This is a genomic window from Mesorhizobium sp. WSM4823 (genome assembly GCF_055811195.1).
Window position 1 is genome coordinate 393,245 of sequence record NZ_JBVVQL010000002.1, and the last position, 55,133, is coordinate 448,377.

A 55,133-nucleotide genomic window follows, 5' to 3' on the forward strand; every position below is an offset into this window, starting at 1 on the left:
CGGCTATATCAAGCGCGTGCCGCTGTCGCTCTACCGGGCGCAGCGCCGCGGCGGCAAGGGCCGCTCCGGCATGTCGACCAAGGAAGAGGATTTCGTCACCCGGCTGTTTGTCGCCAACACGCATACGCCGGTGCTGTTCTTCTCCTCGCGTGGCATCGTCTACAAAGAAAAGGTCTGGCGCCTGCCGATCGGCAACCCGCAGTCGCGTGGCAAGGCGCTGATCAACATGCTGCCGCTGGAGCAGGGCGAACGCATCACCACCATCATGCCGCTGCCCGAGGACGAGACCAGCTGGGGCGAACTCGACGTGATGTTCGCCACCACGCGCGGCACGGTGCGCCGCAACAAGTTGTCTGACTTCGTCCAGGTCAACCGCAACGGCAAGATCGCCATGAAGCTGGAAGAGGAAGGCGACGAGATTCTCGGCGTCGAGACCTGCACGGACAATGACGACGTACTTTTGACCGCAAGCTCCGGCCAGTGCATCCGCTTCTCGGTCAGCGATGTGCGCGTCTTCCAGAGCCGCAACTCGGTCGGGGTACGCGGCATCGCCATGGCTGCCACCGACCGGGTGATCTCGATGGCGGTGATCGAACATGTCGAGGCGCCGCCGGCCGAGCGCGCCGCTTATCTCAAGCGGGTGGTGGCCGAACGGCGGCTCGCCGCCCGCCTTTGGGCCGGCGCGGACGAAGACATCCAGCTCACCAATGAGGAGGTCGACGAGGAGACGGAGCTTTCCGATGAGCGCTACGAATTCCTCAAGGCACATGAGCAGTTCGTGCTGACGGTGACGGAATATGGCTACGGCAAGCGATCGTCTTCCTATGATTTCCGCCTCACAGGGCGCGGTGGCAAAGGAATTCGCGCCACCGACGTGTCGAAAGCGGCCGAGATCGGCCGTCTGGTGGCGACTTTCCCGGTCGGCAACGACGACCAGATCATGCTTGTCTCGGACGGCGGCACTGTCATCCGCGTGCCGGTCAACGGCATTCGTTTCGCCAGCCGCGCCACCAAGGGCGTGACCATCTTCAACACGGCCGACGGCGAGAAGGTCGTTTCGGTGGAGCGGATATCGGAACCGCAATCGGACGAGGAAGCCGAAGAGAGTGTCGAGGGCGACGCCAGCCCGGAGGCCGGTGCTGAAGGTGCCGACCCGGACAACAGCGCCGACTAAGCCTTGATGGGGAAATGCCCGCCCGATGGGCCGGCGCCGTCAACAAATAACGGCCGGTTCATAAGTGGCGATAAGGCTTGCGGATACCGAAGCCTCCGAACCGCTTGGCATTGGACTTGGCGCGGACGCGCTCTGCTTCCTGATGCAGCCCGAATACGGTGGCGATCAGCATGGCGACGGTCATTGCGGTGGCGAGCATGTAGATCAGCATGTGCGTGTTCTCCTGCACCTAGCAACGATTAAATGGGGTTTTGGTTTCATCTTCCGAAGCTGCAACCTAGTGAACGCTGCGTGAAGCCTTCGTGATCGGCCCGTTCATTGGTCGTTCATCTCGGCCAAAAGGTTCACACAGAGCGCATCGCGATCAACGGGCCCAGGCGATGCGCATTGAGTCCCTGTTTGGGTGCATGTCGTTGTCCCAAAACTGCTGCGCACTTTGGGCGACATGCATTGGCGGCTCGCTGATCGGATTGCCTTTGCGAGAGAGGCTCGCTAGAAGCACCCTGCCATGACAGAACGCATCGCCCTTTATGCCGGCTCCTTCGACCCGCTGACCAACGGCCATCTCGACGTGCTGAAGGCGTCGCTGGCCGTGGCGGACACCGTCTATGCGGCTATCGGCATTCATCCCGGCAAGAAGCCGTTGTTTTCGTTTGAGGAACGGGTTGGGCTTATCGAAGCGGCGACGAGGGCCGAATTCGGCCACGACAGCGCCCGCATCAAGGTCGTCGCTTTCGACGGGCTGGTCATCGACGCGGCCAGGAAGCACGGCGCCTCGATCATGATCCGCGGCCTGCGCGACGGCACCGATCTCGACTATGAGATGCAGATGGCCGGCATGAACGAAACCATGGCGCCGGAACTGCAGACGGTTTTTCTGCCCGCCAGCCCTTCGGTGCGAACCATTACCGCCACACTTGTCCGTCAGATAGCCTCGATGGGTGGCGACATCCGCCCCTTCGTGCCGGCGGCCGTGGCTGGCGTACTCACCGCAAAGTTCGCGAAATGATGCATGTCGCCCGAAAGTGGAATCCGGTTTTGGGACGACGCCATGCATGAAACAAAGGTTCTCGGAGAAATATCCATGCAGCTCAAAAGGCTCGCCACCTGCTTCGTCGTTCTTTTCGGTCTTATGGCTGCATCCGGTTCGGCGTTCGCAGCCGATCCGGAAAACACCATGATCATCACGCTGAAGGATGGCGACGTGACCATCGCGCTCAGGCCCGATCTCGCGCCGAAACATGTCGAGCAGATCAAGAAGCTGGTCCGGCAGGGCGCTTACGACAATGTCGCTTTCCACCGCGTCATCGACGGCTTCATGGCGCAGACCGGCGACGTAAAGTTCGGCAACATGAAGAACGGCTTCAGCGCCGATGCTGTCGGCACCGGCGGTTCAGATCTTCCCGACCTGCCGGCCGAATTCTCGACGTCCGAGCGCTACGTGCGCGGCGTGGTCGGCATGGCCCGCTCGCAAAACCCGGATTCCGCCAATTCGCAGTTCTTCATCATGTTCGCGCCGGCGCCGCCGCTCGATGGCCAGTACACCATCGTCGGCAATGTCGAGAAAGGCATGGAGTTGGTGGACCAGATAAAGAAAGGCGACGAGGCGCAGAACGGGGTCGTCACCGGTCCCGATCGCATGATCAAGGTGCGTATCGCCGCCGACGGCAAGTAAACCCATTAGTTTCAAAGGATATTCTGACATGGCCGAGATCAAGGATCGCGAGAACGCGCTCATCATGGAAACGACCAAGGGCAAGGTCGTCATCGAACTGTTTCCCGATCTGGCGCCCGGCCATGTCGGCCGCATCAAGGAACTGGCGCGCGAAGGCGCCTATGACGGCGTGGTGTTCCACCGCGTCATCGACGGTTTCATGGCGCAAACCGGGGACGTGAAATTCGGTAATTCCAGCAAACCCTCTTTCGCGCCCGCCCGTGCCGGCACCGGCGGCTCCGACAAGCCCGACCTGAAGGCCGAGTTCTCCAACGCCAACCATGGCCGCGGCACCTGCTCGATGGCGCGCTCGCAGAATCCGAACTCAGCCAACTCGCAGTTCTTCATCTGCTTCGACGATGCCGCTTTCCTTAACCGCCAATACACGGTCTGGGGCCAGGTCATCGAAGGCATGGACAATGTCGACAAGATCAAGCGCGGCGAGCCGGTGCCGGATCCCGACAAGATCGTGTCGCTGAAGGTCGCGGCCGACGTCAAGTAACGGGTGAAACGACGATGATGGGCGTTGTCTGGTCTTTGCTCGGCATTTTGTCAGGCGCCTTCATCGCCATTCAGGCGCCGATCAATTCACAACTGGCGCGCGGCCTGGGCCTCCCGGTCGCGGCCGCTGCGTTTTCGTTCCTGTCAGGTGCAATCGTGCTCGGCATCATCTCCCTTGCTGTGGTGAAGCTGCAAAGCGTCTCACTCGACTGGAAGGCGCCTGCGCCTTGGCTGTTCATCGCCGGCGGCATGCTCGGCGGATTCTATGTCACTCTTTCGACAATCCTCACGCCGCGCATCGGCGCCGCGGCGTTGATGGCGTTCCTAGTCGCGGGCCAGTTGCTGGCTGGCATGCTCATAGACCGTGTCGGCTTCCTTGGCGTTGCGGTGCGTGAGATTTCGCTTGGCCGCGTCGCCGGCGCGGTGCTGCTGCTGGCCGGAGCACTGTTAGTCCGGCTCTTTTGATTTCTGATGCGCGTCGATCTTTTCGACTTTGAACTGCCGGAGGAGCGCATCGCGCTTCGACCGGCAGAACCGCGCGACAGCGCCAACATGCTGGTGGTCAGGCCGGGTGAGGGTCTCGAAGACCGAACGGTCCGCGATCTGCCGTCGCTGCTCGAGACCGGTGACGTGCTGGTGTTCAACGACACCAAAGTCATTCCGGCACAGTTGAAAGGCATCAGGCGGCGCGGCGAGGCGACGGCGCAAGTCGAAGCCACGCTGCACATGCGAGTAGGGCCGGACCGCTGGCTGGCTTTCATGCGTCCGGGCAAGCGCATCGCCGCCGGCGACCGCATCCATTTCGGCCATGACGCCAATTCCTGCTTTCTCGGCCAACTCGACGCCACGGTGATCGAGAAGGGCGACGCCGGCGAAGCGCTGCTCGGTTTCGACCTCTCGGGCCCATTTCTCGACGAGGCACTGCACGCCGTCGGCCACATTCCGCTGCCGCCCTACATCGCCTCGAAGCGCGACGACGACGAACGCGACCGCATCGACTACCAGACCATCTATGCCAGGGAGGAGGGCGCTGTCGCCGCTCCCACTGCCGGCCTGCATTTCACGCCCGAGCTTTTCGCCGCGCTCGATGCCAAGGGGATCGAGCGCCGCTTCGTCACCTTGCATGTCGGCGCCGGCACGTTCCTGCCGGTGAAAGTCGACGACACGGCCGATCACAAGATGCATGCCGAGATCGGTTCGGTCAGCCCGGAAACCGCCGCGGCACTCAACGCAGCGAAGGCGCGTGGCGGGCGCATCGTCGCCGTCGGTACGACGTCGCTGCGCCTGCTGGAGAGCGCTGCGCGGGAGGACGGCACATTGGCCGGATGGTCGGGTCCGACGGATATCTTCATCACGCCCGGCTACCGTTTCAAGGCCGCCGACATGCTGATGACCAATTTCCATCTACCGCGCTCGACGCTGTTCATGCTGGTTTCGGCGTTTTGCGGTCTGCAAACGATGCGTGCGGCCTATGCGCATGCCATCGAGAACCGCTACAGGTTCTACTCCTATGGAGATGCAAGTCTTCTGTTCAGGGAGGAGAACGATGGACGCGCGCCAAGCATCAAACAAGGAATTCAATGACTAAGGCGTTCACCTTCGAGGTGCTGGCGACCGACGGCAAGGCGCGGCGCGGCTCTATCACCATGCCGCGCGGCGAAATCCGCACGCCGGCCTTCATGCCGGTCGGCACCGGCGGCACTGTCAAGACTATGTATATGGATCAGGTGCGCGGCGTCGGTTCGGACATCATCCTGGGCAACACCTATCATCTGATGCTGCGGCCCGGCGCCGAACGTGTGGCGCGGCTTGGCGGCCTGCACGAATTCGCCCGCTGGCCGCATCCGATCCTGACCGACAGCGGCGGCTTTCAGGTGATGTCGCTGTCGAAGCTGAGGAAACTCACCGAAAAAGGCGTCACTTTCCGCTCGCATATCGACGGCGCCGCCTATGAGATGTCGCCCGAGCGCTCGATCGAAATTCAGGGACTGCTCGATTCCGACATCCAGATGCAGCTCGACGAATGCACCGCGCTGCCGGCCAAGGAGAAGGAAATTGAGCGGGCCATGGAGTTGTCGCTGCGCTGGGCCGAGCGCTGCAAGACGGCGTTCGGCGACCAGCAGGGAAAGGCGATGTTCGGCATCGTCCAGGGCGGCGACATAGCCGCGTTGCGGCTGCGCTCGGCGCAGGCGCTGAAAGCGATGGACCTCAAGGGCTATGCGATCGGCGGGCTGGCGGTCGGCGAGCCGCAAGCGGTGATGCTCGAAATGCTCGATATCACCTGCCCGGAACTGCCGGCGGACAGGCCTCGTTATCTGATGGGTGTTGGCACGCCGGACGATATATTGAAATCGGTGGCGCGCGGCATCGACATGTTCGACTGCGTGATGCCGACGCGCGCCGGCCGCCATGGCCTCGCCTACACAAGGCGCGGCAAGGTCAATCTGCGCAACGCCCGCCATGCCGACGATCCGCGCCCGCTCGACGAGGAGAGCGACTGCCCGGCCGCCAGAGATTATTCGCGCGCCTATCTGCACCATCTGGTCCGCTCGCAAGAGGCGCTGGGGGCTATGCTGCTGACCTGGAACAATCTTTCCTACTATCAAAAGCTGATGCAGGGCATTCGCTCCGCGATCGAGGCTGGCGCATTCGAAGCGCGGGCCGCGGAAATTTCCGAAGGCTGGGCGAGGGGCGATATTCCGGCTCGCTAGTGTGAAGGTCTGACCCTCGGCGAATCCATTCCAGGCGTTCTTGGCCGTGAGCCTACTCATCCTTTGACGATGTGGTCCACCATCTGGCGCGCCTCCTCGGCAACGGCCGGTACGGTGCCTGATTTCCGCGTTGACGCAAAATCCAGGCCGGCGAAATAGAGTCCGTGAACGGCACCGATGCCGTCCTCATGTATGGGTTGGCCAGCCGCATCCAGGGCGTCGGGAAGCTGCACCCATGAGAAGTCGCCCGAGAAGCCGGTGCACCAGATTACCGATGAGATGCCGCAAACGGCCAAGTCGATCGAACGAATCGGCGGGCTCGGCACGCAAGGCGCGACCGTTTCGGCTGGATCATCCTCGGCTGGCGGCGCATCGAGACCGGCGCGCTCGATGTACTCGTCAATCACTCGCTTCAGGTCCGCCGAGGCCTCGTCTGCGAAGCGCATGTGGTCGCCGACCTCGTGGCCGAAGGCGAGGTTGCCGTTCACAACGCCTATGAAACGGCCGAGCAGGGTCACTCCTTGTGCGCTCAACGATTGCAGGCTGATCGTGTGGGTCGCCCCGAGCAGTGGGCGCGGCGGCGGCCTGCCGTTTTCCAGGAGGAGCTCCCAGCGCGGGACGTCGGCAAAGCCGGATACGGTGAGCCAGTTGAACGAGTCGCCGCCGCGATAGCGGCGTACCAGGCGGCCAGTGCGGCTCGTCGCCAGAAACACCCGGCGTCCGGCCTGCACCAAATCGTCGGCAATCTGGCCGCCCGACTGGCCGCTCCCGACCACCAGCACGGCGCCATCAGCGAGCTCGGCCGGGTTGCGATAGGCAGAGGAATCGACCTGGCGAACTGCCGTCGGCAAGTCGGACGACGAAGGCGGCCGGACCTGGCGGTTCTGGTTGCCGGTTGCAATCACGATCGTGCGCGCCAGAAGCGTCTCGCGATCAGTCGTGACTCGATAGGTTCCGTCCTCTCGATGCAGCTGCTCAACCGTCACTCCGGTGCGCACCGGCAAGCGGTGCCGGTCAACATAGCCTTCCAAATAAGCCACGAATTCGTGGTGAGTTATCGCACCCCAAGGGTCCGGCCCGTCGTAGGAATCACCGGGTAGTATGGTGCGTATGTTCGTCGAGTTGAGCCGGAAGGAGTCCCAGCGCTGCGTTCGCCACGTCTCTCCTATACGGCCTCGCTCGAGAACATGGTGCGCACAGCCACGTTGTTGCAGGAAATAACTGACGCCAAGCCCGGCCGAGCCAGCGCCTATGACGACTGCATCAAGAATCCCCCTCATGCCTCCCCCGCCGCCAAAATGACGATCGCATCTGAGGGCAAACGACACCCCGCTCACCCTGAGAATGCAGCAGTATACTGCAATGAGCTAATTTAGGGAAAGGAACGAAGCCACTCCCGAGGGCAAGTGCCTCCTTTGTCGATCTAGGCGCTTCGAGCAACTGGGTCTTTCGGATTTGTCGCGCCTAGGACCAATCAGGTGCTCAGCGCGTTGGATGCGCGCAGGCTGCAGCCGGTTATCTGGTAGGTCCCGTCGGGCTGCTGTTCGAGCGTATAGACCGCCTCGTAGTCCTTGCCGTTCGGCCCGACGATCAGCACCTGCTGGATGATCGATGTCGGGCTCATTTCCTGCACCTTACCGAAGGAATAGGTCCGCGGCTTGCGCACCGGCGCATAGCCATTGGTCACCATGTTCATGAACGTGTCGACGGTCGGAAAGATGCGTTTGACGTTCGGTGCGGCGAAGCTGTAGGCGGCAGCGTCATCATCAGCCATGAAGGCCTTCAATTGACCGTCGATGGTTGCTTGGGCTGCCTTGATTTCCGCATCGCCGGCCAACACCGGGGACGCCAGGATGAATGGAACGATTGCGAATGCGAAAAGCACGCGGTGCATGGCCTGTCTCCGTTATCCGAGGAGCCGTCCGAAGACGCTCAGCATACCATACGCTCGACAGCGCTTCGTGGTTTCAGCGACGACAACATTCAACGTCGCACGCCAAGGCGGAACTTGAGCAAGCTGCAGGCGAGGGCGGCCTAAGCTCCCTCATGCTTGAAAGCCGGGCGGCAGTCTGCCACAAGGGCCGCTTATCCGCATGACCCCGAAAATCGGAATCGATTTTCGGAAAGGATCATGCGCAATCAAAGTGCTACAGCGTCCTTTGCGCGTCTAAAAGGACGCGCGGCGCTGTAGGTGCAAGCTTGAGCAGGACCGGGCAATGAAGGCATTTTTCGTGCAGATAAAGTGCGATCTGGGCAAGGCCTATGAGGTTGCCAGCGCTTTGGCCGATGCCGAGATCGCTTCGGAAATCTACTCGACAGCCGGCAATTACGATCTGCTCGCCAAATTCTATGTCGACGACGAAGAAGACATCGGCCACTTCGTCAACGAGAAGGTACAGGTCCTTCCAGGCATCAAGGACACGTTCACGGTCGTCACCTTCCGCGCCTTCTGAGCAGCGCCTGCCGCCTGCCTGGACATAAGGCAAAGCCTGATCACAGCCATATTGGTGCTGCCATAATTTTAGGCAGCCGCGACATACTGATCGCCCGCATCCTCCAAATAACCGATTGCGCTTGATTTTCTCCGGTGACGCCAGTGAAATGGCCTCACAGGGGAGTATGCGATTGGCAGCGTTCGATGAAATGCTTCCGGAAATTTCCGGATTGAGAACACCATACTCGGCTTACGATCGCTGGCTGAAGGAGCAGGATCCGGCCAGGCTTACCGAAAAGATGCAGGACGCCGAGCGTGTCTTCCGCAAGACCGGCATCACCTTTGCCGTCTATGGCGAGCAGGAAGCCTCCGAGCGGCTGATCCCCTTCGACATCGTTCCGCGCATCATTTCCGGCAATGAATGGCGACGGCTGACGCAAGGCATCGAGCAGCGCGTGCAGGCGCTGAACGCCTTTCTCGATGACATCTATCACCGCCAGGAGATCTTGCGCGCCGGGCGCGTCCCTAAGGAATTGATCGCCAAGAACGAGGCGTTCCTGCCGGAGATGATCGGGGTACGGCCGCCGGCCGGCGTCTACACCCATATCATCGGCGTCGATATCGTGCGTATCAGCGAGAACGAATTCTATGTGCTGGAGGACAATGCGCGCACGCCGTCCGGCGTCTCCTACATGCTGGAGAACCGCGAGACGATGATGCAGCTCTTTCCCGAGCTGTTCCAGCAGATCAAGGTGCGGCCGGTGGAAAACTATCCGCAGCTCTTGCGCCAGTCGCTGGCAGCGGTGCGGCCGCAGAGCACCAAGGGCGCGCCAACCATCGCCGTGCTGACGCCGGGCAGCTTCAACTCCGCCTATTTCGAACATGCCTTCCTTGCCGACCAGATGGGCGTGCAGCTTGTCGAGGGGCAGGATCTACGAGTCGTCGACGGTCACGTCGCGATGCGCACGACCGAAGGCTACAAGCAGATCGACGTGCTTTACCGGAGGGTCGACGATTCTTTCCTCGATCCGCTGACCTTTCGGGCGGACTCGGCACTTGGCGTCCCGGGCATCATGGATGTCTACCGCGCCGGCAACATCACCATCGCCAATGCGCCGGGAACCGGTATCGCCGACGACAAGGCGATCTATTCCTACATGCCGGAGATCGTCGAATTCTACACCGGCCGCAAGGCGATCCTCGGCAACATCCCCACTTGGCGCTGCTCGGAGCCGGACAGCCTGAAGTATGTGCTCGAACACATCCATGAACTGGTGGTGAAGGAAGTGCACGGGTCCGGCGGATACGGCATGCTGGTCGGGCCGGCGGCGACCAAAAAGGAATGCGAGGATTTTTCCAAGAAACTCGCCGCAAAACCATCGAACTACATCGCACAGCCGACGCTGGCGCTGTCGACCTGTCCGATCCTGACCGACAAAGGACTGGCGCCGCGCCATGTCGATCTCAGGCCCTATGTGCTGGTTTCCGACCGCATCCAGATCGTGCCCGGCGGGCTGACGCGCGTGGCGCTGAAGGAAGGCTCGCTGGTGGTCAACTCCTCGCAGGGCGGCGGCACCAAGGATACGTGGGTGCTGGATGATTAAAGTGGGAAGTAGCGAGTAGGGAATAGCGAGTAGCGAATAGGGATAGGGATAGGGAGGTGTGTGACGGCGATCAATTCTTACAGGGACCTAATTGTTTGGAAGGCAGCCATAGAATTGGCGGTAGATTGCTATTCCGGGACGGCAGCGTTCCCGAGCAAGGAAGCATACGGCATGACCTCTCAGATAAGGCGCTCGGCGGCATCAATCGCAGCAAACATCGCGGAGGGCCACGGACGAGAAAATACGGGAGCCTTCATCCAATTTTTGCGCATTGCTCAAGGCTCGCTCAAAGAGTTGGAAACGCACCTGATCTTATCCGGAAGGGTAGGCTTGATGGTTGAGAAAGAGGTGGTTCATTTACTTAGCCAGGCTGAGGAGATCGGGAAAATGCTGCGTTCAATGATCAGGAGTCTGCAACAAAAGTCATGACCTCATATTTCCGCTATTCGCTATTCGCTATTCCCTATTCGCTCGACTTCGAGGCAAGTTGACATGCTTCTCGGCCGCACCGCCAACGGGCTTTACTGGATGAACCGCTACATCGAGCGGGCGGAGAATATGGCGCGGCTGGTCGATGCCGGGCTGCGCATGGCGCTGACCCGCACCCAGAACGCTTCGGAGGAGTGGAATTCCGTGCTGCTCAGCGCCGGCTCGGACGCTGCCTTCACGCAGAAATATTCCGACTATACTGCCGCCAATGTCTCCGATTTCCTGCTGCGCGACACATCAAACCCGTCGAGCACGATGGCGTCGATCGAAACGGCGCGCAACAATGCCCGCATGGTACGCACAGCGCTGACGCGCGAAACCTGGGAAAGCATCAACGAAGCCTGGATGTCGCTGAAGCGCATGCTGGCCAGGCCGGTCGACGAACGCGACCTGCCCAGCGTGCTCGACGCGATCAAGCGCGAAACGGCGCTGATCCGCGGCTCGTTCTACGGCACTATGCTGCGCAACGAGATCTTCGATTTCTCGCAGCTCGGCACCTATGTCGAACGCGCCGACAACACGGCGCGCATCCTCGACGTGAAATATTATGTGCTGCTGCCGTCGATCTCTTGGGTCGGCTCCACGCTCGACAATTACCAGTGGGAATCGATCCTGCGCTCGGTGTCGGCGCACCGCTCCTATCGCTGGGTCTATGAGGCCGACTACAAGCCGAGCAACATCGCCGACTATCTGATCCTCAACGTTCGCATGCCGCGCTCGCTGACTTTCTGCTATCGTTTCCTGACGGAGCATCTCAGGTTCCTGGGCGACGATTATGGCGAGCGTCATGCCTGTCATGCGACGGCGGGCAAAACCCAGGCCATGCTGACGGCCGGCTCGATCAAGGACATATTCGACGCCGGCCTGCATGAATTCCTGGCCAATTTCATTCGCGACAACACCAGGCTCGGCGACGAGATCGCGCAGGACTATCGATTCTACTGAGGAAGCCATGCGGCTGAAGATCACCCACCGGACCGAATACCGCTACGATGCGCCGGTGCATTATCTGCTGCAGCGATTACGGCTGCTTCCGGTCAGCGGATCGACGCAGACCGTGCTGTCTTGGGCGCTGAAGATCGAAGGCGCACGCGAGGAAGTGCGCTTCACCGACCATTTCGGCAACGACACACGGCTTTTGAGCGTTGAAGGCGAGCGCGATTTCATCACCGTCGCGGCATCGGGCGAGGTGGTGACACGCGACACGTCGGGCGTCGCCGGGCCGCACCAGGGTTTCGCGCCGCTCTGGCTGTTCGGCCACGAAACGCCGTTGACGACGATCGGCAGCGGCATTCGCGAACTCGTGGCGTCGGTCGGCGAGGGGACGGATATCGAAAGATTGCATAGACTGATGGCCACGATCGGCGAGCGCGTCGCCTATACGCCGGGCACTACCAACGCGGCGACCCCGGCCGAGGATGCGCTGGCACTCAAGACCGGCGTCTGCCAGGATCACAGCCATATCTTTGCCGCCGCCGCGCGCGCCATGGGGTTTCCGGCCCGCTACGTCAGCGGCTATCTAATGATGGATGCGGCGGTCGAGCAGGCGGCAAGCCATGCCTGGGCCGAGGCGCATGTTGCGGGCTTGGGCTGGGTCGCATTCGACGTCGCCAACGGCATTTCGCCTGACGAACGCTATGTAAAAGTGGCGATCGGCCGTGACTATCGCGACGCGACTCCCGTATCGGGAATTCGGCTGGGACAAGCAGAAGAACAGCTTGCGGTCACCGTCACGGTGGAGCAGTAATCCTCAGCAAGATTGCTGCCAAAGAGATTCGATGACCTATTGCGTCGGCCTGAAGATCGATCGTGGGCTCGTGTTCATGTCCGACACGCGCACCAATGCCGGCATGGATTCGATCTCGACCTTCAAGAAAATGCATGTCTGGGAAGAGCCGGGCGAGCGCGTCATCGTGCTGATGTCGGCCGGCAATCTGGCGACGACGCAGGCGGTCGTTAGCCTGCTCGACGAGCGCACCAAGGCAGTTGGCGATCGCCACGCGACACTGCTCGAAACGCCCTCCATGTACCAGACGGTGCGGATGGTCGGCGACACCGTCAAGGAAGTCATCGCCAATTCGTCGCCATCCGGCGACAAGGCGGATTCCTATTTCAATGCCTCCTTCATCCTCGGTGGCCAGATCAAGGGCAGCGCGCCGCGGCTGTTCATGATCTATCCGGAAGGCAATTTCATCGAATCGACCGACGACACGCCGTTTTTCCAGATCGGCGAGACCAAATACGGCAAGCCGATCATCATTCGCGCCTATGAAAAGACGATGAGTTTCGCCGAGACGGTGAAACTGTTGCTGGTGTCGTTCGACTCGACGCTGAAATCGAACCTGTCGGTCGGTCTGCCGCTCGACCTGCTGTTCTACGAAAAGGACGCCTACAAGGTCAGCCTGAAGAAGCGGATAGCCCAGGACGATCAATACTACCGCACCATTTCGGACGGCTGGTCGAACGCACTGAAAACTGCTTTTGCGAGTCTGCCTGATTTTCCCGAATAGACGGCTTGTCTCTTCCGGAGGTGCGATGAACAACGACGAATTCCGGCAATGGTCGAGGCGCGCCGCGGATTGGGGCGCCGACTATCGCAACTCGCTGCGCGAAAGACCGGTGCGGCCGCTGGTCGATCCCGGTGACATCTTCAAGAGCGTGGAGACTTCGCCGCCTGAAGCGGCCGAGCCGATGGATGAGATTTTCGCCGATTTCGAGCAGAAAATCCTGCCGGGCATGACGCATTGGCAGCATCCGCGCTTCTTCGCCTATTTCCCGGCCAACGCCGCACCGGTTTCGGTGGTGGCCGAATATCTAGTCTCGGCGATGGCCGCGCAATGCATGCTCTGGCAGACCTCGCCGGCAGCGACCGAACTCGAGACGCGCGTCGTCGACTGGATGCGTCAGGCGCTTGGCCTGCCGGAAGGGTTTTCCGGCGTCATGCAGGATTCGGCATCGTCGGCGACGCTCGCCGCCGTGTTGACCATGCGCGAGCGCGCGCTCGATTGGCGGGGCAACGAGAAGGGCCTGCAAGGCCAGCCGATATTGCGCGTCTATTCTTCCGACCAGGTTCATACCTCCATCGACCGGGCGATCTGGGTATCGGGCATCGGCGAGGACAATCTCGTGCGCATTCCGGTTGCCGGCCGCTTTCGCGCCATGGATATCGCGGCCCTGGAAGCGGCGATCGTCGCCGACCGGGAAGCTGGCATGCTGCCGGCCGGCATCATCGCCTGTGTCGGCGGCACCAGCACCGGTGGTACGGATGATGTTGCCGGCGTCGCCGCGGTAGCCAAGCGCCATGGACTCTATCTGCATGTCGATGCGGCCTGGGCCGGATCGGCAATGATCTGTCCCGAGTTTCGCCATTTCTGGACTGGCGCTGAGCAGGCGGATTCCATCGTCTTCAATCCGCATAAGTGGCTGGGCGCGCAGTTCGACTGCTCAGTGCAGTTTATCCGCCAGCCGGAGGATTTGGTCCGCACCCTGGCCATCAAGCCCGAATTCCTGAAGACGCACGGACGCGACGGCATCATCAACTATTCCGAATGGTCGGTGCCGCTCGGTAGGCGTTTTCGTGCGCTGAAGCTGTGGTTCCTGCTGCGGGCCCACGGGCTGGAGAATCTGCGGACCATGATCCGCAACCATGTCGCCTGGAGCGAAGGTCTCGCTGCGCGGTTGGCCCGGGAACCGGACTTCGAGATCGTCACGGAGCCGATGCTGTCGCTGTTTTCGTTCCGGCATCTGGCGGCGGCCGGCATCGATTCGGACGAACACAATCTGCGGCTGGTCAACGCGATCAACGACGATGGCCGCATCTACCTGACCCAGACACGAGTAGACGGGCAGGTCGCGATCCGCTTTCAGGTCGGTCAGTTCGAGGCGACGGCGGCGGATATCGACACGGCTTTCGAAGTCGTCACCGAAATCGCGCGCGGTCGGGGTTGAATTTGTCGGCAAAGTTGCGCCGAGGTTTGCCCTCTGGACGCATGCAATTTCGTTAGCCGGCTTGCGCCTTTTCATCACTTTCGTTTTCCGCTATACCCAAGAAAAACGAAAACGGGAGGTCCCCAATGTATCTGTCGCCGCGCCATTCCGAAATCATCCAGATGGCCAAGGACCATGGCCGCGTGCTGGTCGATGATCTGGCAACGCATTTCAACGTGACGCCGCAGACCATCCGCAAGGATCTCAACGATCTGTGCGACCAGCGGCTGCTGTCGCGCATTCATGGCGGGGCACTGTTTCCCTCCGGCATCGAGAACATGGAATATGAGGCGCGGCGCAAGATCGCCGCCGACGAAAAGGAGGCGATCGGCCGCGCAGCGGCCAGGTTGATCCCGGACAATGCCTCGCTGTTCATCAATATCGGCACGACGACGGAGTCGGTCAGCAAGGCGCTCCTTGATCATAGCGGCTTGATGGTCATCACCAATAATATCAATGTTGCCAATAGGATGCGCATATATCCTTCAATCGAGGTGGTAATCGCCGGCGGTGTCGTGCGCGGTTCCGATGGCGGCGTGGTCGGCGAGGCCGCGGTCGATTTCATCAGGCAGTTCAAGGTCGATTACGCGGTGATCGGCGCCTCGGCGATCGATCATGACGGCGCGCTGCTCGATTTCGATTTTCGTGAAGTGAAGGTGGCGCAGGCGATCATCGCCAATGCCCGGCATGTCATCCTCGTCTCCGACCAGACCAAATTCGAGCGGACGGCGCCAGTCCGCATCGGCCACCTGTCGCAGGTCAACACCTTTATCACCGACCGCTGCGACATCCCCTCGGTGCGCAAGATCTGCCAGGAGGCCGAGGTTCAACTGATCGAGACGTCGCTGCCCTAGAGGCTGCCGTTGCGGCAACAGCGGCCGTTTACATTTCGTTTGACATTCGTTCTCATTTCGAAATAATCCCGACACGGTTTCGTAAAAACCTAAAAATGCTGCAATGCGAAATCCGGGAGGACTATTGTGGGCGCATCCCCGATCCATGACATCTTTGTCATCGGCGGTGGAATCAACGGCTGCGGCATTGCCCGCGATGCGGTTGGGCGCGGCTTTTCGGTCTTCCTTGCCGAAATGAACGATCTGGCCAGTGGAACTTCTTCCGGCTCGACCAAACTGATCCATGGTGGCCTGCGCTATCTCGAATTCTACGAATTCCGCCTGGTGCGCGAGGCGCTGATGGAGCGCGAAATTCTCTGGAAGAACGCGCCGCACATCATCTGGCCGATGCGCTTCGTGCTGCCTTATGCCAAGGGCCTGCGCCCGGCCTGGCTGATCAGGCTCGGCCTGTTCCTTTACGATCACATTGGCGGGCGCAAATTGCTGCCGGCGACCAAGACGCTGGACATGGCAAAGGATCCGGCCGGCAAGCCGCTGAAGCCGTTATTTCGAAAGGCCTTCGAATATTCCGACGGCTGGGTCAACGATGCGCGACTGGTGTCGTTGAACGCCCGCGATGCTGCCGATCGCGGCGCAACGATCCGAACCCGCACGAAAGTCATCGGCGCACGCCGTGAAGGCGAGCTTTGGACGGTAAGGCTGGAAGACCTGCAGACCGGGAACACCGAGGAGATCAAGGCGCGGCTTTTGGTCAATGCCGCCGGTCCCTGGGTCGACCATGTGCTGTCCGCAACGGTCGGCTTGAACGACGTGCACAATGTCCGGCTGGTACAGGGCAGCCATATCGTCATCGGCAAGAAATTCGACGATCCGCGCGCCTATTTCTTCCAGAACAAGGATGGCCGCATCATCTTTGCTATTCCCTATGAAGACGAGTTCACGCTGATCGGCACCACGGACCAGGACTATTCTGGCGACCCTCGTGAGGTGAAGATCAGCGATGCCGAGATCGATTACTTGTGTGCCGCGGCGAGCGAATATTTCGCGCAACCAGTCAAGCGTTCGGACATCGTCTGGACTTATTCGGCCGTGCGCCCGCTTTATGACGACGGCGCCTCGAAGGCGCAGGAGGCGACCCGCGACTATGTGCTGAAGACCGATGGCGGCGAGGGCATGGCGCCGATCATCAACACCTTTGGCGGCAAGATCACCACCTATCGCCGGCTGTCGGAATCGATGCTGGAGAAGATCGAAGGTTTTCTCGGCAAGCGCGGCAAGCCGTGGACCGCAAACGCGTCGCTACCGGGTGGCGATTTCCCGGCCGGCGGCTTCGACGCCGAAGTGGCGAAACTGAAAACGGCCTATCCGTTCCTCGATGCGCGTCTGGCGCGACGCCTGACCCGGCTTTACGGAACTCGCGCAAGGATGCTGCTGGGCCTCGCCAGATCGAATGCCGACCTTGGCCGCAACTTCGGCGCCGATCTCTACGAGGCCGAGGTGCGCTACCTCGTTCAAAATGAATGGGCGATGACGGCCGAAGATGTATTGTGGCGCAGGACCAAGCGCGGCCTGCATCTGAGCCGCGAGCAGGCGGCAGCGCTCGACGAATTCATGCGCGGGATAAGCCGGCGCCATGTAGCGGCTGCCGAATAGTGATGCAGAAAGCCTGGGAGGAGGCATCATGCTGGAATTGAGAAACGTGACGAAGACGGTCGCCGCGACGGAGCATATACGCGACGTGTCGCTGACGCTTCAGCACGGCTCGCTCAACGTCCTTCTCGGACCGACGCTTTCCGGCAAGACCAGCCTGATGCGGTTGATGGCCGGCCTTGATGTTCCAACATCCGGTTCGGTTTGGTTCGATGGCAAGGATGTCACCGGCATCCCGGTGCAGAAGCGCAACGTCGCCATGGTCTACCAGCAGTTCATCAATTATCCGGCGATGACCGTCTACGAGAACATCGCCTCGCCGCTGAGGGTGGCCGGCACCGATCGGGCGAAGATCGACAAGGAGGTGCGCAATGCCGCCGCGCTGCTCAAGCTGACGCCCTTTCTCGAGCGCACGCCGCTCAGCCTTTCGGGCGGCCAGCAGCAGCGCACGGCGCTAGCGCGCGCCATCGTCAAGAACGCCAGCCTCGTGCTGCTCGACGAGCCGCTCGCCAATCTCGACTATAAGCTGCGCGAGGAGCTGCGCGCGGAATTGCCCAGGATATTCGCGGCGACCGGCACCATTTTCGTCTACGCTACGACGGAGCCGCACGAAGCCTTGCTGCTCGGCGGCAACACGGCGACGCTTTCCGAGGGCCGCATCACCCAGTTCGGCCCGACGATCGACGTCTTCCGCAGACCGAACGACCTCGTCACGGCCAAGACGTTCGCCGACCCGCCGCTCAACACGATCGTGCTGAAGAAGAGCGGCTCAAGCTTCCTTCTTGATGGTGGGGTGAACCTCCCCGTGCCGGCTGAACTCGCCGGTATTGCCGATACGAGTTACACGATCGGCTTTCAGCCCCACCATCTCTCTCTTACCCGGCCGAGCCCGTCGGCGGTTCCGGTGAGAGCCAAGGTCTCGGTCACCGAGATCACCGGTTCCGAAAGTTTTGTGCATCTCGACTTCGCCGATGTCCGCTGGGTGATGCTGGAGCACGGCATCCTGGTGTTCGAGCCCGACCAGACCATCGAGGTGTTCATCGATCCGCGCCACATCATGGTTTTCGACGCGAACGGCCGCTCGGCCGCGCCGCCACAAATGCTGGCGGCTTGAGGGAGGAGGGCACATGGCGCGCATCGACTGCAACCACATCCGCCACGCCTACGGACCGCATCCGAAGTCGGACAAGGACTATGCGCTGAAGGAGGTGCATCACACCTTCGAGGACGGCGGCGCCTATGCGCTGCTCGGGCCATCGGGCTGCGGCAAGACCACGCTGCTCAACATCATTTCCGGCCTGTTGTACCCGTCGCATGGCGAGCTTCTGTTCGACGGCAAGGACGTGACCAATCTGTCGACGCAGGAGCGCAATATCGCGCAGGTGTTCCAGTTCCCGGTCATCTACGACACCATGACCGTCTACGACAATCTGGCCTTCCCGCTGCGCAATCGCGGCGTTCCGGAACCCGACGTCGACCGCAAGGTGCGCGAAACGCTTGAGATGACGGGGTTGGCCGATATGGCCCGGAGAAAGGCGCGGGGGCTGACCGCCGACCAAAAACAGAAGATCTCGCTCGGACGCGGGCTGGTGCGCTCCGATGTCAACGCGATCCTGTTCGACGAGCCGCTGACCGTTATCGACCCGCATATGAAATGGGTGCTGCGCTCGCAGCTGAAGCAGCTGCACAGACGCTTCGGTTTCACCATGATCTATGTCACCCACGACCAGACCGAGGCGCTCACCTTCGCCGAAAACGTCGTCGTCATGTATGAGGGCGAGATCGTGCAGATCGGCTCTCCAGCCGAGTTGTTCGAGCGCCCCAAACATACATTCGTCGGCTATTTCATCGGCTCCCCGGGCATGAACGTCATGCCGGTCGCGGTCGAAGGCAGGAGCGCGCGGCTCGGCAGCCAGACGATCGAATTGCCGGGCACGCCCAAGGCTGGAACCACAGGCGCGATCGAACTCGGCATCCGCCCCGAATATGTCAGGCTTGGCGCCACCGGTATGCCGGTTTCAATCAGGAAGGTCGAGGATATCGGCCGCCATAAGGTGGTACGCGCCAGTTTCGAAGGCCGTGACATCGCGGCGATCGTCGGCGAGGACGAAGACATTCCCGCCGATCCGAAGATCGCGTTCGACCCGGCCGGCATCAACCTCTATGCCGATTCCTGGCGCGTCGAGATGGGAGGCTGAGCATGGAAAGGACCTGGAACAACAAGGCCTGGTTCATGGTGCTGCCGGTGCTTCTGCTGGTGGCGTTCTCGGCAATCATCCCGCTGATGACGGTCGTGAATTATTCGGTGCAGGACACTTTCGGCAACAACGTCTTCTTCTGGGCGGGCTCGGAATGGTTCGAGGAAATCCTGCATTCCGACCGTTTTTGGGAAGCGATGGCCCGCAACCTGGCCTTCTCGGCCATCATCCTCATCATCGAGATTCCGCTCGGCATCTTCATTGCGCTCAACATGCCGAAGAAGGGCTGGGGCGTGCCGGTCTGCCTGGTGCTGATGGCGCTGCCGCTGCTCATTCCTTGGAACGTCGTCGGCACGATCTGGCAAGTGTTCGGCCGCGTCGATATCGGCCTGCTCGGATATACGCTGCGGGCGCTCGGCTTCAACTACAACTATGTCAACGACCCGTTCGACGCCTGGGTCACCGTCATCGTCATGGACGTCTGGCACTGGACCAGCCTCGTGGTCTTGCTCTGCTACGCAGGGTTGGTCTCGATCCCCGACGCCTATTACCAGGCAGCCAAGATCGATGGGGCGTCGCGCTGGGCGATCTTCCGCTACATTCAGCTGCCGAAGATGAACCGCGTGCTGCTAATCGCGGTTCTGCTGCGCTTCATGGACAGTTTCATGATCTACACCGAGCCGTTCGTCGTCACCGGCGGCGGACCCGGCAATACCACCACTTTCCTGTCGATCGATCTGGTGAAGCTGGCCATCGGCGAGTTCAACCTCGGTGAGGCCGCGGCGATGTCGATCGTCTATTTCTTGATCATCATGCTCCTGTCCTGGGTGTTCTACACCGTCATGACAGCCTACGACGCGGAGCAGTGAGATGGCGCGCCTCGAGGAAACCACGGCCGACGGACGAACGCTGATGCGGCAAACCCCCGCTACCGCGGAAGCGCAGGCGGCGAACGCCGCGCTGGCTCGCAAGATGCGGCGGCGGGGCGAGGAGTCGCGGTTCTGGTGGCTGGTGCCAACGATTTACATCATCTTCCTGATGTTGCCGATCTACTGGCTGGTCAATATGAGCTTCAAGACCAACCAGGAGATCCTCGGCGCCTTCTCGCTGTGGCCGAGAAACCCGACGATTGCCAACTACATGGTGATCTTCACCGACCCGTCCTGGTACAAGGGTTACATCAACTCGATCATCTATGTGGTTATGAACACGGTGATTTCCGTCGCCGTGGCGCTTCCGGCAGCCTATGCCTTCTCGCGCTACCGCTTCCTCGGCGACAAGCACCTGTTCTTCTGGCTCTTGACCAACCGCATGGCGCCGCCGGCGGTGTTCGCGCTGCCGTTCTTCCAGCTCTATTCGGCGTTTGGGCTGATCGACACGCACATCGCGGTGGCGCTGGCGCACTGCCTGTTCAACGTGCCGCTGGCGGTCTGGATTCTGGAAGGCTTCATGTCGGGCGTGCCGAAGGAAATCGACGAGACCGCCTATATCGACGGCTATTCCTTCCCGCGCTTCTTCCTCAAGATATTCATGCCGCTGATCGCGAGCGGAGTTGGCGTGGCGGCCTTCTTCTGCTTCATGTTCTCGTGGGTCGAGCTGCTGATCGCACGAACCTTGACCACGACCGCCGCCAAGCCGATCGCCGCGATCATGACGCGCACGGTCTCGGCCTCGGGACTCGATTGGGGTGTGCTGGCCGCGGCCGGCGTGCTCACCATCCTTCCGGGCGCGCTCGTGATCTGGTTCGTACGCAACTATATCGCCAAGGGCTTTGCCCTGGGGAGGGTGTGATGGAGCAGATCGGAAGAGACCCACGGACGGCCTGGTTGTGGGCGGCGCTGTTTCTTGCTTTGGTTGTCGCGGCCTGGGTGGCGCTCCAAATCGATTTCGTGGCAATAACGGTGGGTTTCAGCGATCCGGCCAATATCCGCCTGTGGGGATTTAACCTCTCGTCCAACCTCAATTTTTCGTGGATGGCGTGGACGTGGCCAACGGCGACGTTCTTTACCACCATCTTTGTGCTGCTCTGCGGCATGGCGATCTGGGAGTACGTCTCGCCGGGCGGCAATCCGCGGGTTGGCGTGCTGCGCTTCGAGACGACGCGCGGCGACCGTCTCTTCCTATCGCTGCTCGGCAGCGCCTTTATCCATCTCGCTTGGCTGGGTCTTGTCGGACCCAACCTGTGGTGGGCTCTCGCTCTCTCCGTGGTCTACGCCATCGGCGTGTTCCGCTACGTATAGAGGGGGAAACTGTTGGAGCGGCCGCGTGCCGGCGTCTGCTCCGATCGAACTTGAAAAATGAAACAGTGGAGGAAACACATGAAACGGCAATTTTTGACATCGACGACTGCGCTTGTCCTGTTGCTCGGGGCGGGCAACGCCTATGCCGGAATGGACGAGGCCAAGGCGTTTCTCGACGCCGAGATCAAGGATATGTCGACGCTCGATCGCGCTGCCCAGGAAGCCGAGATGCAATGGTTCATCGATGCCGCAAAACCCTTTGCGGGCTTGGACATCAAGGTCGTCTCGGAAACCATCACGACGCACGAGTATGAATCGAAGACGCTGGCCAAGGCGTTCGCCGACATTACCGGCATCAAGATCACCCATGATCTGATTGGCGAAGGCGACGTCGTCGAGAAGCTGCAGACGCAGATGCAGTCAGGCGAAAACGTCTACGACGCCTATGTCAACGACTCAGACCTGATCGGCACCCATTGGCGCTACCAGCAGGCGCGCAGCCTGACCGACTGGATGGCGAACGAGGGCAAGGACGTCACCAACCCGAACCTCGACCTCGCCGACTTCATCGGCACCAAGTTCACGACGGCTCCGGACGGCGACCTTTACCAGCTGCCCGACCAGCAGTTCGCGAACCTCTACTGGTTCCGCTACGACTGGTTCAACGACGAGAAGAACAAGGCCGATTTCAAGGCGAAGTACGGCTACGACCTCGGCGTGCCGGTCAACTGGTCGGCCTATGAGGACATCGCCGAATTCTTTACCGGCCGCGAGATCGACGGCAAGAAGGTCTACGGCCATATGGACTACGGCAAGAAGGACCCGTCGCTCGGCTGGCGCTTCACCGATGCGTGGCTTTCGATGGCCGGCAATGGCGACAAGGGGCTGCCGAACGGTATTCCGGTCGATGAATGGGGCATCAAGGTCGACGAGAAGTCGCGGCCGGTCGGCTCCTGCGTGGCCCGGGGCGGCGACACCAACGGTCCGGCGTCGGTCTATGCCATCCAGAAATATCTCGACTGGATGAAGGCCTACGCTCCGGCCGCGGCCCAGGGCATGACCTTCTCGGAATCCGGGCCGGTTCCGGCGCAGGGCGAAATTGCCCAGCAGATGTTCATGTACACGGCCTTCACCGCCGACATGGTGAAGGACGGCCTTCCCGTCGTGAACGAGGACGGTACGCCGAAATGGCGCTTCGCTCCCTCGCCGCACGGCGTCTACTGGAAGGACGGCATGAAGCTCGGCTACCAGGACGTGGGTTCGTGGACGCTCCTCAAGTCGACGCCTGACGACCGCGCCAAGGCAGCCTGGCTCTACGCGCAGTTCGTCACCTCGAAGACAGTCGACGTGAAGAAAAGTCATGTCGGCCTGACGCTGATCCGCGAGAGCACGATCCAGCACAAGAGCTTCACGGACCGCGCGCCGAAGCTCGGCGGCCTGATCGAGTTCTACCGCTCGCCGGCCCGCGTCCAGTGGTCGCCGACGGGTACGAACGTTCCTGACTATCCGAAGCTGGCACAGCTTTGGTGGCAGGCGATCGGCGATGCCTCGTCGGGTGCCAAAACCCCGCAGGAGGCGATGGACTCGCTCTGCGCCGAGCAGGAAAAGGTGCTTGAGCGCCTTGAGCGCGCCGGCGTGCAGGGCGACATCGGACCGAAACTCGCCGAGGAAAAGACCCTCGAAGAGTGGAACGCCGATGCCGTCGCCAAGGGCAACCTCGCGCCGCAGCTGAAGATCGAGCCGGAGAAGGACAAGGCGCAGACCATCAACTACGACGAACTGGTCAAGAGCTGGAGCAATTAAGCATCGGTCCGGGCGTCCGCGCCCGCATCGCAACAATCGGGGGAGGCGGCAGCTTGCCGTCTCCCCTGTTTGCGCCGAGGGGAATGGAAATGAGCAGCTTTATCCTTGCAATCGACCAGGGAACGACATCGAGCCGGGCGATCTTGTTCGATCCCGAAATGAAGGTCGTAGGCAGCGGACAGAAGGAATTCACCCAGTATTATCCGGCCTCCGGTTGGGTCGAGCACGATCCCGAGGAAATCTGGTCGAGCGTCGTGGCGACGGTGAAGGCCGCGCTGAAGAGCGCCGGTCGCGATGCGTCGGATGTCGCGGCAATCGGCATCACCAACCAGCGCGAGACCGTCGTCATCTGGGACAGGGCGACCGGCAAGCCGATCCACAACGCGATTGTCTGGCAGGACCGCCGCACCGCGCCGCTGTGCCAGAAATTGAAGAAGCAGGGGCTGGAGAAGAAGTTCACCAGAAAGACCGGCTTGCTGCTGGATCCCTATTTCTCCGGCACCAAGATCGCCTGGATGCTGGACAAGGTGAAGGGCGCCAGAAAACGCGCCGAGAAGGGCGAATTGCTGGCCGGCACCATCGACAGTTTTTTGATCTGGCGGCTGACCGCCGGCAAGGTTCATGCGACCGATGCCACCAATGCCTCGCGCACGCTGGTCTACAACATCGAAAAGAACGTCTGGGACGACGAGCTGCTGACCATTCTGCGCATACCGGCAAGAATGCTGCCGCAGGTGAAGGATTGTGCCGACGACTATGGAATGACAGAGAAAAGCCTATTCGGCGCAGAGATAAAAATCCTCGGCGTGGCCGGCGACCAGCACGCGGCGGCCATCGGGCAGGCCTGTTTCCAGCCGGGCATGATGAAATCCACCTATGGCACCGGTTGTTTCGCGCTGCTCAACACCGGCAGCGATCTGGTGCGCTCGAAGAACCGGTTGTTGACGACCATTGCCTACAGGCTGAACGGCAAGACCACCTATGCGCTGGAAGGGTCGATCTTCATCGCCGGCGCTGCGGTGCAGTGGCTGCGCGACGGCATCAAGGTGATCGGCAAGGCCGAGCAGAGCGGCGTGCTAGCTGCAACGGCGGACCCGACCCAGAATGTCTACCTGGTGCCGGCTTTCGTCGGGCTTGGCGCGCCGCACTGGGACGCCGACGCACGCGGTGCTATCTTCGGGTTGACCCGCAATTCGGGTCCGGCGGAATTTGCCAGCGCCGCACTGGAATCCGTTGCCTTCCAGACCCGCGACCTGCTCGACGCCATGCGCAAGGACTGGAAGGGCGCGGCAGCGAAGACCGTTCTCAGGGTCGATGGTGGCATGGTGGCCTCCGACTGGACGATGCAGCGGCTGGCCGACATCCTCGATGCGCCGGTCGACCGTCCAACGATTCTCGAGACGACCGCGCTCGGCGCGGCATGGCTGGCCGGCTCGAAGGCGGGCGTCTGGCCGAAGGCGAGGGACTTCGCCAGAAGCTGGGCGCTTGAACGGCGGTTCAAGCCGGACATGGATGCGTCCGCCCGTATTGCCAAGTTGGCGGGCTGGCGCGATGCTGTGCGCAGGACGCTGAGCGTGCAGTAAACACGCAGTAGGAAGGGTGGAGCCCTCAGGTTCGCACCTCGTTTGAATAAGGTGGGCGGCGGTACCTACGAAAACCGCATAATCCCAGTTCGTGGCGGTCCCATGACACATCCCGATTGGTATCTTGATTGGCGCGATGAGGCCTTCCACCAACTACAAATGAAGAATGCGCGCTTGCAGGATGATTTTCGCCTCGCTAGCTGGCCCCGTTACGACTGCGATTTTGAGGCTGGAAAGCTTCTTTTCTCGGGACAAGGCGTTGTTAAGGTAGTCGCCGAGATCCAGATTGCCGGCTCTACGAGCGCCACAGCTGGTAACTGGCTCTGGGCTTGGGCAAATTCAAACTGGCCTCGCGAACTCGTTAGGGACGGGCAGTTGGCTCGATCTTTCGGTGAGAAACACGGCATCGACGAACTGGCTCAGGCCTACGTGAAGGACGATGACCTGAACGGCCTCGGCTGGGAATTGACCTCGGCAATGGTTCGGATTTGCGACTCTTGCGGAGCTTACCGTCCGCCTCGCGACGAAGGTGGAGGTGTGTATCTGATCTTCAGGAGCATCAGTTGGGCGAGCTGATCACAATGCCGGCGCTCCCAGCTATTCTGGAGACCATGGCAGCCTTGACTGTCGTCGCCCAGAAGAGAGCCCGCGCCGTTGCCGACGCAGGCTCTCATCAACCCTTACTTAACTCAGCCCAGGCTTTCTCAATACGGCGAATAGCACTGCCGGCGCGGGCCGTTGTAAGGCTGGTACGTGTTGTCATAAGCCCGGTAGGATCTATAGCGGTTGTAGCACCACTCCGTGTGCGAATCGCCTCGATAGACGCGGCGGCTCTGGTTGTTGACGATCGCGCCGGTGATCAGCGCGCCAGTGGCGAAAGCAGCCAGCGGGAACCAATAGTCGCCGTGACGGCGATAGCCGCGACGATAACTGCGGTAGCCGCGATGGCCGCGCCAATACCTGCCGTCGTCACGCGAGAAACGACGAAAATCGCGGCGGGAAAAATCGCGATCGCGGTTGAAACTACGCCTCCACCGCCTGTGGTCGACAGTCTGGACATCCGACGAAACGTTCTGACCTAGCGGCACGTAGGTGGGCTGGGCGTTGACGGGCACGATCTCCGCTACAGCGAATGACGCTGACAGCGCGGTCGCCAGCAGGCCCGACATGATCCTGTTCATGATCTTCTCCTTGAAAGCGTCGTCCCTTGTAGCGACAAAAACGGGCAGGTTGCGCAATTGTTCCCGCGAAAATCGCAAGGCGCTGATTTGTAATGCGTCTCGGCTTTCCTGCGAGACAGCCAGCCCTGCCATGCCGAAGCGGTTGCGAGGCGTCACGAGACCGCGAAAACTCCGGCTCGCGCACCCGCTTTTTCCGGTTGACCGGTCGAGACACTCTCCCTATGTTCCGCGCAATTTCGAGGGCGGCATTCTGAGCCCGCGAGAGCGCGTAGCTCAGCCGGTAGAGCAACTGACTTTTAATCAGTAGGTCCAGGGTTCGAATCCCTGCGCGCTCACCATTGTTTCATCGAAAATTCAATTACTTGTCCGATGGAGCGAAGTCAGAACCTATGCGGCTGCAAAAGCCCCGTTGCGCCCCTGTTCGGGCGTCAGATGGCTAGCCGCCGAAAGACGATAGCAGAACGGCATCTCTTAGCCGCCCGTGCCATCATCCATCATTGTCTCGGTCAGCGCCTCATAGGCCATGCTGCATAGCTGAGAACGCGGACAACCTTTTACAATGAGCACTGGAGCCACTGTGAGAATCGCGGCGACCAGGATTTGCAGGCAAAGATTGAGGGCTCCCGTCTTCTTGCCGAACAACCCGGTCAAGAAAAAGTACAGACCTTGGGCCATACAGGCTGCTGTCAGGGTGCCCAGAAGGGTTCTGGTCGCTCTAGCGAAGGGCGATATATACCCATCCGGAAAACCCAGCATGCTAAGATCCCTAGACCATTGCAGGGCCAGCACAACGCTCAGCCCCGCCCAAAGAAGAGCGGTCGCACGAGTGAACAGCGCCCGCTTTTGCCTATCGGTCATGGGATCACTGCCACGTCAGACGCGACCGGCAACAGGCGAATGAGGCGAGCATCGGGGCGGGTTCTCACAAGAATCTTGTGCTGAGACATCCAGAAAACTTCGATTACACCAGCGAGACATTGCCGCCTGCATGTCGCTCCAGCCGGCCGGCGAGATCCAGTTCCAACAGCACCATGAAAACCTGGGCCGGATGCAGTCCGGTGTGGCGGATGATCTCGTCGATCGCTACGGGCGTCGGGCCGAGGGCTTCGACGACGCGGGCGCGGTCGTCCTCGCCGGGCGGCGGCGTTGCCGAAAAGTCGGGCGGCTCGCCAAGCGGCGCCGTCCTTGGTGCCAGTGCGCCGACCAGCGGGGCGATCGCACTGGTGATGTCCGATGCCTCAGTGACCAGGGTGGCGCCGTCCTTGAGCAGAGCGTTGGTGCCGGCGGCGCGCGGATCGAGCGGCGAGCCGGGGACGGCGAAGACCAACCGGCCCATCTCGCCGGCAAGCCTGGCGCTGATCAGCGAGCCGGAGCGTTGCGCCGCTTCGACCACGACCAGCCCCAATGCGGCGCCGGCGACAAGGCGGTTGCGGCGCGGAAAATCCTGGGCGCGCGGCTGCCAGCCGAACGGCATTTCCGAAATGATGGCGCCACCGCGCTCGGCAATCTCCTCGCACAGGCCGGCATTCTCGGGCGGGTAGGGTAGGTCGAGGCCGCCGGCCAACACTCCGATCGTGCCTGACGCAAGGCTGCCCTGATGGGCTGCCGTGTCGATGCCGCGCGCCAGACCGGAGACGATGCCGTAGCCGTTGCGGCCGAGTTCCGCGGCGAGCGTTCGCGCCATCTTGATGCCGGCCAGCGAGGCGTTGCGGGCGCCGACGATGGCAATCGCCGGCAGCCGGAACACCGCGCCTTCGCCCTTGATCGCGAGCAGCGGCGGCGGATGGTCCATGCTTTTCATCAGCGGCGGATAGTCGGCCTCGCCAATGCCGACAAAACGGGCGCCGGCCCGGCGGGCCGTCTCCAGCTCCGCCTCGGCCTCGGCAATCGACGGGATGCGGACGATCTTCCTGGCGCCGCCCGAAATCATCAGCTCAGGCAGCATCTCGAGCGCCGTCTCGGCCGAGCCAAAGCGGTTGATCAGGTCACGAAAGGTAGCCGGGCCGACATTCGGCGTGCGGATCAAGCGAAGCCAGCTCAGCCGCTGCCGGTCGCTGAGCCGCGGCCCGGCGGCGCGCTGGCTCACTCCCTGGCCCCGATCTTGCCCTCGGCACCAGCCAGCAGCCGTGCAATGTTGGCCCGGTGTTTTACGATGACGATCAGGCTCATCAGCGCGAACAGCCCGGCAACCTCAGGCGTGCCGAGGACATAGAGTGCGATCGGCACGACGACTGCAGCGGTCAGCGCCGCCAGCGAGGAGAAGCGAAACAGGAAAGCAACGGCCAGCCAGACGACGGCGAAGATCAGCGCCACCTGCCAGGCAAGGGCGATCAGCACGCCGAGATAGGTGGCGACACCCTTGCCGCCCTTGAAGCCGAGCCAGACCGGAAAGAGATGGCCGAGGAAGGCGCCGAGGCCGGCCCAGAGCCCGAGCTCCGGTGCAAAGCGACTGGCGATCAGCACGGCCGCCGCGCCTTTCAGCGCGTCGAGCAACAGCGTGGCGGCGGCCAGGCCCTTGTTGCCGGTGCGCAGCACATTGGTGGCGCCGATATTGCCTGAGCCGATGTTGCGGACGTCGCCAAGGCCGGCGGCTCGGGTGATCAGGAGCCCGAACGGGATCGATCCGAGCAGATAGCCGAACACCAGCGCCAAGACGATGCCGTAAGCCATTGTTCCCCCAGATATGCCCTAGGCTGAAAACACTGTGCGGCCCGCCACCATCGTTTGCAAGACCTTGCCCTGCAGCCGCGCGCCTTCGAAACAGGTGTTTTTCGAGCGCGAACGGATGCCGCTTTCGCTGACGATCCATGGTTCGTCCAGATCGACAAGCGCTAGATCGGCCGGCGCACCCGGCTTCAGCGTGCCGCCGGGCAGGCCGAACAATCTTGCCGGCGCAGTGGATAACGTCTCGACCAATCTAAGCAGCGTCACATCGCCATTGTGATAGAGCCGCAAAGCCGCGCTCAGTAGCGTTTCCAGCCCGATGGCGCCGGCCGCAGCGTCGGCGAAAGGCAGGCGCTTGGTGTCGACGTCCTGCGGGTCGTGCGAGGAGACGATGATGTCGATCGTGCCGTCCTTGACCGCCTCGATCATCGCCAGCCGGTCTTCCTCGGCGCGCAGCGGCGGCGTCAGCCGGAAGAAGGTGCGGTACTCCCCGACATCGTTCTCGTTGAGCGACAGATTGTGGATCGACACGCCCGACGTGACATTCGCGCCGTCGGCTTTCGCCCGCGTTACCGCGTTTGCCGCCATGGCCGTCGAGATCTTGGCCGCGTGATAGGCGCCGCCGGTCAGCCGCGCCAGCGCAAGGTCGCGCTCCAGCGGGATGGACTCGGCTTCTCGCGGAATCCCGGCAAGGCCGAGCCAGCTTGCATAGAGGCCTTCATTCATGACGCCTGAGGAGGCGAGGTCGGCGTCTTGGGTTTCATGCGCGATTACACCGCCGAAATCGCGCGCATAGGTCAGCGCGCGGCGCATCACCAACGCGCTTGATATGGTGTGCCGACCCTCGGTGAAGGCGACCGCGCCGGCCTCGCGCAGCAGGCCGAACTCGGTCATTTCGCGGCCTTCGAGATCCTTGGTGATCGCCGCCGCCGGAAAGATATTGACGATGGCCGTATCCTTGGCGGTACGCAGCACGAATTCGACCAGCGCGACATTGTCGATCACCGGATCGGTGTCGGGCATCATGACGATCGAAGTAACGCCGCCGGCGGCGGCCGCCACGCTGGCCGAAGCGATGGTTTCGCGGTGTTCGCCGCCCGGTTCGCCGATGAAGACGCGCGCATCGATCAGGCCGGGGATAACAGCCTTGCCGGCGCAGTCGATGACGGCAGCACCTTGCGGAGCGCCCTGGTTGAGCGCCGTTTTTCCGGCAGCGACAATCTTGCGGCCCTCGACAATGACCGTGCCGACCTCGTCGATGCCGCGCGACGGATCGATGATGCGGGCCCGGCTGAAGACCGTTGCGCTCATCAGGCACTCTCGCGATTGCGGCGGGGATCGAGCAGCGCTTCCATCACCGCCATACGCACGGCGACACCCATCTCCACCTGTTCCTGGATGACGCTCTGCGGACCGTCGGCGATTTCCGAGGCAATCTCGACGCCGCGGTTCATCGGGCCGGGATGCATGACCAGCGCGCCGTCCTTGGCCGCCTTTAGCTTTTCGGCGTCGAGCCCGAAATAGCGGAAATATTCGCGCACCGATGGCACGAAGGCGCCTTCCATCCGCTCGCGCTGCAGGCGCAGCATCATCACCACATCCGCATCCTTGAGCCCTTCGGCCATCGAGCGGGTGACGATCACGCCCATTTTCTCAATGCCGGCGGGCAGAAGCGTCGACGGCGCAACCACGCGGACCTGCGCGCCGAGCGCGTTGAGCAGCATGATATTGGAGCGGGCTACCCGCGAATGCAGGATGTCGCCGCAGATCGCCACGATCAGCTTCGACAGCGGGCCCCTGGCGCGGCGGATGGTCAGCGCGTCGAGCAGCGCCTGCGTCGGGTGCTCATGGGCGCCGTCGCCGGCATTGATCACCGAGCAGCCGACCTTTTGCGCCAGCAGAGCCGCAGCGCCCGCGGACTGGTGACGGATGATCAATATGTCGGGACGCATGGCGTTCAGCGTCATCGCGGTGTCGATCAGCGTCTCGCCCTTCTTGACCGAAGAACTGGCCACCGACATGTTCATGACGTCGGCGCCGAGCCGCTTTCCAGCCAGCTCGAACGACGATTGCGTGCGGGTCGAGGCTTCGTAGAAGAGGTTGATCTGGGTGCGGCCGCGCAGCGTCGAGGTTTTCTTCTCCGACTGCCGCGAGATCGCGACCGCCCGATCCGCCCGGTCCAGCAAAAGCTCGATATCGGCGGGGGAAAGATCGCGGATGCCCAGAAGATGGCGGTGGGGATAAAGTGGCAGGGACGAAGCGTCAGTCATCTCAAGGCGCTGCTATAGGGTGGAGGACCTTTGGCTGCAAGCACCAGCTTTGGATTGCCGCCTTTCTCCCCGGTATTTTCGTCGCGCGCGTTGCGTGGCTTGGGCTATATCTAGCTGATGGCTTCGGATTCGTGGCCTTGTGATGATAAGGGCCTTTCTGCCGATAGAAGGTCTGCCGATAGAAGGATTGGGCGTGACCGACGACGTGACGAACCAGCCGCCACCGCTGGCAGGCGGCAACGCCTGGCGGGGCGATCCGTTGCTGATCCAACTTGCCGAGCGTTTTTCGGATCCGGTGCGCAGGGACCTCGATGGGCTTGGTCGCTTCGTGCTGACGCCGGAGGCGCAGGAACTGGCCCGCCTCGCCAATGTCGAGACGCCGAATCTCAAGACCCACGACCGGCAGGGCCGGCGCATCGACCTGATCGAATTCCATCCGGCCTATCATGCGCTGATGCGCCGGTCGGTGGCGAACGGGCTGCATTCGTCGGTCTGGGAAAATGGCGATACCGAGATCGGCCGCCGTCATCAGGTGCGCGCCGCCCGTTTCTATCTGACGGCCGAGCTCGAAACTGGGCATCTCTGTCCCATCACCATGACCAGCGCGTCGCTGGCAGCGCTGATGGCCAACCCAAAACTGTTTCGCGAATGGGCGCCCAGGGTAACGACGCGAAAATACGACCAGAGCCAGAAGCCGCCGGTCGAAAAAACCGGGCTGACGCTCGGCATGGGCATGACCGAGAAGCAGGGCGGCACCGATGTGCGTGCCAACGTCACCCGGGCCGAGCGCGTCGGCAGCGGTTTCTATCGGCTGACCGGCCACAAATGGTTCATGTCGGCGCCGATGTCGGATGCGTTCCTGGTGCTTGGACAAGCGCCGGAAGGGCTTTCGTGCTTTCTCGTCCCCCGCATTCTCGGCGACGGTTCGAGCAATGGCTTCCGCTTCCAGCGGCTGAAGGACAAGCTCGGCAACCGCTCCAACGCATCGTCCGAGGTGGAGTTCGTCAATGCCATCGGCGAGATGATCGGCGAGCCCGGGGCGGGTGTGAAGACGATCATGGACATGGTGACGCTGACCCGGCTCGACTGCGCGATCGCTTCGTCGGCGATCATGCGTGCCGGGCTGGCCGAGGCCGTCCACCACGCCCGCCACCGCCAGGTGTTTGGAACCAATCTTATCGAACAGCCGCTGATGCAGCGCGTGCTGGCCGACATGGCGCTCGACGTCGCTGCCGCCACCGCGCTATCATTTCGGTTGGCGCGCTCCTTCGACGAGGCGGCCAGCGACCGTGGTGAGGCGGCGTTTGCCCGCGCCATGACGCCCGTCGTCAAATACTGGGTTTGTAAGATCGCACCGCCGTTGCTCTACGAAGCGATGGAGTGTCTCGGCGGCAATGGCTATGTCGAGGAGGGACCGCTCGCCCGCTACTATCGCGAAGCTCCGGTCAACGCGATCTGGGAGGGGTCCGGCAATGTGATGGCACTCGACGTGCTGCGTGTGCTGGGGCGTGCACCCGGCCTGTTCGAGGACGTGCTGGCCGGCATCGACCGCGATCTCGGCGCCGGCGGACGCGGCACCGTCGGTGTGCTCAAGGCGGCAATGCAGGTCGCGGCAACCGATGAGGGCTCGGCCCGTCTGCTTACCGAGCAACTGGCGCTTTCGGCGGCAGCGGCGGAGCTGCGCCGGCTGGGGGCAGGACGGATCGCCGACGCCTTCGTCGAGACGCGCCTCGCCGGCCAGTGGCGCAACACGTACGGCATGCTCGATTCGCGCCATGACGCGCGCATGATCATCGACACGCTCTATCCGCCGGTCACCTGAGAAGAGATTTCGGGGAGGTTTCTCGCCATCTATCGCGCCGCTGTGGATGACCGTTAACCTTAACAAATGGTTTCCATTGCAGTGGCAAGCCGCAAAGCCCACTGTCCTGTTTACCGAAGCAGGAACGCCATGCGGTACATGTTGAGCTCCTTTCTGGCCTTGCACTGGGCGGTCGTTTTCGCCCTGCTGGCGTTGATCTGCATCGACGGCAATCGCGGCATCGCGGCAGCGTTAGCTGTGCTCGGCGTTGCCGCCCAGAACACCCGCTTCATAGACCTCGAAAACGCCGCCGTTGTGGCACCGCTTGCCGTAGCGCTGCTCGTCGTTGCAGTGCTGTTTTGCTGGGCCTTTGTCGAGACTCTGATCAGCGACCCGACGGATCCGGACGGCAAAGACAGCGTCGTGCGGGTCGCCTTCATCTCCGCCTCCGGCGTGCTGTCGCTGATCGTGGTCGCCGGCGCCGCGCAAGGCATCAACGGGCTGTTCATGGCCGTCGCCGTACAGCTGGCGGCACTGCTGGCCTCCTACGTCGCCATGCTCGCAGAGCGGCGATCGGCCTTTGCCGCAGCGGTTTCGGACACCGGCGAAATCCGTGCCGCCGCGCATGTGATGGCGAAGGCCGCCGCGCACAACTCGTCGCTCTCGCGTATTTCCGGCCGGCCCGGCACGAACTTGAGGCCGGACACGAATTTCAGGCCCGACTTCAGGCCCGACACGAACTTCAGGCCCGACACAAACTTCAGGGATGGCCGCTGATGCGCACTTTGTTCGCCCTGTGGGCGACCCCACTCGTTCTGTTCTGGGGCTGGTTCTTCCTGTCGCTCAACAACATCAATTTTGGCTATGTCATGCTGAGCCGCCCATTGCATGACCTCGTCTTCCAGCTCTATGGGGAGATGCTTGGCATCGATCCGGCGGTCATACCCGGCATGGTGGCAAGGGCCTGCATCCTCGACAGTCTGCTGCTCGTAGCGTTTTGGGCGTTTCGCCGCCGCCGGGTGATCGGCGGCTGGTTGAGGACGATGCGGGACCGCTATTTCGACCAGACATCGACGCCGAGCGCCTGAAGCCGGTCGAGAACGCCCTGCAGAATAAAGGCCGCCGCGGCGGAATCGATCTTGCCGGCGCGTTTGCGGCGCGAAAAATCCATCTCGATCAATGTCCGCTCGGCCGCCACCGTCGACAGTCGCTCGTCCCACAAGACGAAGGGCAGGTCGCTCACACCTGCCATGTTGCGGACGAAAGCGCGGGATTTCTGGGCGCGCGGGCCTTCCGACCCGTCCATGTTGATCGGCAGGCCGAGGACCACCGCCCCGACATTCTCTTTCTGCAGCAAAGCGAGCAGTTCTGCGGCGTCCAGCGAGAATTTCCTGCGCATGATGACCGGGCGCGGATGGGCGAAGGCAAAGCTCCGGTCGGAAACCGCCACGCCAATCGTCTTGTCTCCGAGGTCGAGGCCGGCCAGCGTCTTGCCGCCGCTAAGTCGCGCCGGCAACTCTTCGATGGTGATGATGCTCAACGGCTTTTCCTTTGACCACGATGCCGCACGTCCTATACGCGCAAACCATGCCGTTGGACCTTTAATTTCGCCGTCGGTGTTCTATCCTCTACCGCAGCAAAAATCGAGGAAGGCATTGATGAAACTGACCTGGTACGGACATTCGGCATTCCGCATCGAAACCGAAGGCGCGACAATCCTCATCGACCCTTATCTGGTCGGCAATCCGTCATGGACAGGCGGCTGGGAAGGGCCGGCCGAAGGGGTCACGCACGTGTTGTTGACGCATGGCCATAGCGACCACATCAGCGGCGCGGTCGAAGTGCTTGGGAAAAGCGGCGCGATGCTGGTCGCCAATTTCGAGATCTGCATGTATCTGGTCGGCAAGGGCGTCAGCGACAAGAAGATCAATCCCGGCAATATCGGCGGCACCGTCGATTGCGGCGGCTTCACCACCACTTTCGTCCAGGCTTTGCATTCATCGTCCTTTCCGGGCGAGGGCGGGCAGAACACCTATCTCGGCAATCCGGGCGGGCTCGTCCTGCACTTCCCCGAGGACAAGACGCTCTACCACATGGGCGACACAGACATCTTTTCCGACATGGCGCTGATCAACGAGCTGCATGAACCGAAGATCGGTATCGTACCAGTCGGCGATCGCTTCACCATGGGTGGCGCGGTGGCAGCCCTTGCCTGCCGACGCTTCTTTCAGTTCGAGACTGTCATTCCCGCTCATTTCGGCACATTTCCGATGATCGACCAGAACGCCGACAAGTTCGTGGCCGGGCTGGACGGATCGGGTGTGAAAGTGGCGTTGCCGGAGATTGGCGGGACGATCACTTTGTAGAGGATGACCTTGCACGGGTTGCAGGGGCCGCTACGGCGGCAGCTAGTTTCTCCGCAACAGTGCTGCCATAGCTGAATCGCGGCCAAGGACGACGCGCGGCGCGTGACGATGCATGTTGCGCGCCACGCGCCGCGCCGCTATAGCGCGGACTGGTTTTCCCGAGGCACAAATAAACATGTCCGTTGATGTCAAGACTGTGAAGCGCGTCGCGCGTCTCGCCCGCATTGCGGTGAGCGAGGAGGATGCCGAGCGCATGACCGGCGAGTTGAATGCTATTCTTGGCTTTGTCGAGCAGTTGAATGAGGTCGACGTTTCCGGCGTCGAGCCGATGACTTCGGTGATCCCGATGGAGATGAAGAAGCGCCAGGACCTCGTCACCGACGGCAGCAAGGCGACCGACATCGTCGCCAACGCGCCGGCCACCGAAGAGAATTTTTTCCTCGTTCCGAAGGTCGTGGAGTAGCGGCCGATGGCAATCGAGATCGCCATCGAGACGCCGCTGCAGGACGATGTGCGCGGGCTGGTCAGGGAGCTCAACGACACGCTGCTGGAATTGACGCCGCCGGAGCACTGCTACCACATGACAGTCGAGCAGATGGCCGACAACGACACAACAGTCTTTATCGCTCGCGATACCGGCCTTGCCATCGGCTGCGGCGCGCTGAAACGCCACGATGGCGCCGTCGGCGAGGTCAAGCGCATGTACACGCGGCCTTCGCATCGCGGGCAGAAGATCGGCGCAAAGATCGTCGAGCAGGTCGAGGCGCTGGCGCGCAATGAAGGGCTGAAGCGTCTGGTGCTGGAGACGGGCGACCGTCATCCGGCTGCATGGACCGTCTATGAACGCGCCGGGTTTTCGCGCTGCGGCCCGGTGCTGGACTATCCTGATACCGAGTGGTCGGTGTTTTACGAAAAGAGCCTTGCCTGATGAGCGACCTGACCCACCTGACGATTTCGCAGGCCCGCGCCAAGCTGCGCGCCAAGGAAATCACCGCAACCGAGATCACCGAAGCCTATCTCCAGGCGATTGAACGAGCCAATCCGGCGCTCAACGCCTATGTCGTCGTTACCGAGGACAAGGCGCGCGACATGGCCAAGGCCTCGGACGCGAAATTGGCGAAGGGCGAGGGCGGTTCGCTCGAAGGCATTCCGCTCGGCATCAAGGACCTGTTCGGCACCGAAGGCATTCACACCCAGGCCTGCAGCCATGTGCTGGATGGTTTCAAGCCACACTACGAATCGACCGTCACCGCCAATCTGTGGACCGATGGCGCTGTCATGCTCGGCAAGCTCAACATGGATGAGTTCGCCATGGGCTCGTCAAACGAGACCTCCTACTACGGTCCCGTCGTCAATCCGTGGCGGCGGTCGCGCGTGGACACGGTGGTAATGCCGACCACGCATCAGGGCGATGGCGGCTTCGTCTCGTCCGGCGGCACCAGGACCGCGCGCACGCTGGACAACGCCCAGCTTGTGCCGGGCGGCTCGTCGGGCGGCTCGGCTTCAGCGGTTTCCGCGTTTCTCTGTGCCGGCGCCACTGCCACCGACACCGGCGGCTCGATCCGGCAGCCAGCCGCCTTTACCGGCACGGTCGGCATCAAGCCGACCTACGGCCGCTGCTCGCGCTGGGGCATCGTCGCCTTCGCCTCGTCGCTCGACCAGGCTGGACCGATCGCGCGCGATGTGCGTGACGCCGCGATCCTCTTGAAATCCATGGCCTCGGTCGATCCGAAGGACACCACCTCGGTTGACCGGCCAGTGCCGGACTACGAGGCCGCGATCGGCAAGCCGGTCAAGGGTATGAAGGTTGGCATTCCCAGGGAATACCGCGTTGACGGCATGCCTGAGGAGATCGAGGCGCTGTGGCAGAAGGGCATTGCCTGGCTGAAAGATGCCGGGGCCGAGATCGTCGACATTTCGCTTCCGCATACCAAATATGCACTGCCGGCCTATTATATCGTTGCGCCCGCCGAAGCCTCGTCGAACCTCGCCCGCTATGACGGCGTCCGCTACGGGTTGCGCGTGCCGGGTAAGGACATCGTCGACATGTACGAGAAGACCCGCGCCGCCGGCTTCGGCCGCGAGGTCAAGCGCCGCATCATGATCGGCACCTATGTGCTCTCCGCCGGCTACTACGATGCCTACTATTTGCAGGCGCAGAAGGTACGAAACCTCATCAAGCGGGATTTCGAAAATGCGTTCGCGGCTGGCGTCGACGTCATTCTGACGCCGGCGACGCCGTCGGCAGCCTTCGGCATCGCCGACGAGGACATGGCCGCCGATCCGGTCAAGATGTATCTCAACGACATCTTCACGGTCACGGTGAACATGGCCGGACTGCCGGGCATCGCCGTGCCCGCGGGGCTTGACGCCAAGGGCCTGCCGCTCGGCCTGCAACTCATCGGCCGGCCTTTCGACGAGGAAACTCTGTTCCAGACCGCCCATGTCATCGAACAGGCGGCGGGTACGTTCCAGCCGGAAAAGTGGTGGTAGTGTCGTCTCCCATCTGAGGGGTGAGGGATGTTCTACTATCTTTCCAAGGTATTCTGGTTCCTCGCCCAGCCTCTGACTCTGTCGATTATCCTGCTGTTGGCCGGACTGCTTGCGGCAATAGTTGGCTGGCGGCGACTGGCGGCCACCGGCAGCATGCTCGCCTTGCTGATCCTTGGGCTCTCGGCCTGGACCTCACTTGGCGCAATGATGCTCAGTCCGCTGGAAGAGCGCTTTCCGCGCCCGCCGCTGCCGGAAAGGGTTGACGGCATCGTCGTGCTGGGTGGCGGCATGGAGGGCGCCATCAATTTCGTGCGTGGCGGCTATGAACTGAATGCCAGCGGCGATCGGATGGTCGAAGCGGCCGTGCTGGCACGGCATTTCCCGGCGGCGAAAGTCGTCATCTCAGGGGGCACCATCGCAATGATCGGCGAAGGCGAGGGCGATGCAGAAACAGCGCCGCGTCTACTCACTGCGCTTGGCGTGACGGCCGATCGGCTGATCCTCGAGAACAAATCCCGCAACACCTACGAGAACGCCATCTTCACCCGGGAATTGGTCACCCCGAAACCAGGCGAGACTTGGCTGCTGGTGACCTCGGCCTTTCATGTGCCGCGCGCCAAGGCGCTGTTCGACAAGGCTGGCTTTGCCACCGTTCCCTGGCCGGTCGATTACCGGACTACCGGCAAGGAAGGCATCGGCCTGTTCCGCGACGATCCCTTTGGTTCGCTGCAGACCACCACGACGGCGGTGCGTGAATGGATAGGGCTCGCCGCCTACTGGCTATTGGGCCGCATCGATCGGCTTTTCCCCGGACCGGATGCTGGCTCGGGCGGCTGACCGATCACGGCTTGCCGCGCCGCCGAGAAGAACTGGCGACGCACCAGAACCGCCAGCAACAGCAGCGTCGACAGTACGAACACCAGCGGGTCGACGAACCAGCCGAGATAACCGATCGAGAAGAACACGCCGCGCAGGCCGGAGTTGAAGTGTTTTCCGGCCAGCATGTTCATCCGCGCCGCCCGCCATACCGCCGTCTCGCTAGCCGGGTTGCGTGAAGCCTCGCCATACGGGATCGGCACCGCGCCGATCAGGATCGAGCAGTAGTTGAACAGCCGGTAGGCCCAGCCGAACTTGAAAAAGGAATAGGCCAGGATCAGCACCAATCCGAACACTTTCATCTGAAAGGCGGAGCGGGACGATGTCGCGCCGAGCGGCAGGTTACTCAGCACCGAAACAACCTGATCGGAGGCGCCGAGCAGGGCGAAACAGCCGCCGATCGCAATCAGCGAACTGGAAGCGAAGAAAGCGGTTCCCTGTTGAAGACCTGCCATGATGGCGGTGTCGACAATGCGGATCTCGCGTTCGGCCATGGTCCGCATCCAGGCTTCACGCTGGGTGTTCATCGCCATTGTCAGCGACATGCGGCTGACCAGCTTTCCGTCGGAGGCGAGCGTATGAAGCACCCACACGACAAGGAAGAAGGCCAGCGCCGCGAGATCAGCCGTCGATAGATGGAAGGAATCGCCCATGCGCCCCTTTTACCACAAGCCGCGGCGTCGCTTCGATGGCAGAACGCACGATGTCGCTGCAGGAGCAAACAAGGTCGGCAGGTGCAGCGCCGCGATCTTCGAAAGAGCGGAAACATCATGGGAATTCCTATATGTAATTTCAATAGGAGAGAGTGGCGCGTGTTCCTTTCGGTTTTCGACCTGTTCAAGATCGGCATTGGGCCATCGAGTTCGCACACGATGGGACCGATGACGGCTGCGCGGCGTTTTCTTGACGAGGTCGCGGGAGATGACTGGCCACGCCCGGCCGGCGCCAAGGTCGACCGCATCGCCGCCAGCTTGCACGGCTCGCTTGCCTATACCGGCATCGGCCATGGTTCCGATCGCGCCGTCGTGCTCGGACTTGCCGGCCAGACGCCGCAGAACGTGGATCCCGATCAGGCGAACGGCATCTTCGATCGTATCGCCGCCGACAAGCGGATTTCGCCCCCCGGCCATCCCTCCTATCGCTTCGACCCGGCAACCGATCTGGTGCTGGACCGCAAGACGCCGCTTTCCGGCCACGCCAATGGCATGGCTTTCTCCGCCTATGATGCCGACGATCGCCTGCTGCTCAAACGCATCTACTATTCGATCGGCGGCGGCTTTGTAGTTTCCGAGGAGGAACTGCAGCGGATGAAGGTGAAGGGCTCGGTGACGACGGAAGGCAAGAAGGTGCCATACCCCTTCAAGAACGCCGTCGAGATGCTGTCGATGGCGGCGAAGAGTGGCCTTTCGATCGCCGATATGAAGCGCGTCAACGAAGAGACGCAGATGTCGCGTGAGAAGCTCGATGCCGGCCTCGACGACATCTGGAGCGCCATGAAGAGCTGCATCGAGCGTGGACTGTCGCAGGACGGCATCATGCCGGGCGGACTGAAGGTGCGCCGCCGCGCGCGGCAATTGCATGACAAGCTGCAGGAGCAGTGGCGGCAGAACCGGCCCAATCCGTTGCTAGCCAACGACTGGTTGTCGATCTATGCCATGGCGGTAAACGAGGAGAACGCCGCCGGCGGGCGCGTCGTAACCGCGCCGACCAATGGTGCTGCGGGCACGCTGCCCGCGGTGCTGCGCTACTGGCTGCATTTCCATCCCGAAGCCGACCAGCCAAGCATCCGCGATTTCCTGCTGACTGCGGCGGCAATCGGCGGCATCATCAAGACCAATGCTTCGATCTCAGGCGCCGAGGTCGGCTGTCAGGGCGAGGTCGGTTCGGCCTCGGCTATGGCGGCGGCGGGGCTGTGCGCCGTCATGGGCGGCACGCCCGAGCAGGTCGAGAACGCCGCCGAGATCGCGCTCGAACATCATCTCGGCATGACCTGCGATCCGGTCGGCGGGCTGGTGCAGGTGCCTTGTATCGAGCGCAATGCGCTCGGCGCCGTCAAGGCTGTGACTGCCGCTTCGCTGGCCATCAAGGGCGACGGCGTTCACTTCGTGCCGCTCGATGCCGCGATCGAGACCATGCGCCAGACCGGCCTCGACATGAACGAGAAATACAAGGAAACCAGCCTCGGCGGGCTGGCCGTCAATATCGTGGAGTGCTGAGCCAACCTTGCCACTTTGGAGACGGGCACTGCAGAGACTGGCACTGTGGAGAAAGTCGACCAGCCCGTTGACGCCTTCGTGCGCCGGACTAAACCTTAATCCATGTCTCTCAATCTCATAAAGCTTTGTGTCGGTTGCGACAGTGTCGAAGATCTCGAAGAGTGGATCGCCTTCCGCCTCGACGAACGGCGGCGCGCCGGTGAACCGGTCGAGCATTACCACACCACCCGCATGATGCCGACGCGCGGCGCTGAGGTCACCGATGGCGGCTCGCTCTACTGGGTGATCAAGGGCAGTGTGCAATGTCGCCAGTTGATTACGGAGATCCGTCCTTTCACCGATGACGAGGGCATCGGCCGCTGTCACCTGATCCTCGATCCCCCGATCGTGCGCACCGACTGGCAGCCGCGCCGCGCCTTTCAGGGCTGGCGCTACCTGAAACCCTCGGACGCACCGGCCGATCTCGGCAAGGGCAAAGCGGGATTGGTCGAGATGCCGCCGAAACTCAGGCGCGAGCTTGCCGATCTCGGCCTTCTCTGAGAGAGCCAAAGATTTCAAAGCTGCCGGGATCGCTGGCCCTCAAGGTCGCCTCGTGCTGGGCTTGCAAGCTGTGCGACAACGCCACATCTTGAATATCATGAGCGACAAGAAGCAGCAGCCCGTGCCTGCAAAGGACAATCCTGTGCCGATCGAGTCCCAATCGAGCACCAGCGAGATCGATGCCTTTATCCGTCAGGCCAGAACACTCGCTTCATCCGCGACCGGTTCTGGGAGGCTGATCCTTTCACTCGACGCGACGATGAGCCGCCAGCCAACATGGGATCTCGCCTGCGCGCTGCAGGGCGAGATGTTCGACGCCGTTGGCAAGGCCGGGGCGCTCAGCGTGCAACTCGTCTATTTTCGTGGTCTTGGCGAGTGCCGCTCATCCGCTTTCGTCACCGATACCGGCGCCCTGAAGCAGCTGATGACCCGGATCGAATGCCGCAGCGGCCACACTCAGATCGGCAAGGTGCTCGCCCATACGCTCAAACAGACGGCGGCGACCAAGGTCAACGCATTGGTCTATATCGGCGATGCGATGGAAGAAAACATAGATGACCTAGCTGAAAAGGCAGGCAGCCTCGGCCTGCACGGCGTTCCTGTCTTTGTCTTTCAGGAGGGCCATGATTCCGGTGCGGAGAAGGCGTTCAAGGAAATTGCGCGGCTGTCCAAAGGAGCTTGGTTCCGATTTGATCGACGGGCTGGCGCAACCTTGGCCAACCTGCTTTCGGCGGTCGCGGTGTTTGCGACCGGCGGGCTGAAGGCACTGGAGGCCAGGGGCAGGCCGGAAGACCGGCTGATGATCGAAAATCTGCGGGGTGGCAGGAAATAATGGGCGCGATTATCGCATTCGTGGCATTGCTTCTGGTGCTGCTCGGTGTGGTCACGGTCTTTCTCCGTGCCGATCCCGCGAGATTAGCGGGCGCGATGAGGACGCTTGGGCCCGTCCTGCTGGGACTGGTCGGCGTCGCAGTGCTTCTGGTCGGTCGCGAAGGCATCGGCGGGCTGATCCTGTCGATGGCGCTCGCCTGGTATGGGTCCATGCGGATGAAGCGGCCGACGGCGAAACTCGAGCCTGGCAAGCGTTCGACGGTGCGCACCGCGGCACTCGAAATGGAGCTTGATCACGATACCGGCAGTCTGGAGGGGCTCGTGCTCGCCGGCCGGCATGAAGGCAAGATGCTAGGCACGATGAGCCTTGCGGAATTGCAGCAGCTTTACCGCGAACTGCCCGGCGACCCGGAGAGCCGCCAGCTGCTAGAGACGTATCTTGACGGCAGGTTTCCCATCTGGCGCAAAGACGCTGAGGCGAATGGTGGCGAAGGGCTGGGTGTTTCGCCAGGTTCGGGCGCCATGACTAAGGAGGAGGCCTACAAGATCCTTGGTCTTGAAGCGGGGGCCGCCGCGGCGGATGTCCGCAAGGCGCACCGCCGCCTGATGCAGCGCCTGCACCCCGATATCGGCGGCACGTCGTTTCTGGCGGCGCGGATCAACGAAGCCAAGGACGTCTTGCTCTCCAATCACAACTAGTCTCCTTCGACGCAGAATTTTCCGGGAGATCATCGCCACGCCGCTACTGCTGGACGGCGTAGCACTCGATTTTCTTTTTCTTCAGGGCGTTGCAGGCCTTCCAGGCGGCAGTCTTGGAATCAAAGCCGAACCGGGCGCGGTAATAGGTGACGCCGTCCTTTTCGAAGGGGACGGTGAAGCCCGCAGCATCGGCCAGGACCGAAGGCGCCTGCTTGCTCGTCTCGTCCAGGAGCGCCTGGGCTTCGGACTGTTTTGGCGAGGAGGCGACCTGAACTGCCCAGCCGGACGGCACCGATGCCGTGTTGACGGGGTCGACCGCTGTCGCCGGTTCGGCGTAGGCTGCTGCGACCCGTGCGGTCGCTACGTCGTCCGCCGTGGCTGCGGCCACTGTGCTGATTTTTTTGGCCCGAGAGGCGGGCGTGGTCTGGACGACGGGGGTGATTTCTTCAACGTCGGGCTCGGTTTCCTCAACGCCGGGTTCGGTTTCCTCAACAAGGGAGGCAATGACGTCGTCGTCCGGCCTGCTGTCGGGCGTCGGCGCATCGCGCTTGGGCAGGAACACCTTTGCCAGCGCAGTGATCGGATTGCCGCCGCTGGCCTTGGCGATCAGCATGCCGCTGCCGCGTGACGACGCCTTCGGCATGTAGGTGTTGATCAATTCGGCCATCTGGTTGTCGCGGCTGCCGCCGGACTTGCCGCCTATGACCACCGCGACGATGCGGCGGTCGCCGTCGTCGACCGACGAGACGAGATTGTAGCCGGAGGCCCGAGTGTAGCCCGTCTTGATGCCGTCGACGCCCTTGATGCGCCCAAGCAAGCGATTATGGCCGTTGATGCGCTTGCGGCCGTAGAGAAAGGAACGCTGCGAGAAATAACCGTAATATTGAGGAAAATGCTCCCGCAGCGCGATGCCGAGCACCGCCATGTCGCGCGCGGTCGTGAACTGGCCGGGATTTGGCAATCCGTGGGCGTTGCGAAAAACGGTCCCCTTCATGCCCAGCGCCCGCGCCTTGGCTGTCATCATCTGGGCGAAATTGGTTTCATTGCCGCCGAGAAGTTCGCCGAGCGCCGTTGCCGAGTCGTTTGCCGACTTGGTCACCATCGATAGGATCGCTGTTTCGACCGTGATCGCGCCGCCCGGCCTGACACCGAGTTTCGTCGGCGGTTCTGCAGCAGCATTGGCCGAGAAGACGACCCGGGAGTTCTTGCTGATCTTGCCCTTCGCCATGGCCTCGAAGGCCAGGTAAAGCGTCATCATCTTGGTGAGCGAGGCGGGATAGCGCCGGCCATCGGCATTCGAGGAATAAAGCACTTTGCCGGTCTTGGCATCAATGACGATGGCCGCCGACCTAGCCGCCATGGACGAAGCAGCGTCGGCAACGACGAATGTCATCGCCAAGGCGAGGATCATGACCGTTTTCAAAGAGGACGCGGATTTGGAGAAAATACCCGACAACGCCTGACGCACCGATGGTTCCTTTGAATTCTTGTTGCGTTGGAGGCGGCAAAGGTCCTGCCCCACTCCAAGCCACGCTATCGCGGCCAGCGTTACCAATCCGTTTATGGTAACCGCCGCGTTCACCATTTTCTTCGGGCTTGAGCTTTTGTTTATTCGAATTTTAGCCATTAGCGATGCGCTGGGTCGGCTACCATGCGGGTATGACGGGCCATTGTGTCGGGGCCGCACCCGGCGAAACATTGACTTTTTGTGCGCTGCACAATACATTGCTTGCATTGCACAAGCGGCCCGGACAGGGCCTGTTCAATGGCAACCGTCAAGGAATGCGTGAAATGACCCAGACCTATGAAGATTTCAGCAAATACGGCAAGGAATTTGCCGATACCGGATTGAAGAGCTTCGCATCCTTTTCCAAAAGTGCGCAGGCCATCGCCACCGAGGCGGGCGAGTACACCAAGAAAAGCTTCGAAGCCGGCAGCGCAGCAGCCGAGAAGCTTCTGTCAGCCAAGTCGCTGGAGAAGGCGATCGAGATCCAGTCCGACTTTGCCAAGCAGTCCTACGAATCTTTCGTTTCCGAAGCCACCAAGATCGGCGATCTTTACGCCGAACTCGCCAAAGAGGCCTACAAGCCGTTCGAATCAATCGTCGCAAAAGCGAAATAATTTCGTTATAAGACGTAAAGTTGGCCCTCGGGCCTGCAGGACAGACCCGGTCGCGAACGCGCGGCCGGGTTTTTTCGTGGCAATTTGAAATCAGTGGGCTCTGCTGTCTTCACGATTTCGAAAATCGGTCAAGTTTGGCCACCTAGCCATATTGTCAGCTAAACAGAAGGGCTTAAAATCGTCCATCGAACACCTACATGTCGAGCTCGCATGGGGATTTCGAAAAGGCAGGACTACGTGACTACAGGTTTGACTGCCACAAGGGATGTGGTGCGTATGCAAAACGGCGGCGACGGCAACGAGGCCGGTCGCGGCACGGCTGTCATCACGCGCACCAAAACCAAGACCAAGAAGCCTAGCCTTTATCGGGTCCTCATTCTCAACGACGACTACACGCCCATGGAGTTCGTGGTTCACGTGCTGGAGCGTTTTTTCCAGAAGGACCGCGAAGCCGCCACACGCATCATGCTACATGTTCACAATCATGGAGTGGGCGAGTGCGGGGTCTATACATTCGAGGTGGCCGAGACCAAAGTGTCTCAGGTCATGGATTTCGCCCGACAGAATCAGCATCCGCTGCAATGCGTGATGGAGAAGAAGTGAGGTAACATGCCGGCTTTCTCCCAAGGCCTGGAAAAGGCGCTTCACCAGGCGCTGACGCTCGCCAATGAGCGGCACCACGAATACGCAACCCTTGAACATCTGCTGCTCGCGCTCATAGACGACACCGAAGCGGCCGCGGTCATGCGCGCCTGCAACGTCGATCTCGACGAGCTGAAGCACACGGTTCTCACCTATATCGACACCGAGCTCGACAATCTCGTCACTGGATACGACGAGGATTCCAAGCCGACGGCCGGGTTCCAGCGCGTCATCCAGCGCGCGGTGATCCATGTGCAGTCGTCCGGCCGCGAGGAAGTCTCCGGCGCCAACGTGCTCGTTGCCATCTTCGCCGAGCGCGAGAGCCATGCCGCCTATTTCCTGCAGGAGCAGCAGATGACCCGCTACGACGCGGTCAACTACATCTCGCACGGTATCGCCAAGCGTCCCGGCGCGTCCGAAACCCGGTCGCCGCGCGGCGCCGACGACGAACAAGGCGGCCAGAGCGGCGCCGAGCCGCAAGAGGACGGCGGCAAGAAAAAGCAGCAGCAGGACGCGCTGACCGCCTATTGCGTCAATCTGAACAACAAGGCCAAGGCCGGCAAGATCGATCCGCTGATCGGCCGCGAGTCCGAGATCAACCGCACCATCCAGGTGCTGTGCCGCCGCTCCAAGAACAATCCGCTCTATGTCGGCGATCCCGGCGTCGGCAAGACGGCGATCGCCGAAGGCCTTGCCAAGCGCATCGTCGAGGGCGACGTGCCCGAAGTGCTGCACAATGCCACCATCTTCGCGCTCGACATGGGAACATTGCTGGCCGGCACACGCTACCGCGGCGATTTCGAGGAGCGGCTGAAGCAGGTCGTCAAGGAACTCGAGGATTATCCGGGCGCTGTTCTGTTCATCGACGAGATCCACACGGTGATCGGGGCAGGGGCAACGTCGGGCGGCGCCATGGATGCGTCGAATCTGTTGAAGCCGGCGCTGTCGTCCGGAACGATCCGTTGCATCGGCTCGACCACCTACAAGGAGTTCCGCCAGTTCTTCGAGAAGGATCGCGCCTTGGTGCGGCGCTTCCAGAAGATCGACGTCAATGAGCCGACCATTGAGGACGCCATCGAGATCATGAAGGGCCTGAAGCCCTATTTCGAGGAGTTCCACAAGGTTCGCTACACGGCTGAGGCGATCAAGGCCTCGGTCGAACTGTCGGCGCGCTATATCAACGACCGCAAGCTGCCGGACAAGGCGATCGACGTGATCGACGAGACCGGCGCCTCGCAAATGCTGGTGCCAGAGGCCAAGCGCAAGAAGACCATTGGCATCAAGGAGATCGAAGCGACGATCGCCACCATCGCCCGCATTCCGCCGAAGACGGTTTCCGCCGACGACGAGAAGGTGCTGGCCGGTCTCGACGTCGAGCTGAAGCGCGTCGTCTACGGTCAGGATACCGCGATCACGGCGTTGACCTCGGCGATCAAGCTAGCCCGGGCCGGCCTGCGCGAGCCGGAGAAGCCGATCGGCTCCTATCTGTTCTCGGGACCGACCGGCGTCGGCAAGACCGAAGTGGCAAAGCAACTCGCCGCCTCGCTCGGTGTCGAGCTGATCCGCTTCGACATGTCGGAATATATGGAACGTCACACCGTCTCGCGGTTGATCGGCGCGCCTCCCGGCTATGTCGGCTTCGACCAGGGCGGCCTGTTGACCGACGGCGTCGACCAGCATCCGCATTGCGTGCTGCTGCTGGACGAGGTCGAAAAGGCGCATCCGGACCTGTTCAACATCCTGTTGCAGGTCATGGACCATGGCAAGCTGACCGACCACAACGGCAAGCAGATCGACTTCCGCAATGTCATCCTGATCATGACCACCAATGCGGGCGCCTCGGATGCGCAGCGCGCGGCGATCGGTTTCGGCTCGACCAAGCGCGAAGGCGACGATGTCGAGGCGATCAACCGGCTGTTCACGCCGGAGTTCCGCAATCGTCTCGATGCGATCATCCCCTTCGGCTCGCTGCCGGTTCCGGTCATCCACCAGGTGGTGCAGAAGTTCGTCATGCAGCTCGAGGCCCAGCTCTCAGAGCGTGGCGTCACCTTCGACCTGTCGCAGGAGGCGATCGCCTGGCTGGCCGAGAAGGGCTATGACGAGCGCATGGGTGCGCGGCCGCTCGGCCGGGTTATCCAGGAGCACATCAAGAAGCCGTTGGCCGACGAGGTGCTGTTCGGCAAGCTCAAGAAGGGCGGTACGGTGCGCGTCACCGTCGAGAAGAAGGAGACCGGCGAGACCGGCCTGAAGCTCGAGTCTCTCGCCGACGAGGCGCCGGTCAAGCCGAAGAAGGAAGAACCGGACGACTCGCCGAAGCCCAAGAAAGCTGCGGTCAAGAAGCCCGTCGCGAAAAAGGCGATCGCGCAGAAGCCGGAGCCCAAAGGCAAGGATGGCAGCAAGCGCAGCCTGGTGCCGCAACTGCCCCGCAAGGGGTGATGGCCTGAAAAGCGAAAAAAAGCCCCGGCAACGGGGCTTTTTTTGTTGGATAAAGAGTGACCGAAGGCGTTGTGCGCGACGCCCGGCTTCAGCTTCCCAGCGCGGTTCGTATCTTGCCGGCGTTCTCAGCCAGCACTTCCGGCTTCTCCATCTGCCCGCTATGCGGCTTCAAAGGGATGCCCTCGAAGCGTGGAATGACATGGACATGGAGGTGGTAGACGGTCTGGCCCGAAGCAGGCTCGTTGAACTGCATGACGGTGACGCCATCGGCGTCGAACGCTTTCTTCACCGCCCGCGCCACCTTCTGGACAATTGCGAAGAGTGGGCCGAATGTTGCCGGGTCCGCGTCAAGCAGGTTGCGCGACTGCGCCTTCGGCACAACCAGCGTGTGACCCGGCCCTTGCGGCATTACATCCATGAAGGCGACAACCGCGTCATCTTCATAGACGCGATGCGACGGGATTTCACCGCGCAGGATTTTCGCGAAGATATTGTTGCTGTCGTAGGTGGGGTCGGCCATGGCGTGCGCTCCCGATTGTCCCTTGCTCTACCGCATCGACCCGAAAATCGGAATCGATTTTCGGAAAGTACGATGCGGAGATTTAAAGTGTTAGAGCGTACTTTGTGCGTCCAATTGGACGCACGTCGCTCTAGTCGTCCGCCAGATCCTTGCGGAACGGGGTGTGCTCTTCGAGATAGTCGCCCATCCGCTCCACTTCGCGCCGCTCGCGCCTGAGATAGTCGGCGACCGCATTGCGCAAGCCGGGATGCGCGATGTAATGCGCCGAATGCATGGTCACTGGCCTGTAGCCGCGCGCCAGCTTGTGCTCGCCTTGCGCGCCCGCTTCGACTACTTTCAGCTTACGGTCGATCGCGAAGTCGATCGCCTGATGATAGCAGACCTCGAAATGCAGGAAAGGATGGTCTTCGATACAGCCCCAGTTGCGGCCGTAGAGCGCGTCGGAACCGATGAAATTGATAGCGCCGGCAATGTAGCGTCCATTGCGCTTGGCCATCACCAGCAGGATGTCGTCGGCCATGCGCTCGCCGATCATCGAGAAGAACTCGCGGCTGAGATAGGGTCGCCCCCATTTCCTGCTGCCGGTATCCATGTAGAAAGCAAAGAAGTCGTCCCAGACCCTTTCGGTCAGGTCCTTGCCGGTCAGCCAGTCGATCGAGATGCCGTGAGCGAGCGCCTCGCGCCGCTCCTTCTTCATCGCCTTGCGCTTGCGCGATGCCAGGGTGGCAAGAAAATCATCGTAGGTCGAAAAACCTTCATTGAAGAAGTGGAACTGCTGGTCGGTGCGGTGCAGGAAGCCCGCCGCTTCCAGCGCCCCGACATCCTTCTGCTGCGCGAAGGTGACGTGCGCGGAAGATACGCCGAGCTTTTCCGTCACCGCCTTCAGGCCTGCTGCCAGCCCGGCTTTCACGGTGCTACTGTCCTCGCCTTTGTTGACCAGCAGGCGAGGGCCGGTGACCGGCGTGAACGGCACGGCGCATTGCAGCTTTGGATAGTAGCGACCGCCGGCGCGCTCGAACGCGTCCGACCAGCCGTGATCGAAAACATATTCGCCCTGGCTATGCGATTTCAGGTAGCAGGGAACGGCGCCGAGCAGTTTTCCCTTGGCTGTCTCCAGCCTGAGATGATGACCCTGCCAGCCGGTGCGCCGCACGGCGCAGCCGGAATCTTCGAGTGCGCTCAGAAAAGCGTATGAAACGAGAGGATTGTAGCCGTTTTCTGTATCGCCGCGTGCGGTGCCGCCGAGGCCGTCCCATTCCGCGCAGGTGAAGGCGCCGATGCCGGCGGCGACGCGGATCGTATACTCTCCATTCGCCGTTTGCCCGTCGCCTTCATCGCCTTGATCCATGGGGCTTATTTAAGCTCCGTCCCGGTCCATGCAAGCCCGGCTCAAGCGACCTGCACAAGATCGGGCTCGAATCCCTCGAACGTCATCTGGTCGGCGTATCTGAAGGTCAAGTCGATCGCCGGCTGGTCGAGCACGGTCCAGGTGATGACAGGCATTTTGAGCTTTTCACGCACGAACGAAACGAACCGGTTGGGCAGGTCGCCGGCGGCATACGAGGTGAAGGCAATGTCGTGTGCCAGCATGGCGAAATGCGCCTCGATCAGTTTGACGTCCTTGCCATAGGCGGTCAGCCCGCCCGGAATGCCAGGCGCAAGTTTTGGGAAATCGCGGATCAGCCAGTGGTCGAACGACATGATCGCCGCCTTGCCCTTGTAGCGCTTGAGCATCTTGCCGACGCTTTCCACCAGGCCTTCGTCGTGACCGGGAACCCCTTTCAGCTCGACGACCAGCGGCACGCGGCCGTCGACCAGGTCGAGCGCCTGTTGCAGCGTCGGCAGATGGTCTGATGTGCCGCCGACCTTGAGTGCCGTCATCTCCGCCGCCGTGCGCTGCCAGACAAAACCGTCCTGGCCGGTCAGCCGCTTCAGATCGCCATCGTGAATGACCACTGGGATGCGGTCGGACGACAGATGCACGTCGCATTCGATCGCATAGCCGCGCTCGGCTGCTGCGGCAAAGGCGGAAAGCGTGTTCTCCCACCGCGTCTTGTTCATGTCGTGCAGGCCGCGATGGGCGACGGGTCGGGCGGTCAGCCAGGAAAGATCGGTCATATCTGGCTCATTCGACTTCGAAGATGGCTTCGATTTCCACTGCGGCATTAAGCGGCAGCGAGGCGGCACCGACGGCGGAGCGCGCATGTTTGCCGCGATCGCCGAGCACTGCAACCAGAAAATCCGAGGCGCCGTTGGCAACCAGGTGCTGTTCGACAAACTCCGGTGCCGAGGCAACGAAGACGGTGATCTTCACAAGGCGGCGGATTTTCTCCAGGTCGCCAAGTGCTGCCTTTGCCTGTGCCAATATGTTGATCGCGCAATATTTTGCCGCGTCCTTGCCAGTTGGCGTGTCAACCTCGCGGCCGAGCAGTCCGCTCGCCTGCAGCTTGCCATCCTTGAGTGGCAGCTGCCCGGCGGTGAACAGCAGATCGCCTGACCTTGAATAGGGCACGTAGTTGGCGGCGGGTGCGGCGGCTACCGGAAGCGTCACGCCGAGGTCGCCTAGCCGCTTTTCGATTGTTTCGCTCATGGTATTTCCCTATTGCTTGATGACGCCGCGCCGGCCGGGCCGAAATTGCTATTTTTGCCTCGCTTCCGCCACGACTTTTTTTAAGCTGGACTATCTTTCCCTGCGGCCTGCCATCAGGCGCGACGATCGGAGCACCTCATGCGCGCAACACGCCTCGCATTCTATGCAGTCCTGCTGCCAGCGGTGTTCTCGATGGCGCCGGCTTTTGCCGTACCGGCGCTGCAGGCGCATCGCGCGGTCTATGACCTGAGCCTGGACAAAGCCTCAGACCGTTCGGGCATTACCGGCATTTCTGGCCGCATGGTCTATGAGTTCAACGGCTCGCCTTGCGAAGGCTATACGGTGAAGTTCCGCTTCGTCACCCAGATCGCAACCAACGACAATGCAACAAAGCTGACCGACCAGCAGACGACCACTTTCGAGGACGCCGAAGGCAAGACCTTCTCGTTCGTGACAAAATCTTTCGTCGACCAGAACCTCGACAAGGAGGTCAGGGGCACAGCGACGAAGGAGACGAAGGGCCTCAAGGTCGACATCGACAAGCCGGAGAAGAACAGCCTGGAACTCGCTGCTACCCAGTTTCCGACCCAGCATCTGGTCGAACTAATCGATAAGGCCGAAAAGGGTGAAAATTTCTACGAGACCAACCTGTTCGATGGCTCGGAAGATGCGGACAAGGTGATGACCACCACCGTCGTCGTTGGCAAGAAAGCCGATGCCGACAAGGCTGATCCGGAAGCGCCCGCGCTGGCAAAGCTCGCCACCGACAAATATTGGCCTGTCGACATCGCCTATTTCGACGGCACCGACAAGTCAGGCGAGGAGGTGCCGGAATACCGGATCAGCTTCAAGCTGCATGAGAATGGCATCACGCGCGACCTGGTCATGGACTACAATGAATTCTCGATGACCGGCAAGCTGGTCAATCTGTCGTTGTTCGATCAGCCGAAAGCCTGTCCGCCGAAATAGGGCTTCAGGCCGCAAGGCGGCTGCGCATGACTTGAACACGCCGCAATTGCCTTGCAGCCTTCTACGCCGACGGGGCGATCGGGGGTGGGGTTGAGCAGGATCGATGTGTTCGTAGCGCCGAAGCCCAATCCGGCGCTGATCAAGATCATGACTGTCGTCAACCGGCTTGTCATGCTGCACGGTATTCCCGGGTTTCGCGATCTGTTGCCGTTCAACCGCCTGGCCGGATTGCGCGGCGTGGCCAATGTCCGCCACATCGACTTTCCCGACGACGACCGAAAGCGGCTGAAGGCCTGTTGCGGTGCAGGCAAGGCAACGTTCATCACGCCCAACCATCCGGAATTCTTTACCGATTGGATGATCGACAAGGAGATTGTCTCGCAGGTCAGTCCGCTCGCGGCATCCTGGGCCACGCATGGCGTCGTCAACGGCCTCGGCCGGTTCATGCAGAAATTCTGGCTGGCCAATAACCTGATCGCCCAGATTCCCGGCAACAGCGGGGCCGCCAAGGAACACTCGATCGCCTGGGCGCTCAAAGGACAGGGTGTGCTCTTGCATCCCGAAGGCGGCGTCGGCTGGCATGCCAACATCGTCGGTCCGCTGCTACCGGGGGCGGTCGAAATGGGGTTCGAAGCGCTCAAGCGCGGTCGCGCCGCGGATCGGGATTCCAAGGTTTGGGTAGCGCCGGTTGTCTGGAAGCTCGCCTTCACCAAAAACGTCCAGCCGGCGCTGGCGCGGGAATGTGCCTATGTCGAGAAAAGCCTGAAGATCGAACGTGGCGGCGCCGCCGATACGCTGCCGGAGCGCGTCCACCATATCTATGCGACGTTGCTGTCGCGCGATGAAATTGCCTGCGGCATGGCGCCCGACGAACGGGCTTCGTATGACGCGCGTCAGAAGCAACTGCTACTCGAACTGAGCCGGCGCCTGGGGGAGGGTATTTCGCTCGAACCCGATGCCAACGAGATCGCCGAGCTTTTACGCAGGTCGCGCCGCTGGTTGCGGGAAGACACCGGTGACGCCGAGCGACAAAAACAGGTCCGGACGCTGGCGGACACGATCCAGCGTCTCCAACGCGTCGGACCGTGGGCCTCGGCCAACCCGTGCATCACGCAAGAGGAGATCGCCGAGCATTTGAAGCGCATTCGCAACGATTATTGCAAGGGCACGCTACGCGACACGATCAACCGTTTCGTGCCGCAACCGGCTGGGCCGCGCTGCGCTCATATCCGGGTGCCGGAGCCGTTGGGATTGCACGCCTATTCGGGCTCGGTCGAAGATGCGCTCGCCGAACTGCATCGTCGCATGCAGGAGGCCATCACCAGGACCGTAGCCGAACTCGAAGCCGCTGGCGGCTTCATTTTTTATCCGAATCCCTTCTATCATCATTAGCAATGGATCTGGCTCCGCTGGTCGGCGCAAGATGAAGGAGTGCGGCAAGCCCCATGGCGGTCTATGTCGACGCGGCGATCTGGAAATGGGTCGGCCACCGCTGGTGTCACCTGCTGGCCGACGACACCGACGAACTGCACCGTTTTGCAGCACAGCTCGGCGTCAAGCGCTCTTCCTATCAGGGACCGCCGAAGACATCGGCGCCGCATTATGACATAACCGGCTTCGAGCGCGACCGCGCGGTGCGGCTGGGCGCCATCGAATGCAGCCGCGACGAGATCGTGGCTGTTTTCCGGCGTGTCCGCGTGCCGAAGGGGAAGGTACGACCATAGCCCGGGTGCGCTGATCGCCGCACGCTGAGCAGCAACACACCGCAGCGCTTGCGTTTGTCGCGCATCCCCTCTATATGCCCGCTCATTCCACACACGGACTTTGGTGTCTGCCCGGGAGAAATCCGGCTGAAACCTCCGGTGGCGTTCGAGGACAAAGTCCAGAAATGCCTGTGTCCGTGGAGGCTAACCGGAAAAGGAACTAAAGAATGGCTCTGCCTGATTTCAGCATGCGCCAGCTTTTGGAAGCTGGCATTCACTTCGGCCACCAGACCCACCGCTGGAACCCGAAGATGGCGCCCTATATCTATGGCGCGCGCAACAATATCCACATCATCGACCTCTCGCAGACGGTGCCGCTGCTGCACCAGGCGCTGAAGCAGGTTTCCGACACTGTCGCCAAGGGTGGCCGCGTGCTGTTCGTCGGCACCAAGCGCCAGGCGTCCGACATCGTCGCCGACGCCGCGCAGCGCTCGGCCCAGTATTATGTCAATTCCCGCTGGCTCGGCGGCATGATGACCAACTGGAAGACGATCTCGAATTCCATCCAGCGCCTGCGCAAGCTCGACGAGATGCTGGCCGGCGAGGCCCAGGGGCTCACCAAGAAAGAGCGCCTCAATCTCGATCGCGAGCGCGAGAAGCTTGATAAGGCGCTGGGCGGCATCAAGGACATGGGCTCGACGCCCGACCTGATGTTCGTGATCGACACCAACAAGGAAGCGATCGCCATCCTCGAGGCCAAGCGTCTCGGCATCCCGGTGGTCGCCATCATCGATTCCAACTGCGATCCGGACAAGATCGATTTCCCGATCCCCGGCAATGACGACGCGGCGCGCGCCATCCAGCTTTATTGCGATCTGATCGCCAAGGCTGCGATCGACGGCATCGCTCGCCAGCAAGGCGCGCTCGGCGTCGATGTCGGCGCTTTGGCCGAGGCTCCGGTCGAGCCGGCGCTCGAGCCGACCCCGGCGGCAGAGGCATCGGCTGCCCAGACATCGGCCGAACAGACACCGGAAGCGTAACAGCGAAGGCCGGTTTCGGCCTTCATCTTTCTCATATTTTGGCGCGCTGAGCGCTGGCGCCAGGCGCATCATCGAAGACCGGTGGTGCGTCGGTGCATTTTAAAACAAAGAGGCGACAATGAGCATTTCGGCTGCACAGGTCAAAGAACTCCGCGACTTGACCGGCGCGGGCATGATGGACTGCAAGGCGGCGTTGAACGAGACCAACGGCAACATGGAAGAGGCCGTCGACT

60 protein-coding genes and 1 tRNA gene (2 of these 61 running past the window's edge) are annotated in these 55,133 nt (G+C 61.7%); 45 read left to right on the forward strand and 16 right to left on the reverse strand.

Annotated elements, in window-relative coordinates; all coding sequences use genetic code 11:
* Positions 1-1,174 carry the final stretch of a DNA gyrase subunit A gene (gene gyrA / locus AC0L26_RS06780; RefSeq protein ID WP_473631852.1) on the forward strand. The gene continues 1,637 nt to the left of window position 1, outside the view, so the window shows 1,174 of its 2,811 coding nt (coding positions 1,638-2,811); its start codon lies beyond the left edge, outside the window; it ends in the stop codon at positions 1,172-1,174.
* Positions 1,175-1,232: 58 nt separating this feature from the next.
* On the opposite strand, the gene AC0L26_RS06785 is transcribed toward gyrA, so the two are convergent.
* Positions 1,233-1,385 carry a hypothetical protein gene (locus AC0L26_RS06785; protein WP_473631854.1) on the reverse strand — a complete coding sequence of 51 codons (153 nt, stop codon included), beginning with the start codon at positions 1,383-1,385 and terminating at the stop codon, positions 1,233-1,235.
* A 297-nt stretch (positions 1,386-1,682) separates the two neighbouring features.
* On the opposite strand from AC0L26_RS06785, the gene coaD reads away from it, so the two are divergent.
* The 6 genes from coaD (at position 1,683) to tgt (ending at position 6,100) form a co-directional block, all read left to right on the forward strand.
* On the forward strand, positions 1,683-2,183 hold the full coding sequence (gene coaD / locus AC0L26_RS06790; protein ID WP_473631855.1) for a pantetheine-phosphate adenylyltransferase: 501 nt from the start codon (positions 1,683-1,685) through the stop codon (positions 2,181-2,183).
* 75 nt (positions 2,184-2,258) lie between these two features.
* Positions 2,259-2,849, forward strand: a complete 591-nt coding sequence (locus tag AC0L26_RS06795; RefSeq protein ID WP_473631857.1) for a peptidylprolyl isomerase — start codon at positions 2,259-2,261, stop codon at positions 2,847-2,849.
* A 28-nt stretch (positions 2,850-2,877) separates the two neighbouring features.
* On the forward strand, positions 2,878-3,390 hold the full coding sequence (locus tag AC0L26_RS06800; RefSeq protein WP_091593716.1) for a peptidylprolyl isomerase: 513 nt from the start codon (positions 2,878-2,880) through the stop codon (positions 3,388-3,390).
* A 14-nt stretch (positions 3,391-3,404) separates the two neighbouring features.
* Positions 3,405-3,854, forward strand: a complete 450-nt coding sequence (locus AC0L26_RS06805; protein WP_473631858.1) for a DMT family transporter — start codon at positions 3,405-3,407, stop codon at positions 3,852-3,854.
* A gap of 6 nt (positions 3,855-3,860) precedes the next feature.
* Positions 3,861-4,973, forward strand: coding sequence for a tRNA preQ1(34) S-adenosylmethionine ribosyltransferase-isomerase QueA (gene queA, locus AC0L26_RS06810; RefSeq protein ID WP_473631860.1), 1,113 nt, complete (start codon positions 3,861-3,863; stop codon positions 4,971-4,973).
* Positions 4,970-6,100, forward strand: a complete 1,131-nt coding sequence (gene tgt, locus AC0L26_RS06815; RefSeq protein WP_473631861.1) for a tRNA guanosine(34) transglycosylase Tgt — start codon at positions 4,970-4,972, stop codon at positions 6,098-6,100. Before queA ends, tgt begins: the two co-directional genes overlap by 4 nt.
* A 56-nt stretch (positions 6,101-6,156) precedes the next feature.
* On the opposite strand, the gene AC0L26_RS06820 is transcribed toward tgt, so the two are convergent.
* Positions 6,157-7,428: a flavin-containing monooxygenase gene (locus AC0L26_RS06820; RefSeq protein WP_473631862.1), complete on the reverse strand. Its 1,272-nt coding sequence runs from the start codon at positions 7,426-7,428 to the stop codon at positions 6,157-6,159.
* A gap of 146 nt (positions 7,429-7,574) precedes the next feature.
* Positions 7,575-7,994, reverse strand: a complete 420-nt coding sequence (locus tag AC0L26_RS06825; protein ID WP_473631863.1) for a DUF4864 domain-containing protein — start codon at positions 7,992-7,994, stop codon at positions 7,575-7,577.
* A gap of 322 nt (positions 7,995-8,316) precedes the next feature.
* Here AC0L26_RS06825 and AC0L26_RS06830 point away from each other — a divergent pair, with 322 nt between their 5' ends.
* The 17 genes from AC0L26_RS06830 (at position 8,317) to AC0L26_RS06910 (ending at position 25,518) form a co-directional block, all read left to right on the forward strand.
* Positions 8,317-8,553 carry an Lrp/AsnC ligand binding domain-containing protein gene (locus tag AC0L26_RS06830; RefSeq protein WP_352934586.1) on the forward strand — a complete coding sequence of 79 codons (237 nt, stop codon included), beginning with the start codon at positions 8,317-8,319 and terminating at the stop codon, positions 8,551-8,553.
* Between the two features lie 172 nt (positions 8,554-8,725).
* Complete coding sequence (locus AC0L26_RS06835) at positions 8,726-10,138, forward strand: circularly permuted type 2 ATP-grasp protein (protein ID WP_473631864.1); 1,413 nt, start codon at positions 8,726-8,728, stop codon at positions 10,136-10,138.
* Positions 10,139-10,198: 60 nt separating this feature from the next.
* Complete coding sequence (locus AC0L26_RS06840) at positions 10,199-10,567, forward strand: four helix bundle protein (protein ID WP_473631865.1); 369 nt, start codon at positions 10,199-10,201, stop codon at positions 10,565-10,567.
* A 63-nt stretch (positions 10,568-10,630) separates the two neighbouring features.
* Entirely contained in the window at positions 10,631-11,572 is a 942-nt protein-coding gene (locus AC0L26_RS06845; protein ID WP_473631866.1) for an alpha-E domain-containing protein, read from the forward strand.
* A 7-nt stretch (positions 11,573-11,579) separates the two neighbouring features.
* The gene (locus AC0L26_RS06850; RefSeq protein WP_473631867.1) at positions 11,580-12,374 is read left to right on the forward strand and encodes a transglutaminase family protein; all 795 of its coding nucleotides are present in this window, start codon (positions 11,580-11,582) and stop codon (positions 12,372-12,374) included.
* Between the two features lie 31 nt (positions 12,375-12,405).
* A complete protein-coding gene (locus AC0L26_RS06855; protein WP_352934577.1) occupies positions 12,406-13,137 on the forward strand; it encodes a proteasome-type protease in 732 nt (243 codons plus the stop codon).
* 25 nt (positions 13,138-13,162) lie between these two features.
* The gene (locus tag AC0L26_RS06860) at positions 13,163-14,575 is read left to right on the forward strand and encodes a pyridoxal phosphate-dependent decarboxylase family protein (RefSeq protein ID WP_473631868.1); all 1,413 of its coding nucleotides are present in this window, start codon (positions 13,163-13,165) and stop codon (positions 14,573-14,575) included.
* A gap of 125 nt (positions 14,576-14,700) precedes the next feature.
* Entirely contained in the window at positions 14,701-15,468 is a 768-nt protein-coding gene (locus AC0L26_RS06865) for a DeoR/GlpR family DNA-binding transcription regulator (protein ID WP_354493309.1), read from the forward strand.
* A gap of 126 nt (positions 15,469-15,594) precedes the next feature.
* Positions 15,595-17,121 carry a glycerol-3-phosphate dehydrogenase gene (glpD, locus tag AC0L26_RS06870; RefSeq protein WP_473631869.1) on the forward strand — a complete coding sequence of 509 codons (1,527 nt, stop codon included), beginning with the start codon at positions 15,595-15,597 and terminating at the stop codon, positions 17,119-17,121.
* Between the two features lie 28 nt (positions 17,122-17,149).
* Positions 17,150-18,232 carry an ABC transporter ATP-binding protein gene (locus tag AC0L26_RS06875; protein ID WP_473631870.1) on the forward strand — a complete coding sequence of 361 codons (1,083 nt, stop codon included), beginning with the start codon at positions 17,150-17,152 and terminating at the stop codon, positions 18,230-18,232.
* A gap of 13 nt (positions 18,233-18,245) precedes the next feature.
* Entirely contained in the window at positions 18,246-19,316 is a 1,071-nt protein-coding gene (locus AC0L26_RS06880; RefSeq protein ID WP_473631871.1) for an ABC transporter ATP-binding protein, read from the forward strand.
* A gap of 2 nt (positions 19,317-19,318) precedes the next feature.
* Positions 19,319-20,185, forward strand: a complete 867-nt coding sequence (locus tag AC0L26_RS06885; protein ID WP_473631872.1) for a carbohydrate ABC transporter permease — start codon at positions 19,319-19,321, stop codon at positions 20,183-20,185.
* A 43-nt stretch (positions 20,186-20,228) separates the two neighbouring features.
* Positions 20,229-21,107 carry a carbohydrate ABC transporter permease gene (locus AC0L26_RS06890; RefSeq protein WP_473632140.1) on the forward strand — a complete coding sequence of 293 codons (879 nt, stop codon included), beginning with the start codon at positions 20,229-20,231 and terminating at the stop codon, positions 21,105-21,107.
* Positions 21,108-21,289: 182 nt separating this feature from the next.
* Positions 21,290-21,556, forward strand: coding sequence for a DUF2160 domain-containing protein (locus AC0L26_RS06895; RefSeq protein WP_473632141.1), 267 nt, complete (start codon positions 21,290-21,292; stop codon positions 21,554-21,556).
* A 78-nt stretch (positions 21,557-21,634) separates the two neighbouring features.
* Positions 21,635-23,359 (forward strand): ABC transporter substrate-binding protein, encoded by a 1,725-nt coding sequence (locus tag AC0L26_RS06900; RefSeq protein WP_473631873.1) that lies wholly within the window; start codon positions 21,635-21,637, stop codon positions 23,357-23,359.
* 89 nt (positions 23,360-23,448) lie between these two features.
* On the forward strand, positions 23,449-24,942 hold the full coding sequence (gene glpK / locus AC0L26_RS06905) for a glycerol kinase GlpK (protein ID WP_473631874.1): 1,494 nt from the start codon (positions 23,449-23,451) through the stop codon (positions 24,940-24,942).
* Between the two features lie 102 nt (positions 24,943-25,044).
* Positions 25,045-25,518 carry a DUF6882 domain-containing protein gene (locus tag AC0L26_RS06910; protein WP_473631875.1) on the forward strand — a complete coding sequence of 158 codons (474 nt, stop codon included), beginning with the start codon at positions 25,045-25,047 and terminating at the stop codon, positions 25,516-25,518.
* A gap of 128 nt (positions 25,519-25,646) precedes the next feature.
* Here AC0L26_RS06910 and AC0L26_RS06915 read toward each other — a convergent pair whose 3' ends face one another.
* Positions 25,647-26,123 carry a BA14K family protein gene (locus AC0L26_RS06915; RefSeq protein ID WP_352934552.1) on the reverse strand — a complete coding sequence of 159 codons (477 nt, stop codon included), beginning with the start codon at positions 26,121-26,123 and terminating at the stop codon, positions 25,647-25,649.
* Positions 26,124-26,385: 262 nt separating this feature from the next.
* Between AC0L26_RS06915 and AC0L26_RS06920 the strand changes: the two genes are divergently transcribed.
* A tRNA-Lys gene (locus AC0L26_RS06920) sits at positions 26,386-26,461 on the forward strand.
* A gap of 133 nt (positions 26,462-26,594) precedes the next feature.
* On the opposite strand, the gene AC0L26_RS06925 is transcribed toward AC0L26_RS06920, so the two are convergent.
* From AC0L26_RS06925 to AC0L26_RS06945, 5 genes are all read right to left on the reverse strand, one after another.
* Entirely contained in the window at positions 26,595-26,981 is a 387-nt protein-coding gene (locus AC0L26_RS06925) for a hypothetical protein (protein WP_473631876.1), read from the reverse strand.
* Between the two features lie 103 nt (positions 26,982-27,084).
* Complete coding sequence (gene dprA / locus AC0L26_RS06930; RefSeq protein WP_473631877.1) at positions 27,085-28,209, reverse strand: DNA-processing protein DprA; 1,125 nt, start codon at positions 28,207-28,209, stop codon at positions 27,085-27,087.
* Positions 28,206-28,793 (reverse strand): glycerol-3-phosphate 1-O-acyltransferase PlsY, encoded by a 588-nt coding sequence (gene plsY, locus AC0L26_RS06935; RefSeq protein WP_473631878.1) that lies wholly within the window; start codon positions 28,791-28,793, stop codon positions 28,206-28,208. Before plsY ends, dprA begins: the two co-directional genes overlap by 4 nt.
* A gap of 18 nt (positions 28,794-28,811) precedes the next feature.
* The gene (locus AC0L26_RS06940; RefSeq protein ID WP_473631879.1) at positions 28,812-30,098 is read right to left on the reverse strand and encodes a dihydroorotase; all 1,287 of its coding nucleotides are present in this window, start codon (positions 30,096-30,098) and stop codon (positions 28,812-28,814) included.
* On the reverse strand, positions 30,098-31,057 hold the full coding sequence (locus tag AC0L26_RS06945; protein WP_473631880.1) for an aspartate carbamoyltransferase catalytic subunit: 960 nt from the start codon (positions 31,055-31,057) through the stop codon (positions 30,098-30,100). Before AC0L26_RS06945 ends, AC0L26_RS06940 begins: the two co-directional genes overlap by 1 nt.
* Positions 31,058-31,199: 142 nt before the next feature.
* On the opposite strand from AC0L26_RS06945, the gene AC0L26_RS06950 reads away from it, so the two are divergent.
* The 3 genes from AC0L26_RS06950 (at position 31,200) to AC0L26_RS06960 (ending at position 33,946) form a co-directional block, all read left to right on the forward strand.
* A complete protein-coding gene (locus tag AC0L26_RS06950; RefSeq protein WP_473632142.1) occupies positions 31,200-32,879 on the forward strand; it encodes a DNA alkylation response protein in 1,680 nt (559 codons plus the stop codon).
* A gap of 129 nt (positions 32,880-33,008) precedes the next feature.
* Positions 33,009-33,635 carry a hypothetical protein gene (locus tag AC0L26_RS06955; RefSeq protein ID WP_473631882.1) on the forward strand — a complete coding sequence of 209 codons (627 nt, stop codon included), beginning with the start codon at positions 33,009-33,011 and terminating at the stop codon, positions 33,633-33,635.
* Positions 33,635-33,946 carry a DUF6105 family protein gene (locus AC0L26_RS06960; protein WP_473631883.1) on the forward strand — a complete coding sequence of 104 codons (312 nt, stop codon included), beginning with the start codon at positions 33,635-33,637 and terminating at the stop codon, positions 33,944-33,946. Before AC0L26_RS06955 ends, AC0L26_RS06960 begins: the two co-directional genes overlap by 1 nt.
* On the opposite strand, the gene ruvX is transcribed toward AC0L26_RS06960, so the two are convergent.
* Positions 33,913-34,398, reverse strand: a complete 486-nt coding sequence (gene ruvX / locus AC0L26_RS06965; RefSeq protein ID WP_473631884.1) for a Holliday junction resolvase RuvX — start codon at positions 34,396-34,398, stop codon at positions 33,913-33,915. The genes AC0L26_RS06960 and ruvX overlap by 34 nt on opposite strands.
* A 118-nt stretch (positions 34,399-34,516) precedes the next feature.
* Here ruvX and AC0L26_RS06970 point away from each other — a divergent pair, with 118 nt between their 5' ends.
* The 5 genes from AC0L26_RS06970 (at position 34,517) to AC0L26_RS06990 (ending at position 38,554) form a co-directional block, all read left to right on the forward strand.
* On the forward strand, positions 34,517-35,224 hold the full coding sequence (locus tag AC0L26_RS06970; RefSeq protein WP_473631885.1) for a metal-dependent hydrolase: 708 nt from the start codon (positions 34,517-34,519) through the stop codon (positions 35,222-35,224).
* Between the two features lie 175 nt (positions 35,225-35,399).
* Positions 35,400-35,687, forward strand: coding sequence for an Asp-tRNA(Asn)/Glu-tRNA(Gln) amidotransferase subunit GatC (gene gatC / locus AC0L26_RS06975; protein WP_473631886.1), 288 nt, complete (start codon positions 35,400-35,402; stop codon positions 35,685-35,687).
* Between the two features lie 6 nt (positions 35,688-35,693).
* Positions 35,694-36,152 carry a GNAT family N-acetyltransferase gene (locus tag AC0L26_RS06980; protein WP_473631887.1) on the forward strand — a complete coding sequence of 153 codons (459 nt, stop codon included), beginning with the start codon at positions 35,694-35,696 and terminating at the stop codon, positions 36,150-36,152.
* Positions 36,152-37,717, forward strand: coding sequence for an amidase (locus tag AC0L26_RS06985; protein WP_473631888.1), 1,566 nt, complete (start codon positions 36,152-36,154; stop codon positions 37,715-37,717). The genes AC0L26_RS06980 and AC0L26_RS06985 overlap by 1 nt, the downstream gene beginning before the upstream one ends.
* A gap of 27 nt (positions 37,718-37,744) precedes the next feature.
* A complete protein-coding gene (locus AC0L26_RS06990) occupies positions 37,745-38,554 on the forward strand; it encodes a YdcF family protein (RefSeq protein ID WP_473631889.1) in 810 nt (269 codons plus the stop codon).
* Here AC0L26_RS06990 and AC0L26_RS06995 read toward each other — a convergent pair.
* Positions 38,491-39,246 (reverse strand): DUF599 domain-containing protein, encoded by a 756-nt coding sequence (locus tag AC0L26_RS06995; protein ID WP_473631890.1) that lies wholly within the window; start codon positions 39,244-39,246, stop codon positions 38,491-38,493. The genes AC0L26_RS06990 and AC0L26_RS06995 overlap by 64 nt on opposite strands.
* 159 nt (positions 39,247-39,405) lie before the next feature.
* On the opposite strand from AC0L26_RS06995, the gene AC0L26_RS07000 reads away from it, so the two are divergent.
* From AC0L26_RS07000 to AC0L26_RS07015, 4 genes are all read left to right on the forward strand, one after another.
* Entirely contained in the window at positions 39,406-40,809 is a 1,404-nt protein-coding gene (locus AC0L26_RS07000; RefSeq protein WP_473631891.1) for an L-serine ammonia-lyase, read from the forward strand.
* Positions 40,810-40,911: 102 nt separating this feature from the next.
* Positions 40,912-41,349: a DUF1489 family protein gene (locus tag AC0L26_RS07005; RefSeq protein WP_473631892.1), complete on the forward strand. Its 438-nt coding sequence runs from the start codon at positions 40,912-40,914 to the stop codon at positions 41,347-41,349.
* A gap of 97 nt (positions 41,350-41,446) precedes the next feature.
* Complete coding sequence (locus AC0L26_RS07010; RefSeq protein ID WP_473632143.1) at positions 41,447-42,181, forward strand: VWA domain-containing protein; 735 nt, start codon at positions 41,447-41,449, stop codon at positions 42,179-42,181.
* Entirely contained in the window at positions 42,181-42,879 is a 699-nt protein-coding gene (locus AC0L26_RS07015) for a DnaJ domain-containing protein (RefSeq protein WP_473631893.1), read from the forward strand. Before AC0L26_RS07010 ends, AC0L26_RS07015 begins: the two co-directional genes overlap by 1 nt.
* A 43-nt stretch (positions 42,880-42,922) precedes the next feature.
* On the opposite strand, the gene AC0L26_RS07020 is transcribed toward AC0L26_RS07015, so the two are convergent.
* On the reverse strand, positions 42,923-44,347 hold the full coding sequence (locus AC0L26_RS07020) for a D-alanyl-D-alanine carboxypeptidase (RefSeq protein ID WP_473631894.1): 1,425 nt from the start codon (positions 44,345-44,347) through the stop codon (positions 42,923-42,925).
* A 323-nt stretch (positions 44,348-44,670) separates the two neighbouring features.
* Between AC0L26_RS07020 and AC0L26_RS07025 the strand changes: the two genes are divergently transcribed.
* From AC0L26_RS07025 to clpA, 3 genes are all read left to right on the forward strand, one after another.
* The gene (locus AC0L26_RS07025) at positions 44,671-45,000 is read left to right on the forward strand and encodes a phasin family protein (protein ID WP_352935106.1); all 330 of its coding nucleotides are present in this window, start codon (positions 44,671-44,673) and stop codon (positions 44,998-45,000) included.
* A gap of 276 nt (positions 45,001-45,276) precedes the next feature.
* Complete coding sequence (clpS, locus tag AC0L26_RS07030; RefSeq protein ID WP_189501641.1) at positions 45,277-45,603, forward strand: ATP-dependent Clp protease adapter ClpS; 327 nt, start codon at positions 45,277-45,279, stop codon at positions 45,601-45,603.
* 6 nt (positions 45,604-45,609) lie between these two features.
* Entirely contained in the window at positions 45,610-48,078 is a 2,469-nt protein-coding gene (gene clpA, locus AC0L26_RS07035; RefSeq protein WP_473631895.1) for an ATP-dependent Clp protease ATP-binding subunit ClpA, read from the forward strand.
* A gap of 88 nt (positions 48,079-48,166) precedes the next feature.
* Here clpA and AC0L26_RS07040 read toward each other — a convergent pair whose 3' ends face one another.
* From AC0L26_RS07040 to AC0L26_RS07055, 4 genes are all read right to left on the reverse strand, one after another.
* Positions 48,167-48,598, reverse strand: coding sequence for an HIT family protein (locus AC0L26_RS07040; protein WP_473631896.1), 432 nt, complete (start codon positions 48,596-48,598; stop codon positions 48,167-48,169).
* Between the two features lie 130 nt (positions 48,599-48,728).
* Positions 48,729-49,946: a GNAT family N-acetyltransferase gene (locus AC0L26_RS07045; RefSeq protein WP_473631898.1), complete on the reverse strand. Its 1,218-nt coding sequence runs from the start codon at positions 49,944-49,946 to the stop codon at positions 48,729-48,731.
* A 41-nt stretch (positions 49,947-49,987) separates the two neighbouring features.
* Positions 49,988-50,716 (reverse strand): glycerophosphodiester phosphodiesterase, encoded by a 729-nt coding sequence (locus AC0L26_RS07050; protein WP_473631899.1) that lies wholly within the window; start codon positions 50,714-50,716, stop codon positions 49,988-49,990.
* Between the two features lie 7 nt (positions 50,717-50,723).
* Entirely contained in the window at positions 50,724-51,188 is a 465-nt protein-coding gene (locus AC0L26_RS07055; RefSeq protein ID WP_352939564.1) for a RidA family protein, read from the reverse strand.
* A gap of 138 nt (positions 51,189-51,326) precedes the next feature.
* On the opposite strand from AC0L26_RS07055, the gene AC0L26_RS07060 reads away from it, so the two are divergent.
* The 5 genes from AC0L26_RS07060 to tsf all read left to right on the forward strand — a co-directional run.
* A complete protein-coding gene (locus AC0L26_RS07060; protein ID WP_473631900.1) occupies positions 51,327-52,157 on the forward strand; it encodes a cell envelope integrity EipB family protein in 831 nt (276 codons plus the stop codon).
* 84 nt (positions 52,158-52,241) lie between these two features.
* On the forward strand, positions 52,242-53,549 hold the full coding sequence (locus AC0L26_RS07065) for a lysophospholipid acyltransferase family protein (RefSeq protein WP_473631901.1): 1,308 nt from the start codon (positions 52,242-52,244) through the stop codon (positions 53,547-53,549).
* A 53-nt stretch (positions 53,550-53,602) separates the two neighbouring features.
* The gene (locus AC0L26_RS07070; protein WP_473631902.1) at positions 53,603-53,881 is read left to right on the forward strand and encodes a DUF4031 domain-containing protein; all 279 of its coding nucleotides are present in this window, start codon (positions 53,603-53,605) and stop codon (positions 53,879-53,881) included.
* Between the two features lie 206 nt (positions 53,882-54,087).
* Positions 54,088-54,900 carry a 30S ribosomal protein S2 gene (gene rpsB, locus AC0L26_RS07075; RefSeq protein WP_352939556.1) on the forward strand — a complete coding sequence of 271 codons (813 nt, stop codon included), beginning with the start codon at positions 54,088-54,090 and terminating at the stop codon, positions 54,898-54,900.
* Between the two features lie 118 nt (positions 54,901-55,018).
* A protein-coding gene (tsf, locus tag AC0L26_RS07080) for a translation elongation factor Ts (protein WP_473631903.1) crosses the window boundary here: on the forward strand, positions 55,019-55,133 show its beginning. Its footprint extends 809 nt past the window's final position; only the first 115 of its 924 coding nucleotides appear in the window; the start codon lies at positions 55,019-55,021; its stop codon lies off the right edge, out of view.

Excerpts from the sequence above, each read along its gene's own strand:
- AC0L26_RS06960 (WP_473631883.1), top strand. The coding sequence starts at position 33,635 with ATGCGCACTTTGTTCGCCCTGTGGGCGACCCCACTCGTTCTGTTCTGG.
- AC0L26_RS06890 (WP_473632140.1), top strand. The coding sequence starts at position 20,229 with ATGCGGCAAACCCCCGCTACCGCGGAAGCGCAGGCGGCGAACGCCGCG.
- AC0L26_RS06945 (WP_473631880.1), bottom strand. The coding sequence starts at position 31,057 with ATGACTGACGCTTCGTCCCTGCCACTTTATCCCCACCGCCATCTTCTG.
- AC0L26_RS07045 (WP_473631898.1), bottom strand. The coding sequence starts at position 49,946 with ATGGATCAAGGCGATGAAGGCGACGGGCAAACGGCGAATGGAGAGTAT.
- AC0L26_RS06845 (WP_473631866.1), top strand. The coding sequence starts at position 10,631 with ATGCTTCTCGGCCGCACCGCCAACGGGCTTTACTGGATGAACCGCTAC.
- rpsB (WP_352939556.1), top strand. The coding sequence starts at position 54,088 with ATGGCTCTGCCTGATTTCAGCATGCGCCAGCTTTTGGAAGCTGGCATT.
- AC0L26_RS07015 (WP_473631893.1), top strand. The coding sequence starts at position 42,181 with ATGGGCGCGATTATCGCATTCGTGGCATTGCTTCTGGTGCTGCTCGGT.
- AC0L26_RS06995 (WP_473631890.1), bottom strand. The coding sequence starts at position 39,246 with ATGGGCGATTCCTTCCATCTATCGACGGCTGATCTCGCGGCGCTGGCC.
- AC0L26_RS07070 (WP_473631902.1), top strand. The coding sequence starts at position 53,603 with ATGGCGGTCTATGTCGACGCGGCGATCTGGAAATGGGTCGGCCACCGC.
- clpA (WP_473631895.1), top strand. The coding sequence starts at position 45,610 with ATGCCGGCTTTCTCCCAAGGCCTGGAAAAGGCGCTTCACCAGGCGCTG.
- AC0L26_RS06990 (WP_473631889.1), top strand. The coding sequence starts at position 37,745 with ATGTTCTACTATCTTTCCAAGGTATTCTGGTTCCTCGCCCAGCCTCTG.
- AC0L26_RS06950 (WP_473632142.1), top strand. The coding sequence starts at position 31,200 with ATGATAAGGGCCTTTCTGCCGATAGAAGGTCTGCCGATAGAAGGATTG.
- gatC (WP_473631886.1), top strand. The coding sequence starts at position 35,400 with ATGTCCGTTGATGTCAAGACTGTGAAGCGCGTCGCGCGTCTCGCCCGC.
- AC0L26_RS07050 (WP_473631899.1), bottom strand. The coding sequence starts at position 50,716 with ATGACCGATCTTTCCTGGCTGACCGCCCGACCCGTCGCCCATCGCGGC.
- plsY (WP_473631878.1), bottom strand. The coding sequence starts at position 28,793 with ATGGCTTACGGCATCGTCTTGGCGCTGGTGTTCGGCTATCTGCTCGGA.
- AC0L26_RS07060 (WP_473631900.1), top strand. The coding sequence starts at position 51,327 with ATGCGCGCAACACGCCTCGCATTCTATGCAGTCCTGCTGCCAGCGGTG.
- AC0L26_RS06910 (WP_473631875.1), top strand. The coding sequence starts at position 25,045 with ATGACACATCCCGATTGGTATCTTGATTGGCGCGATGAGGCCTTCCAC.
- AC0L26_RS06955 (WP_473631882.1), top strand. The coding sequence starts at position 33,009 with ATGCGGTACATGTTGAGCTCCTTTCTGGCCTTGCACTGGGCGGTCGTT.
- AC0L26_RS06940 (WP_473631879.1), bottom strand. The coding sequence starts at position 30,098 with ATGAGCGCAACGGTCTTCAGCCGGGCCCGCATCATCGATCCGTCGCGC.
- AC0L26_RS06800 (WP_091593716.1), top strand. The coding sequence starts at position 2,878 with ATGGCCGAGATCAAGGATCGCGAGAACGCGCTCATCATGGAAACGACC.
- glpK (WP_473631874.1), top strand. The coding sequence starts at position 23,449 with ATGAGCAGCTTTATCCTTGCAATCGACCAGGGAACGACATCGAGCCGG.
- AC0L26_RS07005 (WP_473631892.1), top strand. The coding sequence starts at position 40,912 with ATGTCTCTCAATCTCATAAAGCTTTGTGTCGGTTGCGACAGTGTCGAA.
- AC0L26_RS06970 (WP_473631885.1), top strand. The coding sequence starts at position 34,517 with ATGAAACTGACCTGGTACGGACATTCGGCATTCCGCATCGAAACCGAA.
- AC0L26_RS06860 (WP_473631868.1), top strand. The coding sequence starts at position 13,163 with ATGAACAACGACGAATTCCGGCAATGGTCGAGGCGCGCCGCGGATTGG.
- AC0L26_RS06925 (WP_473631876.1), bottom strand. The coding sequence starts at position 26,981 with ATGACCGATAGGCAAAAGCGGGCGCTGTTCACTCGTGCGACCGCTCTT.
- AC0L26_RS06885 (WP_473631872.1), top strand. The coding sequence starts at position 19,319 with ATGGAAAGGACCTGGAACAACAAGGCCTGGTTCATGGTGCTGCCGGTG.
- AC0L26_RS06985 (WP_473631888.1), top strand. The coding sequence starts at position 36,152 with ATGAGCGACCTGACCCACCTGACGATTTCGCAGGCCCGCGCCAAGCTG.
- AC0L26_RS06830 (WP_352934586.1), top strand. The coding sequence starts at position 8,317 with ATGAAGGCATTTTTCGTGCAGATAAAGTGCGATCTGGGCAAGGCCTAT.
- AC0L26_RS07010 (WP_473632143.1), top strand. The coding sequence starts at position 41,447 with ATGAGCGACAAGAAGCAGCAGCCCGTGCCTGCAAAGGACAATCCTGTG.
- AC0L26_RS06880 (WP_473631871.1), top strand. The coding sequence starts at position 18,246 with ATGGCGCGCATCGACTGCAACCACATCCGCCACGCCTACGGACCGCAT.
- AC0L26_RS06785 (WP_473631854.1), bottom strand. The coding sequence starts at position 1,385 with ATGCTGATCTACATGCTCGCCACCGCAATGACCGTCGCCATGCTGATC.
- AC0L26_RS06895 (WP_473632141.1), top strand. The coding sequence starts at position 21,290 with ATGGCGTGGACGTGGCCAACGGCGACGTTCTTTACCACCATCTTTGTG.
- AC0L26_RS07055 (WP_352939564.1), bottom strand. The coding sequence starts at position 51,188 with ATGAGCGAAACAATCGAAAAGCGGCTAGGCGACCTCGGCGTGACGCTT.
- AC0L26_RS06900 (WP_473631873.1), top strand. The coding sequence starts at position 21,635 with ATGAAACGGCAATTTTTGACATCGACGACTGCGCTTGTCCTGTTGCTC.
- AC0L26_RS07025 (WP_352935106.1), top strand. The coding sequence starts at position 44,671 with ATGACCCAGACCTATGAAGATTTCAGCAAATACGGCAAGGAATTTGCC.
- AC0L26_RS06855 (WP_352934577.1), top strand. The coding sequence starts at position 12,406 with ATGACCTATTGCGTCGGCCTGAAGATCGATCGTGGGCTCGTGTTCATG.
- AC0L26_RS06795 (WP_473631857.1), top strand. The coding sequence starts at position 2,259 with ATGCAGCTCAAAAGGCTCGCCACCTGCTTCGTCGTTCTTTTCGGTCTT.
- AC0L26_RS06805 (WP_473631858.1), top strand. The coding sequence starts at position 3,405 with ATGATGGGCGTTGTCTGGTCTTTGCTCGGCATTTTGTCAGGCGCCTTC.
- AC0L26_RS06865 (WP_354493309.1), top strand. The coding sequence starts at position 14,701 with ATGTATCTGTCGCCGCGCCATTCCGAAATCATCCAGATGGCCAAGGAC.
- AC0L26_RS06825 (WP_473631863.1), bottom strand. The coding sequence starts at position 7,994 with ATGCACCGCGTGCTTTTCGCATTCGCAATCGTTCCATTCATCCTGGCG.
- AC0L26_RS06850 (WP_473631867.1), top strand. The coding sequence starts at position 11,580 with ATGCGGCTGAAGATCACCCACCGGACCGAATACCGCTACGATGCGCCG.
- coaD (WP_473631855.1), top strand. The coding sequence starts at position 1,683 with ATGACAGAACGCATCGCCCTTTATGCCGGCTCCTTCGACCCGCTGACC.
- queA (WP_473631860.1), top strand. The coding sequence starts at position 3,861 with ATGCGCGTCGATCTTTTCGACTTTGAACTGCCGGAGGAGCGCATCGCG.
- AC0L26_RS06875 (WP_473631870.1), top strand. The coding sequence starts at position 17,150 with ATGCTGGAATTGAGAAACGTGACGAAGACGGTCGCCGCGACGGAGCAT.
- AC0L26_RS06980 (WP_473631887.1), top strand. The coding sequence starts at position 35,694 with ATGGCAATCGAGATCGCCATCGAGACGCCGCTGCAGGACGATGTGCGC.
- clpS (WP_189501641.1), top strand. The coding sequence starts at position 45,277 with ATGCAAAACGGCGGCGACGGCAACGAGGCCGGTCGCGGCACGGCTGTC.
- AC0L26_RS07040 (WP_473631896.1), bottom strand. The coding sequence starts at position 48,598 with ATGGCCGACCCCACCTACGACAGCAACAATATCTTCGCGAAAATCCTG.
- AC0L26_RS06915 (WP_352934552.1), bottom strand. The coding sequence starts at position 26,123 with ATGAACAGGATCATGTCGGGCCTGCTGGCGACCGCGCTGTCAGCGTCA.
- tgt (WP_473631861.1), top strand. The coding sequence starts at position 4,970 with ATGACTAAGGCGTTCACCTTCGAGGTGCTGGCGACCGACGGCAAGGCG.